This is a genomic window from Streptococcus halitosis, from assembly GCF_003143695.2.
In the GTDB taxonomy this organism is placed as follows: Bacteria; Bacillota; Bacilli; order Lactobacillales; family Streptococcaceae; genus Streptococcus; species Streptococcus halitosis.
Genome location: NZ_QEMY02000001.1, coordinates 1,078,528 through 1,136,198, shown reverse-complemented (window position 1 = coordinate 1,136,198; position 57,671 = coordinate 1,078,528). Strand labels below are relative to the sequence as shown.

The following is a 57,671-nucleotide window of genomic DNA, read 5'->3' as shown; positions in this document are numbered from 1 at the left end:
AGACCTGGGATGTGTGTGAACCAAGACTCTAGAGACTGAGAGTGCTGAGCTGCAGAACCAACTCCGTTACCAGCTGCACATCGGACAGTCATTGGAACCTGACCTTTCCCACCAAACATGTAACGTGTTTTAGCAGCTTGGTTGACGATATTGTCCATGGCAATGACCGAGAAGTCCATGAAGGTCATATCGACGATTGGACGAAGTCCTGTCATGGCTGCTCCTGCTGCTGCACCTGAGATAGCAGCTTCAGAAATCGGACAGTCACGAACACGTTCTGGACCAAATTCTTCGAGCATTCCAACAGAAGTTCCGAAGTCTCCTCCAAAGACACCGACGTCTTCTCCCATCAAGAATACATTTTCATCGCGACGCATTTCCTCAGACATAGCAAGGATAATGGTGTCACGGAACGACATTGTTTTTGTTTCCATTTTTATCTCTTTCTCCTTAGTCTGCGTAAATATCTTCAAATGCTGATTCTAGTGGTGGGAATGGGCTTTCTTCAGCAAATTTAACAGAAGCTTCTACTGCTTCCTTGACTTGTGCTTGAATTTCTTCCAATTCTTCTGCACTTGCAATATTGTTTTCAATGAGGTATTTGCGAAGGTTTTCGATTGGGTCTTTTTGTTTCCACAATTCCACTTCTTCACGAGTACGATATTTACCAGGGTCAGATGATGAGTGGCCAAGCCAGCGATAGGTTACACTTTCGATCAAGACTGGGCCATTGCCACCACGAACATGATCTACAGCTTTCTTAAATCCTTCATAGACATCGATGACGTTGTTCCCATCTTCGATAAACATTCCAGGAATTCCATATGCCGCACTACGTTGATGGATATGCTCTACATTGGTCATTTTCTTGATATCCGCAGAGATCCCATAACCGTTGTTAATGCAGTAGAAAACAACTGGCAAGTTCCAAATAGAAGCCATGTTGACTGCTTCGTGGAAGACACCTTCGTTGGTCGCACCATCTCCAAAGAAGCAAACGACGATTTTTCCAGTGTTTTGCATTTGTTGACTGAGGGCTGCACCGACAGCGATTCCCATACCACCACCAACGATACCATTGGCACCGAGGTTCCCAGCATCCAGGTCAGCGATGTGCATAGAACCACCTTTTCCTTTACAGGTTCCAGTGTATTTCCCGAGGATTTCAGCCATCATTCCGTTGAGGTCAATCCCCTTAGCAATAGCTTGCCCGTGTCCACGGTGATTTGAGGTAATCAGATCATCTGGATTAAGAGCCAGCATCGCTCCGACGTTAGCAGCTTCCTCTCCGACAGAAAAGTGAGTCATACCGGGAACTTTTCCCTTTTTCACTAACTGAGCGATTTTTAAGTCCATGCGACGGATTTCTTCCATCTTACGGAACATCTCTAGCAAAAGATTTTTATCTAAAGTTGACATAATCTTGCCTTTCTAACTTTGTACTTACCTTACTATTTTACCTTTTTTAGTATACGCTGTCAAAGTATATGGCTAATAAAAATTCACAATATAAAAAAATAAACCCCTGTTAAAACAGGGATTCTCTCTAGTTAGAGTATTTTTTCACAAAGTGCTTTTTCAGGATATTTTCCAAAAATTAGCTCAATCTTTTCATTACGGTTTTCAGACGCCATTGATACAAACAACCAGAAACAATCAAGCTGGCAATTAACCCAATCCAGTAGGCAAATGCCCCTAAGTCAGTTACTTGATCTAGTAGATATCCTAGTGGTATCGCTACTCCCCAATATCCGATTAAGCCAAGATAGAAAGGAACGATAGTGTCCTTATACCCTCTTAAAATTCCTTGGAGCGGAGCCGCAAAGGTATCAGCTAGCTGGAAAAAGAGACTGTAGGTTAGAAATACAGCAGTTGTTTCAATGAACTGAGAGTCATTCCCATATAGACTTGCTACACGATCTCTAAAAATGTAGAGAAAAGATAGGGTAAGACCTGCAAAAATAAGGGCGGTTACTCTCCCCAGACGAGCATAGATTTTTGCATCCTCAAAACGTTTGGCCCCCACCTCGTAAGACACAACAATCGCCATAGCAGAGGAAATACTCATAGGAAAAGCATACATGAGACTCGAAAAATTCATAGCTGACTGGTGACTGGCAATGATGAGCGATGAAAACTTAGCCATGATTAGTCCCACCACGGAGAAAATAGCCACTTCCGCAAATACGGTTCCTCCGATTGGTAGACCTAATCGAACACCTTCCTTGATTTTATCTATATTGAGTGGAATAGGTTTTTCAAGATGTAACGCTTTTAATCTTTCCTGTTTGAACAAAACAAGCAGGGAAATTCCCAATAAAACCCAATAGGCTAGAGAAGTTCCTAGACCTGCTCCTGCACCACCAAGCTCTGGAAAACCAAGAGCTCCATATATCAAAAGATAGTTAAAACCACTATTTAGCGGAAGTAACAAAAGCATGAGGTACATAGATAGCTTGGTCAATCCAAGAGAATCCAACAAAGAGCGAATGACACTGAACAGCAACAAGGGAATAATTCCGATAGAAAGATACCAAAGATAGGAAACTGCAACTGCCGCTACTTGAGCTTCTAGTCCGATATGATTTAAGACAGGAGGTGCCAAGAAAAGTACCAGTCCCAGTAAGACCACAGATAGACCCAAGGCCAAATAGATGAACTGGTAAAAATCTGACGCAACTTCTTCCTTTTTACCTCGACCAAGATGGTGACCAATGATGGGCACCAGGGCTGATACAATCCCTGTTAGGAATGTAAAGAAGGGATTCCAGATACTGGTTGCCATAGACACACCAGCCAAGTCCATGGTATTGTACCGCCCAGTCATTGTTGTATCGACAAAAGAGGCAGAATAATTGGCAAATTGATAAATCAGGATAGGGAAAAATATCTTAAGAAATAAAACAAACTTGTCTTTAAATTGATGGGTTGGGTACATATACGCTCTCTATTCTTATAGTTTATAGAGCAGAGTCCCATCTAGTTTTGATAGACGATTTGTCCCTTACAGATAGTATATTTGACCTGCCCTTTTAAAGTTTCCCCGATAAATGGAGAATTGGCTGATTTTGAAGCGAAGTTTGGACCAATAGTACGATCAGCCTTGTCATCAAAGACAGTGATGTCCGCTGGACCATTTTCAGCCAAGTAGCCTGCTTCAAAGTTGTACAATTTAGCTGGATTGACAGTCATTTTTTCTAGTAATTCCATCAAGCTTAGTTCACCAGCTTCCACCAAATAAGTCAAACCAAGAGAAAGAGAGGTTTCCAAACCAGTCATACCAGATGGCGCTTTGGTGATATCTTCTACATTTTTCTCATCTGCATGGTGAGGCGCGTGGTCTGTCGCGATAACTGTGATAACACCTGACTTGAGACCTTCGATAACGGCACGACGGTCTGATTCCAAACGAAGCGGAGGGTTCATTTTGGCATTGCTACCTTGAGTTAAAAGAAGAGTTTCTGTCTTAGAAAAATGTTGTGGTGCCACTTCTGCTGTGACTTGGGCCCCCAAACCTTGAGCAAACTCTACTACTTTGACACTTTCCTCCTTAGACAAATGCTGGATATGAACGTGGGCCTTAGTTGCATGGGCAATCATGACATCACGCGCAATCATAGCGTATTCTGCTACACCTGTCGCACCACAGATCTTGAAGTGGTCTTTAGCGATGTTTTCGTTGAAACCAAGAATTCCATTCAAACCAGGATCTTCCTCGTGAAGACAAACAAAGGTACCTAGTTTCTTGGCGTTTTCCAAGGCTTCTTTGAGAACCTTGCTACTTTCAAGCGGGATACCGTCATCTGAGAAACCAACTGCTCCAGCTTCCAAAAGTGCCTTAAAGTCAGTTAAGTCTTGGCCATTAAAATTCTTAGTAATGGTCGCAACCGTCTTAACATTGATTTTCTCTTTAGCAGCTGACTGAAGAACTTCTTGCAAAGTCTCCACATCTGAGATGGTTGGATTGGTATTAGCCATCATGACGACCGTTGTAAAACCACCTGCAGCGGCTGCTAGAGCACCAGTATGGATATCCTCCTTGTGGGTCTGACCAGGTTCACGAAAATGAACATGAATATCCACGAGTCCAGGCGCAACTACAAGCCCAGTAGCATCAATCAGTTCTGCTCCTTCTTCCTTAATTTCAGGCGCAATTTTGACAATTTTCCCATCTTGGACCAAAACATCACACACTTGATCCAAACCAGACTTGGGATCCATTACACGACCATTTTTGATTAGTAACATCTGCTTTCTCCTTTATTCATAGAAATCAACTTGAGTATCCAACAATTTATCCCCATCATAAACAAACTTAGCTGAAAAGAAGGGTTTGTCCTCTAAAAGCCACTCAACAAAGGTGTGATCACCCTCCCAAGTCGGCTTGCTCAAAACTTCATCATAGGGAACCCATTCCAGCGTCCCCTCATTGCAGTCAATCAAGTCCCCCTCAAACTCCGTTACCTTAAAAACATAGGTGTACCAGTCTAAATCAGGCGTGAACTCAGGAAAAGTGATAACGCCTTTTAGCACAGGCTTACCTTTCAAACCTGTTTCTTCGAAGATTTCACGCGCTGCGCATTCTTGAGGTGTCTCCCCTCGCTCTAACTTACCACCCACACCAATCCATTTGCCTTCATGGACATCATTCGGCTTCTTATTGCGATGCAGCATGAGCAGTTCTTTTCCGTTATCAATGTAGCAAATCGTCGCTAACTGAGGCATATTCTCTCCTTATCTAAGCCAATCGATTGGCTCTTGTCCTGTCTCTCTTAAGAATGCATTAGTCTTGGAAAAAGGCTTGGAACCCCAAAATCCTCTGTAAACAGATAAAGGACTGGGGTGAGCTGATTCGATAATCAAATGCTTAGGATTTGTCACCAATGATTTCTTCTTGCGTGCATAAGCGCCCCAGAGTACAAAGACTACAGGTCTATCTAGATTATTGACCACCTGAATCACAGCATCTGTAAAAGGCTCCCATATCTGCCCAGCATGACCATTGGCTTGACCAGCAGGAACCGTCAAGCAAGCATTGAGAAGTAAGACTCCTTGCTCAGCCCAAGCGGTCAAATCATGTGATTTCTTAACCCCGATATCATCTGACAATTCTTTCAAGATATTTTGTAAGGACGGTGGCGCTGGAATAGCATCGGGTACAGAAAAACTCAAACCCTGCGCCTGACCTGTCCCGTGATAAGGGTCTTGCCCTAGAATCACCACCTTCACTTCTTCAAGCGGTGTAGTCAAGAGAGCCTGAAAAACTTTTCCCTTAGGCGGGTACACAGTTCCCTGAGCATAGACTTGCTCCATAAACTGATTGATTTTCCCGAAATACCCCTCAGGTAATTGCTCCTTAATCAAAGCATGCCAAGATGAGTGTTGCATCGCCAACTCCTTCGTTTTTACTGCTTCTATTATAGCAAAAAGTGGCTATCTAAACCACTTTTTACAGTTTATCCAAACAATCCAGCAAGTCTTGGTAAGAATGAGCTTCATAAGTCGGCTGGGCTTGTGTATTATTTTCCAGATGATGGGGATTGTACCAGATAGTATCAATACCAGCATTATTGCCACCTTGGATATCGGCGGTTAGAGAATCTCCAATCATCAGCGCCTTTTCTTTGATGAAGCCTTCAATCTGCTGACCGATTTTTTCATAGAATAGTGCATCAGGCTTTTGTGTTTGCAGTTGCTCGGAGATAAAGACTTGGTTGAAATAGGGAGCCAGACCTGATTGAGCCAAACGTCCTGTCTGAATGGCAGTAATCCCATTTGTCGCAGCGTATAGCTCATAATCTCTCTCGATGAGGCTGTCCAAGAGTTCATGAGCACCCGAAAGAGTTTGCCCCTGTTGGGCTAAGTAAAATTGATAACGCTGGGCAAGTAACATACCGTCTTTTTCCTGTCCGAAATAGGCAAATAAACGAGAAAAGCGCGTGTTGACCAGCTCTTGTTTACTAATTTTCTTTTGCTCCAAGTCCTTCCAGAGAGCATTGTTCATGGGAACGTAATAGTCTTTGTAGGCTTGAATATCCGCAACCCCTTCTTCTTTTAGAAGTTGCGTCAGAGCCACATCCTCAGCAGCATCAAAATCAAGCAAGGTGTGGTCAAGGTCAAAGAGTAAAAATTTGTAAGGCATTGAGTTTCCTTTCTGAATCAGTAAATTTATCTTTCAATATATCATACTGCATCAGAACGATATATTATTTTTTGAAAGTTCAGATAATCCATCAAGTTAATAACTTTATTTTTTTCTGGCACTTCTGAGATAGTGTCAGTTTCAAACCCATTTACTTTAGCAAATTGAATTGTATAATCATATACAAGATCAAATAACTCATCAATTTCAGAGTCAAGTTTCAAAGTAAGTAGTTCTTTTTGATTATCCTGTAAAAATTTCAAGAAATTATCGACCTCTTCCTCACTTACTTCCCCCTTTTGAGCTAATTGAATGAAATGAAGTAGCTTTTCTATAAGTTGCTTTACAATCTTTTTATATCTATTAGAAATAAATGCATAATAAGCAACACCACCAACAGCTAGAATAGTTGCACCAATAGTAGTTACTAACACATACTTATTTTTTGCAAGGCCTTTAACGACCTGTTGAGCTGGTTCTCTTACCTTTACTTCTTTTAGATGCTTTACTATATGGCCAGACGAATTTCTGATTATCGAACCATAACGTTTATAAATTCCAGAGTCTAATCCTTTCTGAATATTTAATGGAATTTCTATTGTAACTTGATTTAATGACATAATTATAACTTACCTCTTAATTCTATCGTTCTAGTTTACTCAAAAATAAAATCAGTGATTCGTTTAGCAGCTTTTTCTGTTGCCAGTTCAATGTCAGTTTTAGTCCAGGTGTCATTTACATAATTAACAAGAGATTTAGCTATTGGGAACTTACTACCTATATAGCCATGACCACTTGTGATTGTATTCTCTCTTTTTGTTCTAAACCAAGCATCTCCAATTCCACGATTAATTTCGGATTCAAGGAGTATCTTATTACCAATTTTTTCAGCATAATCCCTGAATTCTTCCTGGCTTTCTAATCCAGCATCTGACGTAATATTTTCTCGATTTAAACCACTTTGTGGCATAATATGTTCAATATCAATATTCCCATTTAGATTAAAGTCAATACTTTTTTCCAATGCAAATAGGAATTCATTTACATATAGAATAGAATTTGAAACACCACTTTCAGTCAAAGTTTGTTTAACGTCTTCATAAACAAAATTAGTATGAATATGGTTCTTTATTTTTGAAATAAGTTCGTCGATTGAAATTGAATCGACTTGACTGTACAACAAATTTATTTCTTCTAAAAAGCCTTTAAAAAGTTTATGGCTATACGAGAGTTCAGATAATTCAATCAAAACTCCAAGTCTAAGTAAGTATTCCAGATATGTGTTATCGTTTCTAAAAAATAGATAACTACTAACAAAAGGTCGTAAATTACCGTTTAATTTGTTTATCAATTGACCATTAATAGTATCAGATACTCGTTCAAAATTGTTTATGATTGTATTTAGTTCAGAAGTAAATAGAATATCTTCATTCAATAGATGCTTATTTTTTGAGAAAAAGGCTCTTATACCAGGATTTCTTCGATCAGCACCGTTTTGTTCTGAGAGTTTTACGAAAATATAATGAGTAATTAACGCATTCAAGTCTAATCTAGATGAATCGGTACGTTGTACAATCTCTTGCCAATTTTTTTCGAAGTTTTTCCTATCTGATGCATTTGCAGTGGTCTTAGATACGATTACTTCAATTGGGGTCAATGGGACACCAGTTCCATTTAAAGAATTGAAAATATTTATTGCTTGATCGGTATTATAACTTGTAATGGTGATCACTTGGCAGTTATCAATGAAATGATTAGCAAAATTGATGAGTTTAAAAACATTCAAATCATCACACATATTATAAAAATATCTAAAGTTTTTATAATAATTTGTATAACGATTATCTTTTTGACGACGATAAATTTGATAAACTTTCTCTTTAATCGAAGTGAAATCTCTACCTAACAAGATAGTAGTCATCTCACTAGCATATTTTTCCGAGATTGAATGATTTAGATACTTTATCCTATCATCACTAGGATAATACAATCCATCAACAAAATCATCTTTTTCGTCATCTGAAACATTGAAAAGCATTGTAACAATCTGCTCTTTAAGACCATTAAGACGTTTCACTAATCTGCGTGCATCAGTATCTAGAGTCGGTTGAAGTTCAAGCTCCTTATCAATCTTCAATAAGATTGCTTTAAGAAGTAGCATAAATGTCGTTGTTCTTTGCTGGCCATCAATCAAGGTTACTTCATGCTCTTCTCCAGATTCTTGAGCAATGAGAACAGCTCCAAAGAAATAATTGTCTTGAGAACTATCATCGAAATTTTCCATATGAAGATTAATATCTTCAATGAGTTGTTCACATTGTGGTACTTGCCAAGCATAGGGTCTCTGATAGGTAGGAATATAAAATTCTGATTTTTCAAAATAAGATTTTATTGTTTGTAAAGCCGGTTGAATATCGTTTCTCATTCAGATTCTCCAATAATTTATTCTGATAATATTATATCACGAAAACACTGACAATAAAAATCAATACAAGTTTGAACGAAGGTAAAATTTTGTATAGCGATAACATCAAACTTACTTTTTCCGCACAATTAGTAACTTCATTTTCAATACTCTATAAAATCCTTTGGAAGCAATAAGTTTCAAAGAATCAAAATTTGCAGGGCATTTAGTTCTCTTCCTGAATATTCATTAAGAACATTATAGTATAAATGAAAATTTCAAGGTAACATTGTTTGAATAACTTAAACTCTCCAATACTACACTCTCTTACCCCAACTCCTTAGCTATTCTGCTTTTTTCAAGTTTTCCCTTTGCAATTCGTTTCCATAAAAAAAGTGGATTCAAACTATAAGATAGGCGTACGAGGAAATAATTAACCCATTCAATAAGGGCAAAAAGCTGTATCAACGTAGCTAAGATAGTCACTTGAACACTCTGTGTGTTCCAGAAAATAAAAGGAAAGCCCGTAATAAGTAAAATAAGGTCCACTATTCTGAGCCCACCATATATTCTAGGGACATTTCCACTTCCGAACTGAGGATTCGACAGTCTTCTAATCAAAATCGCCCAATAGATTGAACCTTGAAGCAAAATAAATGTCAGTAAAGATAAAGGATAGAGAATGGTGACTAGACTCCTCCAATCACCAAGCCGATTTTTCAAAAGTAAAAAACAAAACCAAAAGGATAGGACGGCTGTGAACTCTCCCAAACAAAGGGACACCAACTCTTTTCTAACTTTCTCTTTTTGTATGTTCATCATCTCACCCATCTATCTATCATCCTATATCAGAAAAAAGCCATTCGATTCATTTTCTAGTCAATATTTCTCAGATTCAAGGCATTCTAAGCGTCGAACAGTCCAATTACTTTTATATCAATGCAATTCTAAGTTTAGAATTACACTGATATAAATGTTTTAGACCTATTCTAAGTCTATGATAGCCTTAAATTTTAATTTTTGAAGGATTCTAAAGCTAGAATAGCTCTAAAATTACGAGCACTAAGCTATTCGAAACTTAGAAGAATCTTTTCCAACCTTCACAAGCACTTCAATTAACGTTTCTTACAATTCTTCTGATGAGCTTTGAGTTTTTTCAGAGCCCAGTCATAGTGACTGGAGGTGCTACTGACAAAATAGGAACCTAAACTTGTCCCTCCAGTCCACTTATAGACACCTTTTGTGAACAATTCGTCATTGCTGAAGCCTTCCATCAACTCTAAAACCTCTTCATGCGATTGCTCTAGTAGTCTAGTCGCTTCTTCTAAAGACGTTTTCTGGTGCTTCTTCCAAAAAGCGACATTCATTTCCCCATAAGTTTTCCAATTATAAGGTTCGGGGAGAAAAGGTCTTTCATGACCTGTTTGATTAGAACAAACCCAAGTCAAAAGTAACTGCTGCCATTCATAGAGATGGATTAGGACATCCCGCAGATTTTTATCTCTTTTCCAGTGAGCTTCTTTTTTCTTTTGGTCTTTTGAAAAATCAAAAGGAGTCTGTAGCTCCTCTTCACTTAATTTAGATATAAAGTGATTGAGCTTTTTATAGTTTTCCTTAGAGGCTAGCACTAGCTCATCTTTTGTTCTTGGTCTTGGCATAGGCGTTCTCCCTTCATTTTCAAGTAGAATAAGCTATTTTCTTACTTCATTATACCATAATCAAAAAGCAGTTCTTCATTTTACGAACAACTGCTTTTACTGGCCATTCTATAAAAGTTAGGAGCGCCCCTAGACTTGTTTATTTACATATAGATCTTTAAAGAGACCATCCACTTCTGCTATCTGATAGAGTAAGTGGGACAGTTCTTGGTAATCTCCTTTTAAACATGAAAGGTGGGCTTGGCCAAATAGAGTAGCCAATTCTTCTTTTAATCTTGCTCCTTCTGGATTATGATCTTTTAAGAACTTACTGAGATAGAGATTTCGAACAGCTGCAAGTTTAAAGCTGAAATACTGATGCAATTGTTTTTGCTCGGTATTTCAGCCGTTTTCAGCAACTGCTTTTGCATAGAATTCCAAAACACCGCTTTGACCATTCAGATATCGGGTCTTTATTATCTTTGCTGTTTCCTGATAGATTTCAGTCTGACTAGGACTCTTGACCTTCTTAAAATTTCCCCACATGGAGTATGCTCCGCGCTTATAGTCAATAGCCTCTGCCCTCCATGCTTCTAGTATGTCATTAAAAGCAACCTTCATACAGGCAAAACCAGCTGGATCGTGCAAATAGAGATACTGATCATCAAGAGCATACACGGTTACAAAGTGATCCACACCATAAAAAATTGTGTGATTGGGATTGTAGGTCAGATGGCCCATATCAAGAGGTCCCAGTACGACAGGTCCATTGGACAGAAAGGTTTCCAACTTTCCTTTAATCTCTTCCAAATCTACTTCAGTTCCATCTTTTAGATAGAAATCCTTATAGTCAAACCCTAGTATTTTTAAGGAATGGGAGATGGAAAGATCTGGCATTCCATTATCAAAAAACACTAGAGGGTGCTGGTCATCTTCCTTTACGATACTAGCGCCATTTCCCATCACCATGATTGCCTCTAGAAAGTCTGCTTTAAAGTCATAGCCATAGCCATCCAGTGCCATTGCCAATGAATAACTGTAGCAAAGTGACACATCTCCAAAATACATCTGCATATTCTTGCCTCCTTATCTTCTATGGGACTATTATACCGAGAAAACTATTCTCATGCCCCATAAAATCCAAACAAAAAATATGGGTATTTGTAATCTATAGTCATGAACTTCAACAAGAAAACTGGCTGTTTCTCTCAACATCCAGTTTTCAATTTTTAAGCTAATTCTTGACTATTCTTCTTATGAAAGAAAAGCGAGGCGATAGCCAAAATAGCAAATGCTAGGCCAACATACCAGTAAGGTTGGTCTAAGGTCGTTGAACGACCTGATAGATTGACAATACCTCGAAAGAGCATTCCAGCTGTTAGGACTGCAACTGCCGAGTTCCACAAGTTTAGGTTGATTCGTCCTACGTTTGGCATGATTTTCAACAACAATGCCAGAACGATGCCTCCTAGTAGAGGAACTGCAAAGAGATAGTGCATATGAAGCGATGTCTCCCCAAAACTAAAGGACTCGTAGATACGGCTAAATGCAAAGAAGAAAATAGTGAGAAGACTATAACTTACGAGTGTCTTTTTGAGACGTTTGTTTTTGTTTTTAGTAACCGATGTAGACAATATCACTCACCGCCCTTTCTGATATCTTGCTTCCACCTGTAGTCGGTTTATTGATTACCTGACCGTTAAAGTAGAGAGTTGAGGATCCACCACCATCAAGGTTATAGGCTGTCTTCACTCCGTATGATTTCATCACTTCTGCCATCTGGTAAAGTGATAAGCCTTTGCTTTCAGAGGTACGACCATCCGAAACGACGATGATGTAGTGATTTTCATCGATAATCCCGATAGCTGTACGAGGATTCGAGGACATGGCCTGACCGACTTCTGTATTGGTATCAACAGATATTTCTCCATTCTCAACTAGAGACGGACCAAATGCCAGTAGATTGACGACACCGTCCTGAACCAACTGATCGGCTGAAACTTGGTCCTCGTAGATGATTTTAAAGGAGCCGTCCTTGTAAATAGCAAGGTCACCGTTACTAGTATCTTCACGGACACTGTCCCGATATACAACTCCATTACGGATAACATAACCAGAGCTATTGGCTCCATAGTAGTCACCGTTGACAGCTAAAATAGCATTGTTTTCAGCAGCTGTCACAGAGGTTTTAGCCGTGACATTGGTGCCATAGGAGTTTTGAGCTAGGGCTGTTTTTAGATAATCCGATGAACTGAGGGTTATATCTGCCACATAGACCTGCGTTTCATTCACAGTCTTTTCAGTGAGGGTGACACTGATATTTCCATCTGAATAGCTAGTATCCGTCACTTGAGCATTTTTTGCTGCCTGACTTGCTGCTGCGGTGTTAGAGATTGAGCCGGTATTAGATACAGTGGAAATCGTTTCAGCGAGTACAAAGGTCTTCAACATCGAATAGGTAAAGGAGCTTGTCAGGAGCAAGCCCAAGACCGAGGCGTATAGATAGGGTTTCTTAAAAACTTTCATAATGGGCTACAAGTCCTTTCTTTGAAAATATAGAGAGTTTGAACTGTCCAAGAGAGAATAAAGAGCATGATTCCGACAAGTATCTTCGCAATCAGCAAATTGACTCCAAGACCTGAATTAAAGAGGCGAATCAGGACGGTGTCTAAGATAAAGAGGCCAACTGCTAGTCCGAAATAGCCTGATCCTGTTTTAAAACTGCTCGCCTTGTTCTTGAAGATCAATTTTTTGTTGGTAGAAAAGTTAAATACAGAACTAGTCACACGTGCCAAACCATTTGAGAGAAGGACACGCAAACCTGTCGGAATAAAGCTCAAGCATAGAATAGAGAGAGCGTAGACCACATAATCTACGATAAAACTACTAAAAGACGAGAGCGCAAACTTTAAAATATTTTTATAAATCATCAAACCATCTCGAATAGGTCTGAAGTGAGAAGCTTGGTTGTCGTTGATATAGACCGTTTCAATTGGAACTTCTAAGATTGGGTAGGCTTGGCTTGCTTCTAGGAGCATATTCATCTCGTATTCATACCGTTGTCCTTCTATCTTGAGCATAAAAGGAATCAGATCCGTTGAAAAGGCACGTAATCCTGTCTGTGTGTCGGATACAGCAACACCTGTTTGCAGTTTAAACAAGATACGAGTCAAGCTATTTCCAAAGCGACTACGCAAGGGAACCTTACCAGTAAAGGCACGAACACCAAGAACAAGTGTATTAGGATTTTCATTTGATTTGGTCAAGCTACGAAAAATGTCCCAGATCCTGTGCCGTCCATCTGCGTCTGCTGTAACCACGGTTCCTGGTTTATTGAGAGACTGAATGTACTCAAAAGCTGTTTTCAGAGCTTGACCTTTTCCTTGATTGCCCTGGTGGTGAAGCACCGTCGCAAAGTCCTCCGCTCGAGCAAAAATGTCTTGGCATTCTGCCGAACTTCCATCATCAATGACAATGATGTAAAAATTGCTCCTATGGTGAATCTTTTCAATCAATTTAATAAGATTGTAGTCAGGTTCGTAAGCTGGGATAACTAGATAATTCATATTTACACCTCTTTCTTTGATGATTGGAAAAGTATACAAGTAAATGCTTAAAAATTCCTTATACTTAAATTTAAGTAAAATCAGATTTATTGTTATTCTTAGAAAATTCCAAATTCAAACAAAGAAAAGCTCTGTAAAAGCTATCTTCTACAGAGTTCGATTTGCATCTTTATAAAAAATCAGAAAATGATCTAGTTCTTAATCACCGGAATCCAGAGTTCCATTTGATAGTCAGGTGACGACATGTCACCTTCAGTATAGACTTCGAAATCTGGCGCTCCTGAGTGGCGATATCCTGTTTCAGGGAAAAAGACCTCCAAGACATATTTCCAAGCATTGTGAATGCTAGCTGGTACTGAACCTTTGACTGGGACGATAGCATATTCAGCCACTGGGATATCTTTGATTGATAGACCTAGCTCTTCTGCTTTGACTTTATCCGTCACATCATAAGCAGCCATATAGTTGATGATTTCGCCTTCTTTGACATCAGAGCAGAGACCAAAGGATTGGCCACTACCCAGACTTTCTAGATTTTCAAAGCTGTGTTTCTCATAGAGTTGTTCCCAAGCAGATGGGCATTGGCTATTGTCAATAGCTTCCAATAGGACACCTGCCACGGTAAATGAAGGCTTCTTTTGAATCTTGATATCCATAGTCTTTCCTCCTGTGATTTTTAAGGATAATTGAAGTCTAGGAAAGACCCGATAAGGTTTTCCATTTCGAACTTCTGAGGGAGTTGCCCCATGGAATTTCTTGAAGGCTGAGCTAAAAGCATCCGCAGAGTCATAGCCATATTTCAGTGCTATGTCAATGACTTTCTCAGAGCCTTCTCGCAAGTCTGTCACAGCTTCTGATAACCTGCGATTGCGCAAGTATTCTGCTAATGTCATATCTGCCAGGATAGAAAATAGCCTGCTAAAGAGCGGGTAAGAATAGCCCGATAGCTGCTGAAATCTTTTCATATCCACTTCGCCAGTCAGCTGCTGCTCCAAATAATCCATGGTTTGATTGAATTGATGCATCATATTCTTTTTCACCTCATAAAAGATACTAAGGCCGTTAAAAACAAAGTGAAAATTGGAAAATTGACGGAGGGGCTCCTGCTCCGAGAAAATTTCATCTTTTTCACACAGCTTTAGGCCATGTTCAATTCTATCTATATTCTAACAAATACAAGATACTTCCACCCTAGAATCTTTGTACAAGATTTAAAGGTGTAAAATCTATAACTTATCTTTTAATTTCTCAACAAAGAGATAGGCTGCTGGGCAGGTCAAGGTATTCTTAATCGTCAAATGGTTGATTTGATGGATCTTTTTCCGGTCTGTATGGGGAAATTCACGGCAAGCCTTGGGACGAACGTCATAGATGGAACAGAGATTATCTCCTCCTAGAAAGGGGCAAGGCATGGATTTGAAAACCTTGTCCCCGTCTTCATCTACCTGTAAAAACTCTGCTTCAAAGGCTGGTAATTTCATCTTAAAGTACTTAGCGATACGGGTGATATCTGCTTCTTTAAAGTCGGGCCCCAAAGTCTTGCAACAGTTAGCACAGGCGGTGCAATCAATCTCAGCAAAGACTTCTTGGTGAATCTGCTGCGCAATCTTGTCTAGATTTTTTGGTGGCTTTTTCTTTAGGTTAGCTAACACTTTGCGGTGCTCTTTCTGCTTTTGCAAGGCTAGTTGATGGTAATACTCAATATCAATCTCTTTAGACATAATTTCTTTCTAATTCAAGTGTTTTTGTCTATTATACCATAAACACTGCCCCCTTTTTGCCCCCTGAATAGAAAAAAAGCCCTTCGGAAAAAATCCGAGGGGCTAGAAATGTTGTTAAATCAACGATTATTTATTAAGGTTATCTTCCTATTATTTAGAGTATCAAACTACACTTGTTTTTAATCTTCCTTTTAACTAATAAACCAAGTAGAAAAGGATGCGATACTTTTAAAGGGTAAAAAATAAGGTAATAAAATTGACAAATTCAGCAAGCAAGGATAGTACCCATCACAAGGTGCTATTTTTTGGCAATGACGTACTAACTTTTGATTGATGAGTTTTATTAGTAGGTATTTCTTTCATTTCTCGATATAAATCAATAAAACTTTTTCCAACATTATTTTTAGAACTTACTGTATTTATTTTTGTATTGATCATTTTTTTATTATCAAATGAATGTTTGAAGAAATCCATGATTAATTCTCCTTTCTCATCCTATAATCAATATTCTTTTCAATATCAAAATAGTATTTTCTATCAATCCAAACAGGACCCTCTCCTTTAGAAATAGCAAGTACATCTACTGGGCCTCCAACTGTTTCAAGAGTATTGACAATTTTTCTTTTAAACGAAGTTAATTCAATAAATGTTTTAGCTGTACTAGCCATTTCATTAAGTGGCTGCATTCCAATCAAATCTATTATAGGATTAATATAATAGCTTTGTTGTATAAATGATATATTTTCAAATATTTTCTCAATTTCATCACCTAATCCCCTCTTTTCCATAACAGATGATATTTGTTCTGCTATAAATACATTTAGGTTAGGATCTATACCATTCATAATTGTTTCAACCATCTCTGACTGTGCAAAGGGGATTATATGACAATTTTTATGATGATTTATTTCGCTTTCATTAATAACTCTCCAAATTAATCGCTGCGAAAAAATTCCATTCAGCTCAATTTGCCTAATGGAAGGAAAAATCTCTTTACTCCCATAACCTGCAATAACTAGTCCAGTGACGTTTGATGAGTCATATCCAATGAATATTGCTTTATATAAAGATTTAGAAATAATCTCAACCTCACTGGGTGTATGTGGAAAAGTTTGAAAAAAATCTTCTACAATTTCCTTGATTATATCTAATTCAGCATCAAAAAATTCTAAACCATCTTCTATTTTTATTTCAGAAATTTCTAATTTAAAATTAGTAATACTATCTAGTAAGATATTATTAAAATCATCTTGGGATATTGTTTCACCATTAGAAACTCTAGAATCTGCTGTTTCTTGTGCTTCAAACGCAATTTTGTCCAAAATACTTTTTGTACTTCTGACAAGATAATTTATTAATAACTCCTCAACTTGAAGGTGTTTAAAAGAAATTAAGAATCTTATTAATTCATCAACATATTGAGCAGTATTTTCTAAGGTATTTTTTCCAATAGTATTCTTAAACTCATTTAGGATTACTTCCCAAGGAATTTCCATAAATGAGGCATTTCCGTATATCATGATTCCAATAGAATGTTCTTTCGACAAGGTGAACAACTTTCGAGCACTATTAAAAACCTTTGAATTTTTTCCATCCGATAAGGTTACAGCACTATCAGAAGCTAATACAACACCATTTTTATTTAATATTCCAATTTCTGCAGTCAAAAATAGCACCTCACCTTTCTAAACTTGCTCGTGTTCTAAACAGCACAACAGCCAATATTTTACCAAGACTTGCAAACACTTTTAAAACAGTATCAAGTTGTGAGCTAGTCTTACCAGTTTCCATTCTTGCAATATCTATTTGGCTTACTCCGCTAAGCTCCTCTAGTTTCCTCTGACTAATACTATTTTCATTTCTATCCTCGATAAGTTTGCTCATGATATCCATACGCATATCACTTTCTAAATCCTCTTCTTTGCTAAGAAGCTTAGCTCTAACATCTTTCTAGTTACTACTGTTTGTACCACTTTTCATTATCTAACCAATTCTTTTAAATCTTTTAATTCATGCTTCTTAGCTTGTTCAATTTCTTTCCTTGGGATCTTTTGTGTCTTTTTCATAAAATGGTGCAATAAAACTACCACTAATCCAAGCTATAAGTAAAAAACTATCCCTTAGTTATTTTGAATCGCAAATTCACTCATATAAATATTCAATATATAGGTCACCTGCACGTGTTCAATGTTAACTAACAATTCGATATCATCATGTATTTTATTGAGTTTCATTCTACTATCTTTCCCATTTTTACTAGCAAGTTCTCTCATATGCTCTAAAACCGGTTCAATGCTATTTTTATCCTAGTAAAAATAGATAATATGTACCTTTTCACCTATTTCTAAAAACAATTATATGCTAAAAATTTTTATTTGTAAATACTTTCAAGTTATCAAAATATAAAAAGCACTAAGGGAAAGCGCCCCAAAGTGCTTAATATCAAGGCTTTACGCCATCTAATCTAGAAATTAGATTATTTCTTAAGGTTGTAGAATGATTTCAATCCACGGTATTCAGCTACTTCACCAAGTTGGTCTTCAATGCGAAGCAATTGGTTGTATTTAGCGATACGGTCTGTACGTGAAAGTGAACCAGTCTTGATTTGTCCTGCGTTTGTTGCAACTGCGATGTCAGCGATTGTTGAATCTTCAGTTTCACCTGAACGGTGTGATACAACAGCAGTGTAACCAGCTTCTTTCGCCATTTCGATAGCGTCGAAAGTTTCAGTAAGAGTACCGATTTGGTTAACTTTGATAAGGATTGAGTTAGCAGCACCTTCTGCAATACCTTTTTCAAGGTAAGAAGTGTTTGTTACGAAGAAGTCGTCACCAACCAATTGAACTTTACCACCAAGACGTTCAGTAAGAGCTTTCCAGCCGTCCCAGTCGTTTTCATCCATACCATCTTCGATAGTGATGATTGGGTATTTGTTTACCAATTCTTCAAGGTAGTCGATTTGTTCTGCAGCAGTACGTACAGCAGCGCCTTCACCTTCAAATTTAGTGTAGTCGTAAACTTTACGTTCTTCATCATAGAATTCTGATGATGCACAGTCAAATCCGATAAAGACATCTTTACCTGGAACATAACCAGCAGCTTCGATAGCAGCAAGGATAGTTTCAACACCGTCTTCAGTTCCTTCGAAACGAGGAGCGAATCCACCTTCGTCACCTACGGCTGTTTCAAGACCACGAGATTTAAGGATTTTCTTAAGAGCGTGGAAGATTTCAGCACCCCAACGAAGAGCTTCTTTGAATGTAGGTGCACCAGCAGGTACAATCATGAATTCTTGGAAAGCGATTGGAGCGTCAGAGTGAGAACCACCGTTGATGATGTTCATCATTGGAGTTGGAAGAACTTTAGTGTTGAATCCACCAAGGTAGCTGTAAAGTGGGATTTCAAGGTAGTCAGCAGCAGCACGAGCTACAGCGATAGACACACCAAGGATTGCGTTTGCACCCAATTTACCTTTGTTAGGAGTACCGTCAAGTGCGATCATAGCACGGTCGATAGCTTGTTGGTCACGTACATCGTAGCCGATGATAGCTTCAGCGATGATGTTGTTTACGTTGTCAACAGCTTTTTGTGTACCAAGACCACCGTAACGAGATTTGTCACCGTCGCGAAGTTCAACTGCTTCGTGTTCACCAGTAGAAGCTCCTGATGGAACCATACCACGTCCGAAAGCACCTGATTCAGTATAAACTTCTACTTCAAGTGTTGGGTTACCGCGTGAGTCTAGGACTTCGCGAGCGTAAACATCAGTAATAATTGACATTTTTTACTCTCCTTTGAGTTAAATTTTTTACACCTCTATGATACCTCAAAAATAAGCGTTTTTCAAGAAAAAACGTTATCTTTGTGCAAATTTTCCTTAACTTTATAAAGTAATCGCTTTCTTTTTGTCTGTTTTCTAGCGATTTTTGTGATATACTATTTTTATGACAGATTTATCAAAACAACTACTAGAAAAAGCTCATGGTGGGTCGAAATTAAATCCTGACGAACAACGCCGCTATCTCGGCACTTTCGAGGAAAGGGTTCTTGGCTATGCGGATATTAATACTGCCAATAGTCCTGAATTAGAACATGGATTTTTCTCTATTTTAGAAAGTTTCCAAGAAAAGGTAGAGATACTTTTTGTGAAGATCTCACCAAATATCGAGTTTGACAAACAAGTCTTTTACTTAAGACAAGCAAAGGAAAGTAATTGCCAGGCGACTATTGTTTCAGACGATCATATCACTTCTCCTTTTGGCCTTGTCATTCATACGAACGAACCTGTTCAAGTAGATGAAAAGGACCTTAGACTTGCATTCTCAAATCTCTGGGAGGAGAAAAAGACAGAAACTCCTAAAAAATCCATCTGGAAAAAATGGTTAGGTTAATCCTTCCTCATATTTAATAAATGACCGATATTAGTAGCTGTGTGTTCCAAATAGAAACTTGCATTTTTCAAACTATCTTCCAAAGGTTCACTTTTCTCTAAAATTGAAAAGGCTGCTTGTATATTTTCGAATGGTAGGGGAGGTAAATCCTCGGAAAGACTACCGCAAATAGCAATAACAGGAACTCTGTTAGGGGTTCTTTTTGCTACGCCTATAGGCGCTTTTCCAGCAAGGCTTTGACTGTCCAGTCTACCTTCACCAACGATAACCAAGTCAGCATCTGCAACTTTCTTGTCAAAGTCAATCAAATCCAAGCAAGTATCAATTCCAGATACGATACAGGCCTCAGCAAAGGCGCAGAGCCCAGCAGCAATACCACCTCCAGCTCCTGCTCCTTTAAGAGATAGGGTGGAAGGTGAGGATTTTTCATAGAACTCCTGTATAGCCAGATCTACCGTCTCAAACAAAGCAGGATCCAAGCCCTTTTGTTTTCCAAATGTATAGGTTGACCCTCGATGACCACATAGAGGGCTCTCAACATCTGCTAAAATGCGAATTTTTACATCTTCAGGAATCCTATATAGGTCATCTTTGGAAACTGATTCAAACTCAAGCAAAGTCTGACCGCAAGCTGGCAATTCTTTTCCATTCTTATCATAAAAACGATAACCTAAACCAGCAGCAATGCCTATCCCACCGTCATTACTAGCCGTACCACCAACCCCGATATAGATTTCTTTCATCCCTTGATCAACGAGATGGCGAATCAACTCTCCGATACCTCGGGTTTGGATGTGAAGAGGATTTCGTTTCTCCCGCGAAATCTTCCCAAAACCAACCAAGTCAGCAACTTCAAAGAGCGCTACTTGACCTTTTTGAAAGTAGCGCATTGCTTCATTTAGGCCAAAAGGTCCAGTCACCTCTTGCCATTTTTCTTCGAGTTCAAGAGAATGTTGAATAGTATCTACAGTTCCTTCCCCACCATCACCAACAGGGCAGAGCAGACATTCTACATCCGCTATTGACTGTTCGAAGCCTCTTTTTATAGCTTGAGCGACCTCTTCTGCCGTCAAACTTTCTTTAAAAGAATCGGGTGCAATTACAATTTTCATAGTTCCCTCTCATTCTAAGAAATCAATCAAAGGTAGAGCTTCCAAAAAATCCCTTTTATCTACATGACAAGCTATCTCAGATTTTACGAATTCTTTGGCACAAAATGCAATACCACGTCCTGCTGACTTTAGCATCAAGAGGTCGTTAGCACCATCACCGATGGCAATCGTTCTTTCTTTGGAAAGTCCTAATTCCTTTCTCCATTTCTCAAGAGTAGCATTTTTTACTTGACCTGTCACGATTTCACCAACTAATTTTCCTGTTAAAAAACCGTCTTTGACTTCCAACTGGTTGGCGGAGAAATAGGAAATACCAAGGGATTTTGCTAATCTCTCAACTATTGGTGCAAATCCACCAGACACTAGACCGACTAGAATACCCTTCTTTTGAAGGATGTAGATAAATTCTTGAGCATTCTTGGACAGATGAATGGATTTGAAGACAGTATCAAAGACCGAAACCGGAAGGCCTTTTAACAAAGCTACCCTCGCTCGTAAACTTGTTTCAAAGTCCAGTTCACCTCGCATTGCCTGTCTTGTAATCTGCGAAATTTCTTCTTCGCAACCTGCTTCTCTTCCTAAAAGATCAATCACTTCCTCTGCTATCAGGGTTCCGTCAACGTCCATGACACAGAGCCCCATTACTTGAGACATAAACTTTCCTTTCTAAACAGCCCAAAAATCGTATGAAAGAATCATACGATTTTATCTATTAGTTGACTAGACTATGGTACAAGTCAAGATAAGATTTGCAGGCTGTATCCCATGAGAAATCGCATTCCATAGCTTGTTTTTGTAGATTTTTCCAAACGTCCGGCTGGTACTTATAAACATCCAAGGCTGTTTGGAAACTCCAGTTAAGCCAGTATGGTGTTAAATTGTCGAAGCTAAATCCAGTACCAGTTCCTTCGATCGGATTGAAGGATTGAACTGTATCTCTTAGTCCACCCACTTCATGAACCAATGGTAGTGTTCCATAACGCATAGCCATCATTTGTGACAAGCCACATGGTTCAAAACGACTTGGCATGAGGAAGAGGTCACAAGCTGCATAAATTTCTTGAGCGAGCTTGACGTCAAAAGTGATATTTGCTGATAGCTTGTCAGGATAGACTTGAGCAAACCAGGAGAAGGAATGTTCAAAAGCTGGGTCACCTGTTCCTAAAAGAACGATTTGAACGTCCTCTTGTAAGAAACGATGCAAGCTTTCTACAACAACATCAAAGCCTTTTTGACGGGTCAAACGAGAGACAATCCCAACTAGAGGAACATCTGCTCGCACAGGCAACCCAACTCTCTCTTGCAATTTTGCTTTGTTTTGCGCTTTTCCAGACAAATCTTCTTTATTAAAATGATAGTCTAAAAGTGGGTCTGTCTCAGGATTATAAAGATCTGCGTCAATACCATTAACTATACCTGAAACCTTACCTGACTCCATGCGAAGAATCTGGTCCAAACCGCAACCAAACTGACTGGTCATAATCTCATGTGCATAGCTAGGAGAAACTGTTGAGACACGATCCGCGTATAGGATACCAGCCTTCATCCAGTTAAGGCAATCATTCCAGCGAAGGGTTCCATCAGCATAGCGTTCAAATCCAACACCAAACAAATCCCACAACATTCCTTCAGAAAATTGACCTTGAAATTCCAAATTATGAATAGTTAAAACTGTTCTGATTCCTTGATATGCTTGAATCCAATGATACTTTTCTTTCAACAAGAAGGGAATCATGGCTGTGTGGTAATCATGAACATGGAGAAGGTCAGGAATAAAGCCGATGCGTTCCATGGCTTCAAGAGCAGCCAGTTGGAAAAAGGCAAAGCGTTCACCATCGTCAAAATCACCGTACACATGGCCACGGAAGAAATAATATTGATTATCAATGAAGTAGAAGGTAACCCCATTCAAGACCGTTTTCTTAATACCACAGTACTGTCTACGCCATCCTACACTAACTTCAAAGTGGAGAACATCCTCTATTTGGTCACCAAACTTAGCTTCTACCATATCATAGTAAGGCAAGAAAACTGCAACTTCGTGCCCTGCTTTTACAAGTGATTTGGGAAGGGCACCAATGACATCGCCCAAACCACCTGTTTTTGAAAAGGGTGCTCCTTCTGCCGCTACAAATAAAATTTTCATGAGTAAATGTCCTCTGTTACTGTTTCACCCTTCTTAACTACAACTGGATGTTCTGCTGTTCCTCGAATGACAACACCGTCCGCAACTTCAACTCCTTTGTCTAGGATGGCATATTCAACTTGGGCACCCTGACCAATCACAACACGAGGGAATAAAATGCTGTCTTTCACCACACTATCTTTGTGAACATAAATGTTACGAGATAGGACTGACTGAACTACTTCACCCTCAATGATACTACCAGAAGCAAACTGAGAAGTACTTACTTTTGAAGTGTTCGCATAGTAGGTTGGTTCTTCATTCTTAACTTTGGTATAAATCTTTTGGTTAGGTGAGAAGAGAGAGTAGAATTTTTGAGACTCCAACATATCAATATTGGCTTGATAATAGGATTGAACGGAGTGAATATTGGCTAGATAGCCCGTGTATTCGTAAGCAAAAGCACCTTCTTTTACAGCTAAATCGCGGAGAACATAGCGTAATTTTTCTGGATATTCTTTTTGAACTTCTTCTTCAAGTCGTTCAATCAACCACGGAGTATCAACGACGAATATATCTGTAGACATGTTGAAAAGTTCATCTGTTGATTTGGCATCAAAAAGTTTATGAGAAAGAACATGGTCTGTTTCATCCACTTCCAAGATGGCATTAACATCTGAAATATCCTTTTTAGGTAATTTCTTATAAACAACTGTAATCGGACGACCGGCAGTAGTATGTAAATGGAATACTTGATTGAGGTCAATATTCACCACGATATCACAGTTAAGTGCAACCGTCTGATTTGATCCTGAACGTTTCAAATAAGTGAGAAGCTGTTGGTAATATTCTTTCCCAACTGTGCTACTTTCAACACTCGTATTATAAATACCTAGATAGTAGTGGCTGAGAAGGGTAGATAAGCCCCACTCACGTCCTGAACGAATGTGGTCAAAGACTGAACTGATATTGTCTTGTTGGAAAATTCCAAAGACACTACGAACACCAGCATTTGCAAGGCTAGAAAGAGGGAAATCAATTAAACGATATTTTGCTCCAAATGGCAAGCTAGCCACCGGACGGTGTTCTGTTAACGTTGACATATCATGAAAACCAACTGTGTTTCCTAAAATGGCTGAATATTTATCAATCTTCATCTGATGCTACCCCCACTACTTCATTGTATCCTACTACTTGTACTTCGTCTGTTCCATCAATTTCGACACCTTCAGAAATAACAGCACCCTCACCAATAATGGCACGTTTAATTTTTGCACCTTTTCCGATAATGGCACCACTCATGATTACAGAGTCTACTACTTCAGCACCCTCACGTACTTGCGCTTCTGTTGAGAGAATAGAATGCTTAACAGTTCCATCCACGAGACAGCCATCCACAACTAAAGAATCTTCTACATGAGCGTGTTTTCCAATAAAGTTTGGTGGTGAAATCAAGTTCCGTGAGTAGATTTTCCACTGACGATCACGACTATCCAAAGCGTTGTTTGGATCAATGTATTCCATATTTGCTTCCCATAGAGACTCGATAGTACCAACGTCTTTCCAGTAGCCTTTGAATTCATAAGCATAGACGCTTTCTCCAGACTCAAGGTAATTTGGAATAACGTTTTTACCAAAGTCTGACATATCTACCTTGTTCTTTTCAGCAGCAACAAGCATATTGCGGAGACGTTTCCAATCAAAAATATAAATCCCCATTGAAGCCTTTGTAGACTTAGGTTGAGCAGGTTTTTCTTCAAATTCAACGATACGGTTATTGGCATCTGTATTCATGATACCAAAACGGCTAGCTTCCTTTAGAGGTACGTCTAGAACAGCTACAGTCAGACTGGCATTGTTATCCTTGTGGGACTGAAGCATATCATCGTAGTCCATCTTGTAGATATGGTCACCAGAAAGGATCAAAACATACTCAGGATTAATACTATCAATGTAGTCGATATTTTGGTAGATAGCGTGACTGGTCCCTTCAAACCAACGGTTTCCCTCACTCGCAGAGTAGGGTTGAAGGATAGAAACACCTGTGTTAATACCATCTAGTCCCCAGCTAGAACCATTCCCAATATGGTTGTTCAAAGCAAGAGGTTGGTACTGCGTAATAACACCAACATTATGAATCCCAGAGTTTGCACAGTTGGAAAGAGCAAAGTCAATGATACGGTAGCGCCCACCGAATTGCACCGCCGGTTTGGCAATGCTTTGAGTGAGTTTTCCGAGACGTGTTCCTTGCCCACCCGCAAGGATCAAAGCTAGCATTTCATTCTTCATTTTCTACTCCTTTATAAAGACATGTGAACGTTAAAATCGAAAGAAGGTCGGAAGTCAAACTTTTTATAAAAATAATAAGAAATCCATTTCTCTTGTGTTTCAAGTCCAATACAAGTACATCCGTTTTTAAAATATTAAAAATTGTAATCAACAGCCTGCTATTCTTTTTTCTTAGCTGGTTTCAAACGACGCTTGATCTTCCAAATGCTTGCTCCCATAGCAGGCAAGGTGAAGGTCAAAGTCTGCTCGTAATCTTTCCATAAGCCTTCTTGAGTCTGAACTGTTTGATTGTGTTCTTTCCACACACCTCCCCATTCTTCTAATTCTGTATTCCAAACTTCTTCGTAAATACCTGCAACAGGTAACCCAATCGTAAAGTCTTTACGTTCAACTGGTGCCATATTAAAGACACAGACTAACATTTCGTCCTTCTTTCCCTTACGAATAAAGGAGAGAACACTCTGGTCTCTATTATCCGCATCAATGATTTCAATGCCGTCATAACTAGTATCAATTTCCCAAAGACAGCGATGTTCTTTATAGAATTGATTCAGTTGAGAAGTGAAATGCTTCATCTTGGCATTCATCGGATCTTCTAGATTAGACCATTCCAACTGCTCCTCAGACTTCCACTCTAAGAATTGCCCGTACTCACTGCCCATAAAGAGCAATTTCTTACCTGGATGACAAATTTGATAAGTGTAGAGATTTCGCAAACCTGCAAATTGATTGTATCGATCTCCCCACATCTTGTGCATCATGCTTTTCTTACCATGTACGACTTCATCATGCGAGAATGGTAGGAGATAGTTTTCATTGAAAACATACATAAAGCTGAAGGTCACAAGATTAAAATCATACTTGCGATAAATTGGATCTTCCTCGTAGAAACGGAGAATATCGTTCATCCAGCCCATATTCCATTTATAGTCAAAGCCAAGACCACCCATTTCTTTCATGCCAGTAATCTTTGTTGCTGATGAACTTTCTTCTGCAATCATCATGATATCTGGATGAGCTAACTTGATCACAGTGTTTAAACGTTGAAGGAAATAATAACCTTCATAGTTAAGGTTTCCACCGTCTTTGTTTGGAGTCCAAGGAGCATTATCATAATCTAGGTAAAGCATATTGCTCACTGCATCGACCCGAATACCATCTAAGTGGTAAAAATCAATCCAAAATTTAATACTTGAAATCAAGAAAGACTGGACCTCATTTTTCCCGAGGTCAAAATTCAGCGCACCCCATCCATAGTTGTGAGCCTTGTTGTGATCTTGGTATTCAAAAGTTGGTGTGCCGTCATAATACGCCAAGGCATCATCATTAATAGTGAAATGACCTGGAACCCAGTCTACAATCACTCCAATATTATTTATATGACATTCCTCAACGAAATCTTGGAATTCCTCAGGTCTGCCATAGGAATGTTCAAAAGCAAAGTAACCCATAAGCTGATAGCCCCAGCTCAAGCCAAGTGGGTGAGCCATTAAAGGCATGAACTCAATATGTGTATAGTTCATCTCAACTAAGTATGGAATCAACTCGTCTTTCAGCTGCGAAAAAGTATAGGGACTACCGTCTGGATTTCTCTTCCAAGATCCTGCATGGGCCTCGTATATATTAACTGGTCTCTCGAAAAATCCCAAACGTTTGCGACGTGCTAGCCAAAGACCATCTTTCCATTTCTTTTCACGGATATTGGTCAGAACTGCTCCTGTACCCGGTCTAGCTTCAAAATAAACTGCCAACGGATCAATCTTCATAATCTGGTGACCATTTGCACGCGTGATATGATATTTATAAATCTGACCTTCCTGAGCCTGACTAGTAAAGACTTCCCAAACACCTGCTTCATTACGAACCATAGGAATTTGATTCTCGACCCAATTAGTAAAATCCCCAACTAGATGAACTGCTTGTGCATTTGGTGCCCAAACCCTAAAAGTATAGCCAATTTCTCCGTTTTTCTCCTCTCTATGTGCTCCTAAATAATGCTGGAGGTGAAAGTTTTCACCTGTAGTAAAGGTTCTTAATGCTTCTTGATTATTCATTCGATCCCCTCTCTTTTGTAAGCGTTTTCTATGATTCTATTATACACTCTTTTAAGATAACTTTCAAGTAATTTACGAAGAAAATCATATTTTTTTATGAAAGTCTTCAAAAAATTACCGAGCATTTTAAAAAAGATATCCCGAAAATAGAATACGAAACAATTTCCATATATTTTTTTATTATAATACCAGAATATTCGTTTTTTAACAATTTTAAACTGTATTTTTTTGAAAAAAATAAAATCAGGAAATCGATTTCCTGATTTTATATATTATTTCACATCAAATACAATGGATTTAACATTTGTCATCGCTTCGATACTATATTTAATTCCTTGTACTCCTGCACCAGAACCTTTTACACCAAGGAATGGGAAATTATCTGGTCCACGTTGTGTTTTATTATTAATATGAACGGTTCCCACTTCAAGTTTCTCAGCGATTTCAAATGCCTTCTTAAAGTCATTTGTAAAGACAGAGGATTGAAGACCAAACTCAGATTCATTGGCAATTGCTACTGCTTCATTCGCATCTGCGACACGGATAATTGGTAGAACAGGGCCAAACGGCTCTTCCCATGCTACTTTCATATCTTTTGTAACTTGGTCAAAAAGCACTGGCCAGAGAAGATTGTCTTCACGCTTGATTGGTGTAAGAGCCTGAGCACCTTTTTCTTGTGCATCTTCAATCAAGTCCCAGATGAAATCAGCTGAAGCGTTATCAATAACAGGTGTGATATCAGCATTGTCAAATGGATCACCGACTGTTAGCTTAGCGACTTTAGCCTGGAGCAATTCGGCTAACTTGTCTGCTATGCTTTCTACAACTAAGACACGTTTGATAGCGGTACAGCGCTGACCAGAGTAGCTAAATGCACCACCTACGATTTGATTGGCTGCATTTTCCAAATCTGCATCTTCTAAAACGATTGCTGCATCTTTCCCGCCAAGCTCCAGCATAACTGGGCGCATACCAGCTAAACGACCGATACGCTCACCAATCGGTGTTGAACCTGTAAAGTTAATGAAGTTCACTTCCTTGTGTTCGATGATGTAGTCTCCGATCTCAGAACCACGTCCAGTGATGGTGTTAAAGACACCTGCTGGAATTCCGGCTTCGTCAAATGCTTTAGCTAGCAAGAGACCAGAAATAGATCCTTGCGTTGGTGGTTTAAACATAACAACATTCCCTGCAATCAAAGCCGGAGCAATCTTGGATCCAGAAAGGTTGACTGGGTAGTTAAATGGCGCAATAGCTAAGACAACTCCAACTGGCTCACGACGGACAACGGCTAGTTTGTTTTTACTTGCAGCTTCAAAACCGCCACCTTCCATCGCTTGTCCAGTAATACGGAGACCTTCCTCAGCAGCAAAACGGATCAAATCTGCTGTACGTACTACTTCTCCAATGGCTGCTTTAATCCCTTTTGCAACCTCTTTGGCAAGAATTGTACCAATTTTTTCTTTATCACGTTCCAAAATATCTGCTGTCTTATGTAAATAGGCTGCACGCTCAACTGGTGCTAAATCACGCCATGCTGGGAGAGCTGCACGCGCAGCTTTCATAGCCTCATCTACTTCAGCTTGGCTCATAGCGGGTACTGTACCTAGTTTTTCTTGATTGATAGGAGAATAGATCGCAATCTCGTTCTCTGATGATTTCCATTTTCCATTCACTAAATTCTGATAATTTGTCAAATTCTCTTCCTCCTGAAAATGATTAAAACTTATTTTATCAAATTTTCAGAAAATTACAACCCTTTTTGTGAAAATATTGATATTTTTTTCACAAACTTGATTCTTCAAATTATTTGAATTTTATTCCTATTAGATATTGGTTTTTCAATAAAAATCAAAAAAGGTCTAGTTAATCTAAACCTTTTCAGAACATTAATTTACGAGAGTACTTTTAGAACCACGACACTGATATCATCAATCACATTAGACTCTTTAGAACGACTATTAGACACCAGCATTTCAAGATTTCCTGCATTTTCAAAATAGAAGGAAGTTCCTTTAGCATTGAATACCACCAATAAGTGCTCTGGTCCACCGTGAATTTCGTAAACAATCCACCCACTATTTTCAGCAGCTGTATGGACAAAAACATGACGGTAAACTTCTTCGTATGTAGGATATGAGAAGGCACTAGTCTGTGTTTTCAGTCGAATAATCTGACGGACAAACTCAATGCTTTCTTGTCTTTCATTGATCAAATCCCAGTTTATTTGGTTGACACTGTCAGGAGCGTTGTAACTATTCATAGCACGTTCTCGGTCTGCGGGAGTGAGTTGTCCATCTTCACCTGTCGGAATTAACTTGGTTCGACCAAATTCTTGGCCAATTTCCATAAAGGACATTCCTTGCATGAGAAGGTTCATTGCTGTCGCTGTCTCAACCTTGCGCATAATCTGGTCTGAACTTTGATCAGGATGAAGCGTCGCCAGCAGGTCATGAAGATTGTAATTGTCATGGGCTTCAACATAGTTGAGAACCTGGTTTGGACTCAGATAAGAGCCCAATTCTCGGCTACCAAGAATAGCCTTGGCTACGATTGGTTCGGTGGCTGCACCACTGACAAATCCTGACTTGATTGCACCATAAACTTCTCCTCCTTTGATCGCATCACGCTGATCATCGTTGAAGAATCCGATATTTGGCATCTGGTAGGCATTGTCCTTCTTGGCCTTGTCATAAGGTGCAAGACCTGTTCCCATATCCCAGCCTTCTCCATAGGTGATAATACGGGGATCAACCTCATCTAGCGCCCAACGAATTGCTTGCATGGTTTTGACATCATGAATACCCATCAAGTCAAAACGGAAACCATCAATATTGTATTCTTTCACCCAGTATAGGAGAGAATCAATCATGTACTTACGGAACATTTCATGTTCACTGGCTGTTTCATTTCCTACTCCTGTACCATTTTGGAAGGTTCCATCTCGGTTCATGCGGTAGTAATAATCTGGAACTGTTGTCTGGAAAGGCGCATCAACCGTTGAGAAGGTGTGATTATAAACCACGTCCATGATGACACCAATTCCTGCATCATGATAGGCCTGAACCATGGTTTTTAGATCACGAACGACTTGTCCAGGATCATCTGGATTGCTAGAGAAACTTGGTTCTGGTGCATTGTAGTTTTGAGGATCATAGCCCCAGTTATAGGTTACGTTTCCATCCCCATCGTATTCCTTATGGCGATCAAAGATTGGTTGAAGTTGAACATAGTTGCAGCCAAGTTCTTTGATATAGTCAAAGGCGGTTGCTTGTCCGAATTGGTTAGTCGTTCCTGTCTGTGCAGCCCCAAGGAAGGTTCCACGGAGATGCTCTGCCACTCCAGATGTTGGAGATTTTGTCAAATCTCGGATATGCATTTCACAGATAACAGCTTTACATGGATTTTCCAAACGCCAAGGAGCTTCTGTCCCATGTTTGACTTCAAATCCATCTACTTGTGTCTCTTTGTGTGAGAGAATAACAGAACGTTTTCCGTCAGGACTGGTTGCAATTGTATAAGGATCTCTTGCCAAACTCTTGTGATGAGGGAATTCAATCTGATACTGATAAGCCTTGCCAGCAAGATTTTCATCTAAATCTAGACCCCAAACACCAATAGTATTGTACTTATGACTATATGAATAGCTATTCCCACGCTCTAGATTAAAGATTTTCCAAATCGGAGCATCGTTGCTGGTATTTTCATAGACAACCACCTGTACAGCTGTAGCTGTAGGAGCCCAAAGTTTAAAGCTTGTCTGATAATCTGAAAGGCTGTAACCTAGTTCTCCTTGGTAGCCCCAGTGGTGATCGTAGCTAGCGCTATGGATTGCTTTATCAAAAGCAAATGGATTTTGATCTTTGTAGTAAGGACTTGCAATGGCTGGATTTTCAGAATAATAAACTGTCTCATCACCATCCAAAATCCAAACCTCAGTCAACAGTGGATAATGGTTAAACCGCAGGAGATAGTCCTTTGTCTTTCCATCGATTTCGACAGAAAAGGTCAGAGTATCGAGCCTTTCTGCACTTGTAACTGTAAAGGAGAATTTTGCTCCAAAATAGTCATTTTCATAATACAAATTTTCTTTAATATCCGCCTGTTTTCTACTGAATGAACAAGCGGCATAATCCTCATTTTTTCGGTGAAAATGGATGACTACAGGGTATCTATACATTTCTTTTCCTAATTTCTAATTTCAATTTAAATTTTTTATGTGGTGCTGAAGAATTTAGCGGGAATTTCAGCACAATAGAGAATAGCATTAATAGATATAAAAACACATCAGGAGAGATAGTTCCAGACTACCTAACATCTAGTTTTCAACTATTCCTTACAAACTTTCTAGCCAGGCTTCATCTCGAACCTCGATACCAAGTTCTTGCGCTTTTTGGAGCTTGCTTCCTGCATCTGCTCCTGCTATGACAAGGTTCGTTTTCTTAGAAACACTACCTGTGACTTTGGCACCAAGACTTTCGAGTTTACTTTTGGCTTCAGAGCGCGTGAGGCGTTCCAATTTCCCCGTTAGCACAACGGTCAAACCTGACAAGGCCGCATCTACCACGACTGTCTGCCCTTTGTAGTCCAAATTGACTCCAGCTTCTTTCAACTCGTCTAAGAGAATCTTCGACCCTTCTGTAGCAAAATAAGTCTGAAGGCTTTGTGCAATTACATTACCCAAGCTCTCGATACTTGCTACTTCCTCTGGATCAGCTTGGGCTAGATTTTCAATAGAGTGGAAATGTTGGAGCAAGAGCTGACTAGCCTTACTTCCGACATGGCGAATTCCCAAGCCAAATAAAAGCTTCTCAGCTGAGTTTTCCTTAGATGCTTGAATAGCCTGATACAGTTTTGACGCAGACTTTTCCTTGACACCTTCTAAAAGGAGGAAATCACCTTCTTTCAAACGGTAAATATCTGCCACATCCTTGACTAGATTAGCAGCAAAGAGCTTTTCAACGATGGAAGGACCAAGCCCAGTAATATTCATGGCATCTCGAGAGGCAAAGTGAATCAAACCTTCCATGATTTGGGCAGGACAGCGAGGATTGATACAACGTAGAGCAACCTCATCTTCAAAATGAAGTAACTGACTGTCACAGCTTGGACAGTTAGTCGGAATATCTAGTTTTTCTTCAGAAACACGCTTGGACTCTACCACACGCAAAACAGCAGGGATGATGTCCCCAGCCTTATAGACGATAACTGTATCGTCTTTGCGAATATCTTTTTCAGCAATATAGTCTACGTTGTGTAGGGTCGCACGGCTAACAGTCGTACCAGCAAGCTGAACAGGTGTCAGATTGGCAGTTGGCGTGACAACCCCAGTACGGCCTACTGTCCAGTCAACTGAGAGTAGTTTGGCTTCTTTTTCCTCAGCAGGGAACTTGTAGGCCACTGCCCACTTAGGCGCTTTGACAGTAAAACCGAGCTCTTCTTGCCCTGCTAGGTCATTGACCTTAATCACCACCCCATCGATATCATAAGGCAGATTCTCTCGTTCCTGTCCAACTTCTTGGATGAAATCCCATATCTCATCTATGCTTTCAGCCAGAATTCGTTTAGGATTAACTACAAATCCAAGCTGTTCAAGATGCTTCAAGACTTTTTCTTGGCTATCACGAGTAGAAGGGCTGGCTTCTTGATAGAGGAAAGTGGCAAGATTGCGCTTGGCTACTACTGCTGTATCCAGCTGACGCAAGGTCCCAGCTGCTGCATTACGAGGATTGGCAAATTCAGGCTCCCCATTTTCTTGGCGAGTTTGGTTGACCTGATCAAACGAAGCGCGTGGCATATAACACTCTCCACGAACGGTGATATCTAGTTCTTCTGGCAAGGTCAAAGGAATGTCCTTGACACGCTTGAGGTTCTCTGTGATATTCTCTCCAATAGAACCATCCCCACGTGTCGCACCGACAACCAAAATCCCCTTTTTATACGTAAGCGAGATAGATAAACCATCGATTTTCAGCTCACAGATATAGATTGGATGGGGTAATTCCTTTCGAACACGCGCATCAAAAGCTTCTAACTCTTCACGTGAAAAAGCATCCTGCAAACTATAAAGAGGATACTGATGACTGTATTTTTCAAAACCATCTAAAACCTTACCACCAACACGATGGGTCGGACTGTCCGCTAAAACTTGATCTGGATAGGCAGCCTCCAACTCGACCAACTCTCGGTAGAGGCGATCATACTCGCTATCTGAAACCGAAGGATTGTCACTCGTATAGTACTCCGTCGCATAGCGGTTGAGTAAGGCAACTAACTCATTCATTCTTTCATTCATAAAACCATTTTACCACAAACCAAGCCCTCCTCACAATGGAGAAGGGCTGAAAAATAGTTAATAGTGAAATTTTTTTAAAGAAAGGGGATTTATACCTTTTTTTCAAAACGACTTCGCACATAAACGAGGGAGAAACAAGACAGGACAATAACCCCGCTTCCAATTATCAGAAAAGAAGAGAGATGTACACTTGGTAGCACCGTCATAAGGCCTTTTGCAATCGGCATAAATAGGATGGCTAAGGTAAAAATTGTGCTTAGGACTCTCCCCAAGTATTCTCCCTCAACCTTGGTTTGCACCTGAGTAAAAAAGTGAATATTAAAAATCGTCATAAACAGTTCACAAACTAAATTTCCAGAAAAGGAAAGAAAAGTTGGCAGTGGTAATCCCATCATAAAAACTCCAACTCCAGTCAAAGCTAGTAAAACCAAAAGGCTATGAACACTTGCTTTTATCTTACTAGCAAGAAGAGCTCCAATAATGGAACCAATTGCCCCCATAGTCAAAATACTTGCATAAGCTCCTTCTACCCCGTATAGTCGATTTGAAAAAGGGAGGAGAAATTCAAAAGCCGCAAAAAAGAAATTAACACTGGAAGCCACTAACAAAAGGAAAAAGATCTCTTGCTGGTGCCAGATATAGCCAAGTCCTTCTTTCATATCAGCAAAAATATTTTTCCAGCTGAAAGTCTTTTTCTCTTATTCCTGAGTCTCTTTTTTGGGAAGGAAAGCTACTAAAGTAAATGCGATGAAAAAGCTAATGGCATCTAAAACAAGTGTCATATGGAGACTGGCAAATTGTAAAACGATGAAAGAAAGTATAGGAGAGCTAACACCTACAACCTGCAAAACGAGCTCTAAGCGAGCATTATAGGTCACAATCTCGTCTTTCTCTACTACCTCAGTTATAATGGCTTTATTGGCTGTACGAGAAAATGCAAAGGCAATCGCCTGAACAATATTTGCGAAGATCAGAGCAGCAATCATCAAGTTATCATCTCTGATGAAAGAAATAGCTAAGCAAAGAACGCCACAAATTAAGTCCGTCGTCATCAAAATTTTGCGACGCGAAAAGCGGTCTGAAATCACTCCGCCAAAGGGATTGACTAGAATCGATGTAACCAACTCAGAAATTTGATAAATCCCAAGAACAGTCTGTCCTATCGTCCCTATTGATGCTAACCAAACACTGTTTCCATAATCATAGAGCATATTTCCTATCTTATTAATCGCACCACGACTAATCAACTGGATTGCATGTCGATTCATATAAAAAGCTCCTCTCAAATTTTGAAACTATTGTATCAAAACTGAAAGGAGTTCCTTCATATTTCCCTTATTTGGGAAATTTAAGCATTTACAAATTTTTCATAATGTTCCTGATAGTAAGCCACTTGCTCTGGAAGTCCAAGCACATCAAAAATATGCATGGCTTCCTGCATCTGACTACAACCTTCTTCTTTCAAGTCTCTCTGGTAGAGGGCAAAACCTTTGAGATAATGGAAGATATTGCGCTCATAAAGCTTGATACCATTTCCAATCAACTTCTCCACATAGCCCTCAAAATAGTCCGCATTTGCAAAAGAACGGTTCTCCAAACAATGCTGGTAACAGTTAAGAGCTAAAATCAAAACGAGTTTTCGATGGCGACCAATTTCTTTATAGTACTCCTCTCGCTCCATGACTTCTCTGCCAATCCGAGCCACATAGTCCACATTGTAGAAAGTATAGAGATTGCCAAAAAGGATAAACTCATACATGGTCCATTCTTCTGTTTGAAAAAGATAATCTGCTACCTTTTCCAAATCACTCTGACTCATCGTGTAACGAGCATCTCTTTGACAAATCAGCCCCTGTAACAAAATCCAATTCAGCTCAAAATAGAGGGGATTGGTCGAACTCTTAGCCTTTTCAAGTTGTTCTCTTTGAAGCTTTTGAAAACCCGCAATATCATTTGAGTAGTAAAGCGGAATAATCTGTGCCATCAAGGCAACATGTTCATGATTTTGAAAATCTCTAGCCTTGTCCATGAAATTTTCAATAGTCACATGAATATTATCCAAAATCTCAAAGAAACGGGAAACTGCTAGATCAGACTCCCCAAGCTCGAAGCGAGATAACTGAGAGGTTGAACATGATTCACCTGCCGCCTCTTTTAAGGAGTACTTCCCACTTGTTCGAAATTCACGAAATACCTTTCCAAGATGTTCCATTTCTTACACCTGCTCTGATAATTCTTCCCACTCAAGCATAGCTTCTTCCTGACGATGGCTGATTTTATCCAGTTCAGCCTGCAATTCCATGAGTTTTTCGGCATCGTTGGTTTCCAGCATTCGTTCAGAAATGGCTTGGCTTTGACTTTCTAGCTCTTCAATTTCAGCCTCTAAACTCTCTATTTGGCGCATGAGCTTACGGGCTTCTTTCTGACTTTCTTTCTGAGCTTGGTAGTCATTAACTGGACTTGCTTCTTTTGATTGATTGCTAGTTGAAGCTTCCTCTATTTGGCTGACTTCCATTTCAGCCTTTTTATCAACATAGTAGTCATAATCTCCTAGATAGAGAGTTGAACCATTCTCAGACAATTCTAAAATATGAGTGGCTACACGATTGATAAAGTAACGGTCATGACTGACAAACAGAAGGGTTCCATCAAAGTCAATCAGGGCATTTTCCAACACTTCCTTGCTATCAATATCCAAGTGGTTAGTTGGCTCGTCAAGAATCAAGAAATTGTTGTTTTCCATTGAAAGTTTGGCAAGCAACAGACGAGCTCGTTCACCACCTGACAGCATACCTACAGACTTTTTAACATCATCTCCTGAGAAAAGGAAGGCACCAAGACGGTTGCGGATTTCAACTTCTGGTGTCAGTTTAAAATCATTCCAAAGTTCATCCAGAACAGTATTACTTGCTGTTAGCTTACTTTGAGTCTGATCATAGTAGCCAACCTCAACATTGGCACCAAAACGCTTCTCTCCCTTGATAAAAGGGATCTGGTCTACTATTGACTTGATAAAGGTTGACTTCCCAATGCCGTTTGGTCCGACAATCGCAACAGCATTCATCTTACGAAGGTCTAGATTGATAGGTTCTGACAATATTTCCCCATCATAGCCAATAGCCGCATTTTCAACAGTCAAAACGACATTTCCCGACGTTTTTTCAGACTGGAAGGTCATATTGGCTGATTTCTTGCCAGCTTCAGGCTTGTCCAAACGCTCCATTTTTTCCAGTTGTTTACGGCGAGATTGAGCACGTTTGGTCGTTGAAGCTCGGACTAGATTGCGATTGACAAAGTCTTCTAGAGCCGCGATTTCCTTCTGTTGCTTTTCATAGTTTTTTGCCTCAGTAGCTATCTTTTGCTCCTTTAACTCAACAAAACGAGAGTAATTGCCTACATAACGATCCAAGGAATGCTTAGTCAAATCGAGTGTAACCGTCGCAACCTTGTCCAAAAAGTAACGGTCGTGACTGACAATAATGAGGGCACCGCTATAGTTCACCAAATAATTCTCTAGCCAGGCTATGGTTTCGATATCCAAGTGGTTGGTAGGCTCGTCCAAGACCAAGAGATTTGGCTTTTCAAGGAGCATTTTAGCCAGTGCAAGACGAGTATTTTGACCACCTGAAAGCTCAGCAATTTTCATCTGCCACATAGACTCGTCAAACTTGAAACCATTCAAGATAGCGCGGATATCAGCTTCGTAGGTAAAGCCACCTGCTTGGCGAAAATTCTCAGATAAGCGGTCGTAATCTGACATCAGCTTCTCCAAATCCTCACCAGACTTTTCACCCATCAATAACTCCATATGACGAAGTTGTTTCTCCGTCCGACGTAAGTCATCAAAGACATGAAGCATCTCATCGTAGATGGTATTTTCAGACTCAAAACGGCTATCTTGGGCTAGGTAAGATAGAGAAATATCTTTTTTCTTATTAATTTCTCCACTGGTTGGCTCCTCTTCCCCAACCAAAATCTTCAAAAGAGTAGACTTACCTGCTCCATTTTTTCCAACGAGGGCTATTCTGTCTCGTTCATCTACTTGCAGATTGATATGATCAAAAAGAACCTCTCCAGCAAAAGAGCGTTCAATTTTATTAGCTTGTAAAATAATCATACATCCATTTTACTATCTTTTTCTCTTTTGCACAATTGCAATGAAAAAAGTTTGAGTCATAAACCCGAACTATTCATCTTCTTTTTCATTAGAAAGCGTATTGGGCTATTCTTCTACAATGAAATAAAAGTAAATTTCCAACATTTTAAGTTATGCTAACGTTTTACTAAAATATCAAATCGTGATATAATGAAAGCGATTAAAGCAATAGATAAAGGAGATACTCTATGACTTACCAAGAAAATTATCAAAAATGGGTCGATTTTACCGGCCTTCCCGACTATCTTCGTCAAGATTTAGAAAATATGGACGAAAAAACTAAGGAAGATGCCTTTTATACCAATCTTGAATTTGGTACTGCAGGTATGCGCGGCTTGATCGGTGCAGGTACAAACCGCATCAACATCTATGTTGTTCGTCAAGCAACTGAAGGTTTGGCTCGTTTGATTGAGTCAAAAGGTGGAAATGAAAAAGAGCGTGGTGTTGCGATTGCCTATGATAGCCGCCACTTCTCACCTGAGTTTGCCTTTGAATCTGCTGCAGTTCTTGCTAAACACGGTATCAAATCTTACGTATTTGAAAGCCTTCGTCCAACTCCAGAACTGTCATTTGCAGTTCGTCACCTCAACTGTTTCGCAGGTATCATGATTACTGCTAGCCACAACCCAGCTCCATTTAATGGTTACAAGGTTTACGGTGAAGACGGTGGGCAAATGCCTCCACATGACGCGGACGCTTTGACCACTTACATCCGTGCTATCGAAAATCCATTCGCTGTCGAAGTTGCTGATGTGGAAGCTAAAAAAGCTTCTGGCTTGATTGAAGTTATTGGCGAAGCTGTCGATGTGGAATACCTCAAAGAAGTTAAAGACGTAAATATCAACCCAACCTTGATTGAAGAGTTTGGTAAAGACATGAAGATTGTCTACACACCACTTCATGGTACTGGTGAAATGTTGGCTCGTCGTGCTCTTGCTCAAGCAGGATTTGATTCTGTTCAAGTTGTTGAAGCGCAAGCAACTGCTGACCCAGACTTCTCAACTGTAAAATCTCCAAACCCAGAAAACCAAGCAGCCTTTGCACTTGCTGAAGAACTCGGCCGTCAAGTTGGTGCTGATGTTCTTGTGGCGACTGACCCAGACGCTGACCGTGTTGGTGTTGAAGTGCTTCAAAAAGATGGGAGCTACCTCAACCTTTCAGGTAACCAAATCGGTGCTATCATGGCTAAATACATCTTGGAAGCTCATAAGAGTGCTGGAACCCTTCCTGAAAATGCTGCTCTCTGCAAATCCATCGTATCAACTGACTTGGTAACGAAGATTGCTGAAAGCTACGGCGCAACTATGTTCAACGTCTTGACTGGTTTCAAATTTATCGCTGAAAAAATCCAAGAATTTGAAGAAAAACACAACCACACTTACATGATGGGATTTGAAGAAAGCTTCGGTTACTTGATCAAACCATTTGTACGTGATAAAGATGCTATCCAAGCCGTTCTTGTCGTTGCTGAACTTGCTGCCTATTATCGTTCACGTGGTTTGACACTTGCTGACGGTATCGAAGAAATCTACAAAGAATACGGCTACTACGCTGAAAAGACCATCTCTGTTACCCTTTCTGGTGTCGATGGTGCAGAACAAATCAAAGCGATTATGGCTAAGTTCCGTAACAATGCTCCAAAAGAATGGAACACAACAGCTATCACTGTCGTAGAAGACTTCAAGGCTCAAACTGCTACTGCTGCTGATGGTACTGTGACAACTTTGACTACTCCTCCAAGTGATGTGTTGAAATATACACTTGCTGACGGTTCATGGATTGCAGTTCGCCCTTCAGGTACAGAACCAAAAATCAAGTTCTACATTGCCGTTGTGGGTGAAAGCAACGAAGATTCACAAGCTAAGATTGCTAACATCGAAGCGGAAATCAATGCGTTTGTGAAATAACACTCTATAAAGATGAGATAAACTAGTCTCATCTTTTTTTCGTATCAAATCTAAGCAATTTTAGGAACTTTGTGGCATACTAGACATATCAATGAAAGCGAGGTAAACTCATGGAACAATTTTTAGAAAATATTAAAGATCTTGAAGTCACAACTGTTGCCCGTGCTCAAGAAGCACTTGATAATAAAGAAACAGCAACCTTCTTCATCGGTCGCAAAACTTGTCCCTACTGCCGTAAATTTGCTGGTACATTAGCAGGTGTCGTGGCTGAAACCAAAGCTCACATCTACTTTATCAATAGTGAAGAACCAAGCCAACTCAATGCTTTGCAAGATTTCCGTTCACGCTATGGTATCCCAACTGTTCCAGGATTCGTTCATATTGCTGATGGCCAAATCGATGTCCGTTGTGACTCTTCAATGTCAGCACAAGAAATCAAAGAATTTGCAGGATTGTAAAAAATATAAAAAAGAAGGCACTCGCCTTCTTTTTTATATCTCTGTCAATGGTGTTGCAGTATCTGGAGAGGTATCATAAACTTTAAAGTCTACTCCCACTCCTAGATCAGCTTGCGCTAGCTGGTTGACCATGGTCATATGAGCCAGCTCCTTGATATTGTTCTCTTTGGACAAATGCCCGAGGTAGATTTTCTTGGTTCGATTTCCCATTGCACGAATCATAGCCTCAGCTCCGTCTTCGTTAGAGAGGTGACCGAGATCGGATAGGATTCGCTGTTTGAGCCGCCAAGCATAAGATCCTGCTCGTAAGATTTCCACATCATGATTGGACTCAATGAGATAACCGTCTGCATTCTCAACAATTCCTGCCATACGGTCACTGACGTAACCTGTATCGGTCAGCATGACAAAGCTCTTGTCGTCTTTCATAAAGCGGTAAAACTGGGGTGCTGCCGCATCATGGCTAACCCCAAAACTCTCAATATCAATATCGCCAAAGGTTTTGGTTTTACCCATTTCAAAAATATGCTTCTGCGATGAATCCACCTTACCGAGGTACTTGCTATTTTCCATAGCCTGCCAGGTTTTTTCATTGGCGTAAAGGTCCATACCATATTTGCGAGCCAATACACCAACTCCATGAATATGATCTGAATGTTCATGCGTAATCAAAATAGCATCCAAATCTTCTGGCTTACGATTGATTTCGCTCAAAAGACTGGTGATTTTCTTACCAGACAAGCCTGCATCCACTAAGATTTTCTTTTTTGGAGTTTCCAGATAAAAGGAATTTCCACTGGAACCTGATGCTAAAATACTGTATTTAAAGCCTTTTTCACTCATTCTAGTCTTCTATTTCGTCCTCCCATATTTCTTCTTTTACGGCATCCTTATCATAAGGGAGCACTATGGTAAAGGTTGAGCCCTTACCGTATTCGCTTTTTGCCCAAATAAAACCATTGTGTTGTTTGATGATTTCTTTCGCGATAGCCAGACCCAGACCAGTTCCACCTTGAGCACGACTTCTTGCGCGATCCACACGATAAAAACGGTCAAAAATCCTAGGCAAATCTTGTTTCGGAATCCCAAGACCTTGGTCAGAAATTGACAAGATCATCTGGTCATCCGTGGTTTTCATGCTGACCGTAATCTTCCCACCATCTGGGGAATACTTGATGGCATTGTTAAGAATATTATCAATCACCTGGGTCATCTTATCCGTATCAATCTCAATCCAAACTGAAGTTATTGGATAATCTCTCACTAGCTCATATTTTTTCTCTTCATCCTGATTTCTCATCTTATCAAAACGGTTGAGGATAAAGGTGATAAAGGCTGTAAAGTTAATCAACTCTACATCCAGTTTACTAGTCGCATTGTCAATACGAGAGAGATGTAAGAGATCTGTCACCATCCGCATCATACGGTTGGTTTCATCGAGTGAAACCTTGATAAAATCAGGAGCAACAGGATCATACAGGGCTCCCTCGTCTAAGGCTTCGAGATAAGATTTAACACTGGTCAAAGGAGTACGCAACTCATGACTGACGTTCGAAACAAAGAGTCTCCGCTCACGCTCTTCCTTCTCCTGCTCGGTCGTATCATGCAAAACGGCAACCAAACCAGAGATGAACCCAGACTCGCGGCGGACAAGGGCAAAACGTACACGAAGGCTCAAATATTCACCATTAGCATCCTGAGAATCAATCGTTAACTCAGGAATCTGTGTAATCAAATCACGCAGCTCATACTCATCTTCTATCTTAAGCAATTCGAGGATGCTTTTATTCAGAACATCTTCTTTCTGCACACCGAGCTGTTTCTTTGCCATATCGTTGATCATAGTAATCTGGCCACGGCGATTGGTCGCAAGAACGCCATCTGTCATGTAAGAAAGAATACTATGCAACCTTTTACTCTCTTGTTCCAGATTTTCTTGGGTCAAACGAATAACTTCTGACAAATCATTCAGGTTATTGGTGATGTTGGTGATCTCTGTACTACCTTGCAAGTCCAAAACTTGAGAATAATCACCTGCAATTAAATCCTTGACCTTCTGATTTATCTCTTTTAACCGGATGTTATCCCGACGATTTTCCAGCAAGAGCAAGGTCACCACTAGGATAAAGCCAAGTAAAATCAGGATAAAGATAAAATCACTGGTCAGAATAGTTTGTCTAATATCTTCAATCATTATTTTTCATATAGTAGCCAACACCACGACGTGTGAGGATATACTCTGGACGGCTTGGTGTGTCTTCAATTTTCTCACGCAAACGTCGGATAGTCACATCCACCGTACGAACATCACCAAAATAGTCATACCCCCAGACAGTCTCAAGCAAGTGTTCACGCGTAATCACTTGTCCAATATGAGAGGCCAAGTGATACAAGAGTTCAAACTCACGGTGGGTCAAATCTAATTCCTCACCATATTTCTTAGCCACGTAAGCATCTGGAACGATTTCCAAATCACCAATTTGTAAGGGCTGCGTCTTCTTCTCATCAGACTCTTGGTTATCTACTGAAACTAGATCTGTACGACGAAGCAGAGCCTTGACACGTGCTTGCAACTCACGATTTGAGAAAGGTTTTGTAACATAATCATCTGCACCTAACTCCAAACCGATAACCTTGTCAAACTCGCTATCCTTAGCTGAGAGCATGATAATCGGCACACTGCTAGTCTTACGAATAGCTTTAGCAACTTCTAAACCATCAATTTCAGGGAGCATCAAGTCGAGGATAATAATATCTGGTTGCTCAGCTTCAAATAGCTCGATTGCCTCACGACCATTGAAGGCTGTAACAACTTCATAACCTTCCTTGGCCATATTAAACTTAATAATATCTGAGATTGGTTTCTCATCATCTACAATTAATATTTTTTTCATTTTATCACCTTTTCTCTATCTATTATAACAAAAAAATGTAAAGAAGGCACAAATGGCTACTGTAGGCCTTTATCTTCAAAAGTTGTTTTATAAGCCTGCCAAATTTTTTGTTGAGGTTTAGCAAGTGGATAATCAGAAAACTCCTGAGGAGAAACCCAACGAACTTCTCTGTCAGAAAACTGTTTTGTTTCCGTCACTTGACCTGCTAGGATTTGAATATGCCATTTCCGATGACTAAATACATGCTTGACCTGGTCAAATACTTGCTGGGACCAATTCACTTCTAAATCATAATCCTGCTCAAAGTTTTCTTGGGGACTTGGTCCAAAAGCTCTGCTTTCCTCTTTGACTTGTGAAAAGAGATCTAGTTGATTATCATCGCTAGAGAAATCATCAACTTCAATCAGCGGGAAATGCCAAAAACCAGCTAACAGTTTCTCACTTTCATTTTTCTCTAGTAAATATTGACCACGGTCATTGCACACAACCAAAGCCTTGAGATAGATTGGGAGGGGCTTTTTCTTGGGTTCTTTAATCGGATATACATCCATAGTTCCATTCTGATACGCCGCACTAAAGTCCTTAACAGGGCTTTCTTTTGGTCTAGGATTAACTGGCGCCTCTATGTCAGAGCCTAAATCCATCAGAGCTTGGTTAAAGTCTCCTGGTCGTTCTGGATCAATCAAGATTTCCATCATTGCCTGAAAAATTTTGCGATTACTTGGAATTCCAATATCGTGGTTGACTTCGAACAGACGTGCTAAAACCCGCATGACATTGCCATCAACCGCTGGCTCAGGCAAGTTAAAAGCAATACTGGAAATAGTTCCTGCAGTGTAAGGGCCGATCCCTTTCAAACTAAAAATTCCTTCATAGGTGTTTGGAAATTGACCCCCAAAGTCAGCCATAATCTGCTGGGCTGCAGCCTGCATATTGCGTACTCGAGAATAATAGCCCAATCCTTCCCAAGCCTTCAGTAGACGCTCTTCAGGGGCATTCGCCAGACTTTCAACAGTTGGGAACCAGTCCAAGAATCGTTCGTAGTATGGAATAACTGTATCCACTCTGGTCTGCTGCAGCATGATTTCAGATACCCAGATGTGATAAGGATTTTTACTTCTCCGCCAAGATAAATCTCGCTTGTTTTCATCATACCAGTCGAGGAGTTTTTCACGAAATGAAATGATCTTCTCCTCTGGCCACATGTCAACACCATGTTCTTTCAAATCTAACATATATCTAGTATAACATAGAAGCTTCTAACTGTCCTTTTCTCAGTACTAAAAAGCCTCTTCCCATAGGGAAAGAGGTCTATTTCTTATTGATGAACTGCTTGGGCAGCAGTGATAAGGGTCAACTTGTACACATCATCGGCATTACATCCACGAGAAAGGTCGTTTACTGGCTTGTTCAAACCTTGCAGAACAGGACCTACAGCCGAGAAACCACCAAGACGTTCTGCAATCTTGTAACCGATATTTCCTGCTTCGATACTTGGAAAGATGAATACAGTTGCTTGTCCAGCTACTTTACTTCCTGGAGCTTTCAAAGCTGCTGTTTCAGGGTGGAAGGCAGCGTCAAATTGCAATTCCCCATCGATTTCAAGGTCTGGACGTAGTTCGTGCGCACGTTGTGTAGCTGCTACTACCTTATCAACGTTCTCACCAAAACCAGAACCTTTAGTAGAATAGCTCAACATAGCAATTTTGGGTTCGATACCAAACATTTTCGCAGTGATTGCTGAGTTAATAGCAATTTCAGCTAAGGCATCTGCATCAGGATTAATGTTGATCGCACAGTCTCCGAAAAGATAACGTTCTGAACCACGAGTCATCAAGAAGGCACCTGAAGTACGAGTAACATTAGGACGAGTTTTAATGATTTGAAGGGCTGGACGAACTGTTGCAGCAGTTGAGTGAAGTGCACCTGAAACCATACCGTCAACCAAGCCCATATATACTAGCATTACACCAAAGTAGTTAACGTCTTCACGCAAGAGTCTAACAGCTTCTTCTTCTGATATCTTACCGTTACGACGTTCAACGAGCGCAGCAACCATTTCGTCAAACTTAGCGTAGTGGTCAGGGTCGATAACTTCGTAACCTTCAGTGATTCCTTCGATTTCAAGGTAGATTTTGATTTTTTCAGGGTTACCAAGCAATACTGGGATAACATCTGTTTCTTTAACCAAACGTTTTGTAGCTTGGAGGATACGAGGTTCTTTCCCTTCAGGGAGAACGATGCGTACATTTTTACCAACTAGGTTGGTTTTTAGACTTTCAAAAACTTCCATGAGTTTCTCCTTTAATATTAATTAATTGATAACTTAGTTATTAAATTCTTAAAATCATCTGGCAGTGGAGATGATATTTCCAACTGTTCTTCAAGAAAAGGATGATAAAAAGATAAGAAATGGCAATGTAGCGCTTGACGCTCTATGCCATGCTCTAAACTTCCACCATAGAGGTCATCTCCCAACAAAGGAAAGCCAATATGGGAAAAATGCACTCGGATCTGATGAGTTCGTCCAGTATGCAGTTGAATATCGACCAAGTGAATATTTCCATAAGACGCGACAACTTTGTAAGATGTATGGGCGTATTTCCCACCTTTGGCAACCCGCCTTGTGATAATGGAATCTTCATCACGCGCAATCGGGGCAATAATCTCCCCTTCAGGCTCCAAGACACCAACTCCTTTAACCAAAGCAAAGTAACGTTTTTCGATAGACTTTCGTTGCAACTGCTTGTCTAAACGTGCATGAGCGTAGCCGTGCTTGGCAAAGAGCATCAAACCAGATGTATCTCTATCAAGCCTAGTCACGATGTGAACTTGCTGGTTTTCATAGTTTTGCTTGACATAGTAGCCCTTGATAAAATTGGCAATGGTATTGGAATGATTGACACTGGGGATGGAAGCTACTCCATAAGGCTTATTCAAAACCAGAAAATGGTCATCCTCATACAAGATATCGAGTGGTCGATCAATAGCTTCAAGGCTCTCAAACCCTTCCTCTGCAGGGATATCAATAGTCACCCTGTCTCCAATATCTAAGAGATAAGTCGCATTTTGAGGTTGGTCATTGACCAGAATAGCCCCGCCTCGAAACTTAATCTTGGCCAAAAGTCCCTTGGAAACCTCGTGTTTCTTTAGGAAGGTTTTGACTTTGACGTGCTCATCTGCGATAAATTCGAACCTCATTCATCCACCTCGCCGATGAAGGCATCTTTAACACGATTCCAGAAACTAGTGTGGCTTGGAGTCGCTACGAAGTGAATCTTGTGATGGTCGATTTGATACTCAATCCGTTCGATATTACGGAATGAATAGACACTGTTATCGACTGATATCGTGTGGTAATCATTGCGTGTTGGAAAGAGTTCAATCTTATCTTTTTTGGGAATAATGATTGATGATCCCAAAGTGCGATAGACTCGGTTGTTAAGGCTGGCTATCTCCGTCAACTGCAAGGCTTCAATGGTAGGATGCAAGACAGCTCCACCCAAGGACTTGTTGTAGGCAGTACTTCCCGTCGGTGTCGAAACTGTTAGCCCGTCTCCACGAAAACGTTCAAAGGGAACACCATTGATTACAATATCCGCAACCATGGTGCGATCTGACCGACGGATGCTAGCTTCATTTAAGGCTCGGAAGGTTTTTACATCTCCATTTTCAAGTGTCACTTTGACATTCAAGACTGGGTAAGAAACCTTAGCTCCAGAATCCAGTTGGAGATTGGTAACTAGCTGGTCCAACTCAAAGTCACGATAATCCGTGTAAAATCCCAAATGACCTGTATGAACACCTACAAATCGAACCTTGTCTAACTGATTCTCATACTTGTGAAAAGCAGACAAAAGCATCCCGTCGCCACCAATCGAAATGACAATGTCGGGATTGGTATCGTTCAGTATAAAATGTTGTTTCTTTAGTTTTTCCCTCAGCTCATGCAAAACCTTCTGACTCTGAGGTTTTCTATTTGCTATGAGGTCAACTCGTTTACCTGTATTCTTCATCTGTATCGTCACTATTTCCTACACCATCGTTTAGTTTTCTGCTCAATGGATCAAAGAGAGCCTGCGCTTCCTGGATGTCGTCACGAATCTTGCCCATTTCTTCATCCAGTTGATAGGCTATTTTCGCCGTGATTTCCAGTCTTTTCCTGATTTCTTCTGGAAAATCGCCCTGATATTTATAATTGAGCGAGTGTTCAATCGTAGCCCAGAAATTCATGGCTAAAGTCCGTATTTGAATTTCAGCCAAAATCGTCTTAGCCCCGTTGATCGTATCAACCGTGTACTCGACAACCACGTGATAAGAGCGATAACCTGAAGCCTTACGATGAGTGATATAGTCTCGTTCCTGAATGATTCTCATATCTTGGCGTTTACGTAGAATCTCAACTACTTCTTTAACGTCGTCAACAAACTGAACCATGACACGTAAACCTGCAATATCTTGCAGATCATGTTCCAGACTTGCATAAGTAATTCCTCGACGAGCCATCTTTTCTTTGATACTTTCAATCGGTTTGACACGACCCGTTACAAATTCAATCGGAGAATGCTTGTTTTGCTTACGATACTGTTTGCGAATTCCCCGAAGTTTAATCTTCAACTCACCTACAGCCTGAATGTAAGGATCTAAAAATTCTTCCCATTCTATGGTCATACTTTCTCCCTTGTAATGTTTGATTGCTCTGTCGAAAATCTTTGATTTTTTCAATACATTCGTATACAATAAATACATTGTCCATTATACCATAAATCGCTTTCAAAGATATAGAAAAGGTTGAAAAAATGAAACATTTAGAAATAGAATTGAAAACACTTCTGAAAAAAGAGGAATATGATCATCTAAAAAAACAGTTTTCCCATATCCAACCCGTCCTTCAGAAAAACTACTACATTGACACACCAGATTTCCAATTGCGTGAAAAGAAGGTTGCCATGCGCATTCGCACATTTGCAGATTGGGCGGAATTGACCTTGAAAGTGCCTCAAACTGTAGGAAATATGGAATACAACCAGAAATTGACTCTTTCAGAAGCTGAATCATACCTAGAGAAACAAAAACTACCTCAAGGGCTCGTTCTAGAGAAGCTTGCTAAGATTGGCATCGAAAGCCATGAATGGCTTGTTCTAGGCTGTCTTTCAACTCTACGTTATGAAACGAAAACTGAAATTGGCTTAATGGCCTTAGACGAAAGTCAATACTTTGACCAGACGGACTATGAACTCGAGCTTGAAGTCACAGACCATGAAAAAGGGAAAGCCGATATTAAGAGATTTTTAGATGAGAATCATATAGTTTATAAGAAAGCTCCATCAAAATTAATTCGTTTTATTAAAAGCATGAAAAAAAGCTGAAATAATCTCCTTTTTTTGGTAGAATAGAAAAGATAAAAATAAAAGAATCTTGCTTTGAAAAACAGAACTTTCTCAAAGGAGATTCACAAAGTTTACAGAGGACGGTCTATAATGTCAGATAGAAACAACATGAAACTTTTCACCCTAAACTCTAACCCAGAAATCGCTCAAAAGATTGCTGATACAGTTGGTGTACCTCTCGGAAAATTATCCTCTCGTCAATTTTCTGATGGTGAAATCCAGGTCAATATTGAAGAAAGTGTCCGTGGTTACGATGTTTACATCATCCAGTCAACCAGCTACCCCGTTAGCAACCACTTGATGGAATTATTAATAATGGTTGATGCTTGTGTTCGTGCAAGTGCTCATAGTATCAACGTTGTCCTTCCTTACTTTGGTTATGCTCGTCAGGATCGTATCGCTTCTTCTCGCGAACCCCTCACTGCAAAACTAGTTGCCAATATGCTTGTCAAAGCTGGTGTAAGCCGTGTTCTAACGCTTGACCTCCACGCTGTTCAGGTCCAAGGTTTCTTTGACATTCCTGTTGATAATCTTTATACTGTTCCTCTATTTGCTAAGCACTACTGTGATAAAGGACTCCTTGGCTCCGATGTTGTTGTTGTCAGTCCAAAGAACTCTGGTGTTAAACGTGCACGTAGTTTGGCTGAATACCTTGATGCTCCTATCGCTATCATTGACTACGCCCAAGACGATTCTAATCGTAACGAAGGCTATATCATTGGGGATGTCGAAGGCAAGAAGGCTATCTTAATTGACGATATTCTAAATACTGGTCGTACTTTCTCTGAAGCTGCCAAAATCGTTGAACGTGAAGGTGCAACTGAGATTTATGCAGTATCTAGTCACGGTTTATTTGTTGAAGGTGCAGCCGACCTTCTAGATGCTACAAACATCAAAGAAATCCTTGTGACAGACTCAGTAGCAACCAAAGAAAGAACTCCAGAAAATGTATGTTACATTACTGCTAGCGAGTTAATCGGAGATGCTATCGTCCGCATCCATGAAAGAAAACCCGTCAGCCCACTCTTTGCTTATAACAAAAAGAAATAAGGTGATTCTTTGATTTATTTGGACAATGCTGCAACGACTCCTATGTCAGCAGTAGCTATTTCTGAAATGACCAAGGTCATGCAAGAAACTCATGGTAATCCTTCTAGTATTCATGGCCATGGTCGGCAGGCTGGCAAACTCTTGCGAGAGGCTCGTCAGGACTTAGCCCACTTACTAGGAACCAAACCTCAACATATCTTTTTTACGTCTGGCGGTACAGAAAGTAACAATACAGCCATTATCGGCTATTGTCTCCGTCATCAAAATCAGGGAAAACATATCATCACGACAGCTATTGAACACCATTCTGTACTTGAGACTATCGATTATCTGGTGCAACATTTTGGTTTTGAAGCAACTATCATCCAACCAGTAAATCAAGAAATAACTGCCCAACAGATTCAAGAAGTTTTACGTGGCGATACCGTTCTCGTTTCCACCATGTACGCTAATAATGAAACAGGTAGCCTCTTACCTATCGCTGAGATTGGACGTATTTTAAAAGATCATCCTGCTGCATATCATGTAGATGCTGTTCAAGCTATCGGGAAAATTCCCATCCATCCAGAGGAATTAGGAATTGATTTCCTCAGTGCTTCTGCCCACAAATTCCATGGACCAAAAGGAGTTGGCTTTCTTTATGCTTCTTCCGCGGACTTTGATTCCTACCTTCACGGTGGAGACCAAGAACAAAAGAAACGTGCTGGAACAGAAAACCTCGCTGCCATTGTAGGTATGGTCGCTGCTCTCAAAGAGGATTTAGAGCAACAAGATGAACATTACCAAAAACTAGAGGGATTAAAATCTGCTTTTCTAGATGAGATTGCAGATCTAGAATACTATCTCAACGAAAGCCAACACCAGCTTCCTTATGTTGTCAACATTGGCTTTCCTGGTCAAAAAAATGATTTGCTCTTGCTACGGTTAGACCTTGAAGGAATTTCAATTTCTACTGGTTCAGCTTGTACCGCTGGTGTTGTACAAACCAGTCATGTACTTGAGGCATTTTATGGACCAGATTCGCATCGTTTAACAGAATCTGTCCGTATCAGTCTCTCTCCTCTTAACACCGAAGAAGAACTGAAACAACTCGCACAAACCTTAAAAAATATTATTGGAGATTAATCTAATGGCATTCGAAAAAACCATTAAACTACAAAACTGCCGCTACGACTACACACTTAGCCCAACTGTCAAAAAGTTCACACTGAAAGATAATACTTTCTTTGAAACAAAAGTTGGAAACTACGAACTGACTCGTCTTCTTGAGAAAGTACCGAACAGCGGTGAAGGATTCAAGCTAAAGATCATCATCAACAAAGACCTTACAGGTGCTAAACTCAACATCACTGACAAGTCAGGCCTTCGTTTGGTGAATATCTTTAAATCAGAAGATCACCATATTCACCAAGAAAAATTCTACTTTCTCATGGACAGCCTTGTAGAACGCGGAATCTTCACAAAAGAAGAAAGATAATTGGCTATGTATCAACTTACCTATCAAGATAGTTATCAAGTAGAGCGTACCCTTGAATTTGAAAATTACGAAGAGCTTATGTTATCTCTATCAGGTTGTGTAACTCTTCCAGATACATTCCTAGTCACTTCATTAACCTTTGATGATAAAGTTATCTATCAAGGATTGGTCGGAGATCTCTACCGTTTTCTATCACAAGCTCATTTTTCAGATAAAAACTAAGAAATTTCTTAGTTTTTTCTTGTTTTTGTTGATTTTTTCACAATGTTTCTATAAAATAGAAGAATAGAAAGGTTGTGATTTTGTGAAAGATAAACAGTCTGCTATTCCAAAAGCAACAGCAAAAAGACTCTCTCTTTACTATCGAATTTTCAAGAGATTTCATGCAGAAAAAATCGAACGTGCCAACTCCAAGCAAATTGCAGAGGCTATCGGTATCGATTCTGCGACCGTTCGTCGGGATTTTTCCTATTTTGGCGAGCTAGGTCGTCGTGGTTTTGGTTACGATGTCAAAAAATTGATGAATTTTTTTGCTGATCTCCTAAATGATAACTCCATCACCAATGTTATGTTGGTTGGGATTGGTAATATGGGGCATGCCCTTCTCCACTACCGCTTCCACGAGCGTAACAAGATGAAAATTATCATGGCCTTTGACCTAGATGACCATCCAGAAGTTGGGAGCCAGACACCTGATGGAATTCCAATCTATGGTATCTCACAGATTAAAGAAAAAATCAAAGAAGCAGATGTCAAAACTGCTATCCTAACAGTTCCAAGTGTTAAATCACAAGAAGTTGCCAATCTTTTGGTTGATGCAGGTATAAAAGGTATTCTCAGTTTTTCCCCTGTTCACCTTCACCTCCCAAAAGATGTGGTCGTTCAGTATGTCGATTTGACAAGCGAACTCCAAACCCTCCTCTATTTTATGCGTAAAGAGGATTAGAAAGCGAAAGCATGTATGAAAAAACCAGTTATTGGGATTACAGGAAATGAAAAAGCTCATCCAGATGATGACATCATGATGAGCTACGCAGCAAAGGGCTTTATTGAAGGAGTCAAGGACGCTGGCGGAATTCCAATCATCCTACCGATTGGTGATCAAGAAATGGCTGCCTATTACATCAGTATCATTGATAAGCTCATCCTAACGGGTGGGCAAAATGTTGATCCAAAATACTATGGTGAACCAAAGGCTATTGATAGTGATGACTACCACCTTCAAAGAGATATTTTTGAACTAGCACTTATCAAAGAAGCGATTAAGCAAAAGAAACCAATTTTCTCTGTTTGTCGGGGTACTCAACTTTTCAATGTCGCCATGGGAGGCACGCTACACCAAGATATCGAGGATCATTGGCAGGACTGTTCAGCCGAATACACGACCCAACGCCTCGTAACGGAACCTGATACCATTCTCCGAGAAATCTATGGAGAAATCTCTCACATCAACTCCTTCCACCACCAGAGCATTAAAGATCTAGCCTCAAATCTTAAGGTTGTAGCACATGATCCTAAAGATGGAATCATTGAGGCTGTGACAACTACGGACGGCTTCCCTTATCTTGGTGTTCAATGGCATCCTGAATTTCTCTTTGAAAACCGCCCCAAAGATAAAACGCTGTTTGACTATGTTGTTAACGAACTCTAGGACTTATAAATAGGTTATTAATCATGAATGAAATTAAAATACCTTCTACTCATGAGATTTTGAGAGATATAGAAGCTAATGTTTTCATATCTTATAAGGAAAAGGAAGCTAATCTTTTCTTATCAAACAATGAAAAAGAAATAAGGGTTTGCTTTCATCTTTCTAATCTCTATAGACTTTTAACAGCGGAAAGTTACCAATCTTTTTCTAAGAATAAAGAGAATTTCGATAAACTATCTCAAAAAGAAAAACAGCTGAAAGAAATGTCTAAAAAGGCAAAACTATTTTGTAAAAAGGCAGATGCTAAACTAAAAAGTAAATTTCATTCACGTCTTTACTTTTACAGAGATATTCTCATTCATAAAAAAAGATATTATAAAATCGAAGATTTCAATGAGATTGTCGACTTTATCGTTCAAGAAGATTTACTTGTACCCACGATAAAACCTCTTCCTGTTATCAATATGGCAGAAGTAGATTCCTATGTTTTAAAAGTAATTGAGTAAGATCATGTACAATCTTAAATCAAATCCGTCTTTTCACGGTAACTAAAGTAATCAGAGTGAGAGACAATCAGATGATCCAGAAACACCAGTCCCATCAGTTCACAGGCTTCCTTGACTAACTTGGTTACATGATCATCATTTCGGCTAGGTGCTACTGCGCCTGATGGATGATTGTGGACTAAAATAACAGAAGTCGCCATATGCTTAATAGCATAGTGAAGGATTTCCCTCGGTTCAGCAATACTACGTGTCGCAGATCCGATAAAGATGGTTTGCTGATGAATGATTTGATTTTGAGTATTGAGATAGAGCGCCACTAGGTGCTCTTGTTTTTTATCACCAAGTTCCTGTTGCATTTTTTTAGCTAGCTTTTGACTACTGAGAATACTTTCCATCTCAAGGGTTTCATGTTTATGAATACGATGTCCCAGTTCAATCACCGCCTGTAGTTCAATGGCTTTAATGCGTCCAATACCAGACAGACTCTGCAATTCCTGCAGGGTCATTTTTTTCAAATCAGTTAGACTGGTCAAACTATTCAAGACTTTTTGGGCAATTTCAAAGACATTAGCCTGACGCGTTCCCGTTCTTAGCAAAATAGCTAACAACTCTTGATTGCTCAGAGCCTCTACTCCTTCTTTAACTAGTCTTTCTCTAGGCAAGAGTGAATCTTCTTGGAATGAAATACTGTACATAAAAATCCTCCTCACTTTATTATTCGTGAGGAGGATGAAAAATTAGATTTTTTTCTCAATTGGGGCAACGCTGGCTAGGAGTTTTTTCAGACCGACTTCTGGGAAATTGATTTTCAACTCCTGAGTATCACCGCTACCAGAGACTTCCAGAACAGTTCCCTCTCCCCACTTCTTGTGGAGAGCAATATCCCCAATAGACCAACTTGTACCGCTGGTTTCATTTTTATTTCCAGCTGCAAATTGTCCAAATGGGAGACCACTTGACTGGATAGAGCTTGGGGCAGCACTGCGTTTACGGTCTTGAAGTGCCTGAGCCAAACTCATTCCTTGACCGAAGGCAACGCCACCACTGCTATATGAAGCCTTGAAACTGGTATTAGCTGGTCGAGCCAAACCTTGATACTCAAGCAAGTCCGAACTGATTTCATTGATGAAACGTGTTGGACGGTTATAGCTTGTACGACCGAAAAGCAAGCGTGAGTTGGCATTGGTCAGATAGAGGATTTTCTCAGCGCGCGTGATACCGACATAGGCTAAACGGCGTTCTTCTTCCAGTTCATCAGGTTCCTCAGCCGCTCGACTAAGCGGAAAGACATTTTCCTCCATCCCAATGATAAAGACGACTGGAAACTCAAGCCCCTTAGCAGCATGCAAGGTCATCAAGGTTACTTCAGATGTCTCCTGACTACCAGAGTCTGTGTCTGTAATCAAGGCCAAGTCATTCAAGAAACGACTGAGCTTATCCAAGCCAGTTTCCTCTTCTTGACTATCGGGATTGTCGTCAAAATTCTTAGTAACTGATAGGAACTCTTCGATGTTTTCAACCCGAGCCTTACTTTCCAAGGTTGCTTGGGCATTAAGATTATCGACGTAACCTGTTTTTTCTAGGACGGCCTCAACCAACTCTGTAATGCTTAATTGGTCCAGTTGCTCTCGCAAATCCAAAATCATATTGGCAAAGTCCCAAATTGACTGGGCTGCTTTTCCTTTGATGCCAGACAACATGATGTTTGCAGAAGCATCTAGCATGGACATGTCCTGCATATTCGCAAAATCACGGATTTTCTCAACCGTTCCTGGCCCAATTCCACGTTTTGGTTCGTTGATAATCCGCTCAAAACTGATATTGTCACTCAGATTAGCAATGAGGTTGAGGTAGGCGATAATGTCACGAATTTCCTTACGGCTGTAGAACTTGGTTCCACCAACCATAGTGTAAGGAATATTGGACTTGAGCAAGGCTTCCTCAATAGTACGAGATTGCGCATTAGTCCGATAGAGAACTGCAAAATCCTTGTGAAGGAAATTTTGACTGCGACTAAGTTCATCAATGGTTTTGGCTACAAATACAGCCTCATCTTGTTCGTCATTGGCACGATAGTAAATAATCTGCTCCCCATCAGCATTCTGAGTCCAGAGATTCTTAGGATGACGATTTTTATTGTTTTTAATAACATCATTGGCAGCTTGCAGAATGGTTTTGGTTGAACGATAATTTTCTTCTAACAAGACAACCTTAGCTTGAGGATAATCCTTTTCGAAATCCAAGATATTCTGCATATCCGCACCGCGCCAACCGTAGATAGACTGGTCTGCATCCCCAACTACACAGATATTTTTAAAGCGAGATGCCAATAGTTTGACTAGTTGGTACTGGGCATGGTTGGTATCTTGGTACTCATCAACGTGGATGTATTGGAACTTCTGCTGGTAGTAGGTCAAGACATCAGGATTTTGATCAAAGAGACGCAGGGTCAACATGATTAAATCATCAAAGTCAACGGACTCAGACTGACGAAGCTCTTTCTGATAGACTGTGTAACATTGAGCCACGATTTGCGTGTACATATCTCCAGCTTGATCTGCATAAGCCACATCATCAATCAAGTCATTCTTAGCATTGGAAATGGAACCCAAGATTGTCCGTTCATTCCATTTTTTCGGATCCAAGTTTAACTGCTTGAGAATGCGTTTCATAAGGGTTCGTTGTTCACCAGGATCTACAATGGTGAAATTACGATTGTAGCCGATATGATCCGCATCGCGACGCAGAATACGAACACACATGGAGTGAAAAGTCGCAATCAGACAGTCCTGAGTAGCTGGATTAAGACCATAAGCACGCTCTTTCATCTCACGCGCAGCCTTGTTGGTAAAGGTAATGGCCAAGATATTCCAAGGATTGACTATCTTTTCATCAATCAGATAGGCAATGCGGTGGGTCAAAACACGGGTCTTTCCTGACCCGGCACCCGCCATAATTAACAAGGGGCCTTCTGTCGCTTGCACCGCCTCAGCCTGACGGTCATTCATTCCATTCAATAATGCGTTCATTTTCTCTTCCTTACTCTTGAAGTCAATATTTCTATTATATCAGAATTCAAGGAAAATATCTTTACCTAGACTGGTTGCGTGTGGAATTCTACTCTTTCATATCATCAGGAGGAGTCAATGACTTTTGCATCCAAACAATATCATGCCATTTTCCAAACTTATAGCCTATCTTAGGGAAATGAGCTACTTGTTCATAGCCTCTCTTTTGGTGAAGAGAAATGCTTCTATCATTCGGTAAAGCAATACAAGCTAAGAAGCGTAAGTAACCTCTAGACTCTAGTTCTTCCTCCAGACAGTCATAGAGTAGACTCCCTAACCCTTGACCTTTGGCTTCTTGATTCAAGTAAATTGAGACTTCGACTGACCAATCATAGGCTCTCCTATCATAATAGGTGGAAGCATAGGCATATCCCAAAATTTTGCCTTCTTCCACTAGCACTAGATAAGGATATTTAAGCAAGGTCTTTTGAACTCTTCTTTGAAATTCCTCAACACTTGGCACCTCGTATTCAAATGTAATGGCTGTATTAAGGACATAGGGAGCATAAATAGCAAGTAGGTCTGGAATATCAGACTCCCTTACTGTTCGAATCGTTGACATATATTTCTCTTTCTAAAATCGAAAATGAGCTTGGATAGCTTTTCCAAACTCATTTGAAATCAATTGCAATATACTAGAACAAGCCTAGAACTGTTCCATCGCTTTCAACATCCATGTTGAGAGCGGCTGGACGTTTTGGAAGTCCTGGCATGGTCATAACATCACCAGTTAAGGCTACGATGAAGCCTGCACCTAATTTTGGTACCAATTCACGAATGGTAATTTCAAAGTTTTCTGGTGCTCCAAGTGCATTCGGATTGTCAGAAAAACTGTACTGAGTTTTAGCCATACAGATTGGCAATTTGTCCCATCCATTCTGAACGATTTGGGCAATTTGAGTTTGAGCTTTCTTCTCAAAGTTCACTTTGCTACCACGGTAGATTTCAGTAACAATCTTTTCAATCTTTTCTTGGACAGAAAGGTCATTGTCATAAAGACGAGTGTAGTTGGCTGGATTATCAGAGATAGTCTTGACAAGTGTTTCGGCAAGTGCTACACCACCTTCTGCGCCATCAGCCCAGACACTAGCCAACTCAACTGGCACATCAATAGAAGCACAAAGTTCCTTCAAAGCTGCGATTTCAGCTTCTGTATCAGAGACAAATTCGTTAATCGCGACAACTGCAGGCACTCCAAATTTACGGATATTTTCAACGTGGCGTTTTAAGTTAGCAAAACCTGCTCGAACTGCTTCTACGTTTTCTTCTGTCAAAGCATCTTTAGCAACGCCACCATTCATCTTGAGGGCACGAAGGGTTGCGACGATGACTACCGCATCTGGAGAAGTTGGCAAGTTTGGGGTCTTGATATCAAGGA

The 57,671-nt window shown here is 40.0% G+C and carries 53 protein-coding genes and 4 pseudogenes (2 of these 57 only partly in view); 11 read left to right on the top strand and 46 right to left on the bottom strand.

Annotated elements, in window-relative coordinates:
• From DB729_RS05620 to eno, 22 genes and pseudogenes are all read right to left on the bottom strand, one after another.
• Positions 1–434 carry the beginning of an alpha-ketoacid dehydrogenase subunit beta gene (locus DB729_RS05620; protein ID WP_008808674.1) on the bottom strand. Its footprint begins 559 nt before the window's first position, so 434 of the gene's 993 nt are visible here — the first part of the coding sequence; the start codon lies at positions 432–434; its stop codon lies beyond the left edge, outside the window.
• A 16-nt stretch (positions 435–450) separates the two neighbouring features.
• On the bottom strand, positions 451–1,419 hold the full coding sequence (locus tag DB729_RS05615; protein WP_000105373.1) for a thiamine pyrophosphate-dependent dehydrogenase E1 component subunit alpha: 969 nt from the start codon (positions 1,417–1,419) through the stop codon (positions 451–453).
• A gap of 178 nt (positions 1,420–1,597) precedes the next feature.
• Entirely contained in the window at positions 1,598–2,938 is a 1,341-nt protein-coding gene (locus DB729_RS05610; protein WP_109290032.1) for an MATE family efflux transporter, read from the bottom strand.
• Between the two features lie 41 nt (positions 2,939–2,979).
• Positions 2,980–4,248, bottom strand: coding sequence for a dihydroorotase (locus tag DB729_RS05605; protein WP_109290033.1), 1,269 nt, complete (start codon positions 4,246–4,248; stop codon positions 2,980–2,982).
• Between the two features lie 12 nt (positions 4,249–4,260).
• Positions 4,261–4,725: an NUDIX hydrolase gene (locus DB729_RS05600; RefSeq protein WP_001135762.1), complete on the bottom strand. Its 465-nt coding sequence runs from the start codon at positions 4,723–4,725 to the stop codon at positions 4,261–4,263.
• Positions 4,726–4,734: 9 nt separating this feature from the next.
• Positions 4,735–5,388, bottom strand: coding sequence for a uracil-DNA glycosylase (locus tag DB729_RS05595; protein WP_109290034.1), 654 nt, complete (start codon positions 5,386–5,388; stop codon positions 4,735–4,737).
• 61 nt (positions 5,389–5,449) lie between these two features.
• The gene (gene pynA, locus DB729_RS05590) at positions 5,450–6,142 is read right to left on the bottom strand and encodes a pyrimidine 5'-nucleotidase PynA (protein WP_109290035.1); all 693 of its coding nucleotides are present in this window, start codon (positions 6,140–6,142) and stop codon (positions 5,450–5,452) included.
• Positions 6,143–6,183: 41 nt separating this feature from the next.
• The gene (locus DB729_RS05585; RefSeq protein WP_109290036.1) at positions 6,184–6,762 is read right to left on the bottom strand and encodes a hypothetical protein; all 579 of its coding nucleotides are present in this window, start codon (positions 6,760–6,762) and stop codon (positions 6,184–6,186) included.
• A 35-nt stretch (positions 6,763–6,797) separates the two neighbouring features.
• Positions 6,798–8,567: a DUF262 domain-containing protein gene (locus DB729_RS05580; RefSeq protein ID WP_109290037.1), complete on the bottom strand. Its 1,770-nt coding sequence runs from the start codon at positions 8,565–8,567 to the stop codon at positions 6,798–6,800.
• Positions 8,568–8,873: 306 nt separating this feature from the next.
• A complete protein-coding gene (locus DB729_RS05575) occupies positions 8,874–9,377 on the bottom strand; it encodes a hypothetical protein (RefSeq protein WP_109290038.1) in 504 nt (167 codons plus the stop codon).
• A gap of 284 nt (positions 9,378–9,661) precedes the next feature.
• Positions 9,662–10,204, bottom strand: coding sequence for a ClbS/DfsB family four-helix bundle protein (locus DB729_RS05570; protein WP_109290039.1), 543 nt, complete (start codon positions 10,202–10,204; stop codon positions 9,662–9,664).
• A gap of 129 nt (positions 10,205–10,333) precedes the next feature.
• A pseudogene (locus DB729_RS05565) lies at positions 10,334–11,257 on the bottom strand (peptidase).
• A gap of 155 nt (positions 11,258–11,412) precedes the next feature.
• Positions 11,413–11,823, bottom strand: a complete 411-nt coding sequence (locus DB729_RS05560) for a hypothetical protein (RefSeq protein WP_109290040.1) — start codon at positions 11,821–11,823, stop codon at positions 11,413–11,415.
• Positions 11,798–12,709, bottom strand: coding sequence for a phosphodiester glycosidase family protein (locus tag DB729_RS05555; protein WP_109290041.1), 912 nt, complete (start codon positions 12,707–12,709; stop codon positions 11,798–11,800). Before DB729_RS05555 ends, DB729_RS05560 begins: the two co-directional genes overlap by 26 nt.
• Positions 12,706–13,749, bottom strand: a complete 1,044-nt coding sequence (locus DB729_RS05550; RefSeq protein WP_109290042.1) for a bifunctional glycosyltransferase family 2/GtrA family protein — start codon at positions 13,747–13,749, stop codon at positions 12,706–12,708. The genes DB729_RS05555 and DB729_RS05550 overlap by 4 nt, the downstream gene beginning before the upstream one ends.
• A 191-nt stretch (positions 13,750–13,940) precedes the next feature.
• Entirely contained in the window at positions 13,941–14,777 is an 837-nt protein-coding gene (locus DB729_RS05545) for an AraC family transcriptional regulator (protein ID WP_045617166.1), read from the bottom strand.
• Positions 14,778–14,975: 198 nt separating this feature from the next.
• Entirely contained in the window at positions 14,976–15,470 is a 495-nt protein-coding gene (locus DB729_RS05540; protein WP_000031476.1) for a YkgJ family cysteine cluster protein, read from the bottom strand.
• A 288-nt stretch (positions 15,471–15,758) separates the two neighbouring features.
• Positions 15,759–15,944: a hypothetical protein gene (locus DB729_RS05535; RefSeq protein WP_109290043.1), complete on the bottom strand. Its 186-nt coding sequence runs from the start codon at positions 15,942–15,944 to the stop codon at positions 15,759–15,761.
• Between the two features lie 2 nt (positions 15,945–15,946).
• Positions 15,947–17,137 carry an Ntn hydrolase family protein gene (locus DB729_RS05530; RefSeq protein WP_109290213.1) on the bottom strand — a complete coding sequence of 397 codons (1,191 nt, stop codon included), beginning with the start codon at positions 17,135–17,137 and terminating at the stop codon, positions 15,947–15,949.
• An 18-nt stretch (positions 17,138–17,155) separates the two neighbouring features.
• Positions 17,156–17,420, bottom strand: a pseudogene (locus DB729_RS05525) (helix-turn-helix domain-containing protein); the annotation flags it as partial.
• A gap of 7 nt (positions 17,421–17,427) precedes the next feature.
• Positions 17,428–17,743 (bottom strand): annotated as a pseudogene (locus DB729_RS05520) (type II toxin-antitoxin system RelE/ParE family toxin).
• 203 nt (positions 17,744–17,946) lie between these two features.
• Entirely contained in the window at positions 17,947–19,251 is a 1,305-nt protein-coding gene (gene eno / locus DB729_RS05515) for a surface-displayed alpha-enolase (RefSeq protein ID WP_000022823.1), read from the bottom strand.
• Between the two features lie 163 nt (positions 19,252–19,414).
• On the opposite strand from eno, the gene DB729_RS05510 reads away from it, so the two are divergent.
• Positions 19,415–19,861 (top strand): DUF1694 domain-containing protein, encoded by a 447-nt coding sequence (locus DB729_RS05510; protein ID WP_033585277.1) that lies wholly within the window; start codon positions 19,415–19,417, stop codon positions 19,859–19,861.
• Here DB729_RS05510 and DB729_RS05505 read toward each other — a convergent pair.
• The 12 genes and pseudogenes from DB729_RS05505 to DB729_RS05450 all read right to left on the bottom strand — a co-directional run bounded on the left by DB729_RS05505 (position 19,858) and on the right by DB729_RS05450 (position 37,853).
• Complete coding sequence (locus DB729_RS05505) at positions 19,858–20,973, bottom strand: glycerate kinase (protein ID WP_109290045.1); 1,116 nt, start codon at positions 20,971–20,973, stop codon at positions 19,858–19,860. The two genes, DB729_RS05510 and DB729_RS05505, sit on opposite strands and share 4 nt — an antisense overlap.
• A gap of 9 nt (positions 20,974–20,982) precedes the next feature.
• Positions 20,983–21,627, bottom strand: a complete 645-nt coding sequence (gene serB / locus DB729_RS05500) for a phosphoserine phosphatase SerB (RefSeq protein WP_109290046.1) — start codon at positions 21,625–21,627, stop codon at positions 20,983–20,985.
• Positions 21,628–21,685: 58 nt separating this feature from the next.
• Positions 21,686–23,119: a glycogen synthase GlgA gene (gene glgA, locus DB729_RS05495; RefSeq protein ID WP_084938643.1), complete on the bottom strand. Its 1,434-nt coding sequence runs from the start codon at positions 23,117–23,119 to the stop codon at positions 21,686–21,688.
• Positions 23,116–24,255 (bottom strand): glucose-1-phosphate adenylyltransferase subunit GlgD, encoded by a 1,140-nt coding sequence (glgD, locus tag DB729_RS05490; protein ID WP_000687044.1) that lies wholly within the window; start codon positions 24,253–24,255, stop codon positions 23,116–23,118. The genes glgA and glgD overlap by 4 nt, the downstream gene beginning before the upstream one ends.
• Positions 24,245–25,387: a glucose-1-phosphate adenylyltransferase gene (locus DB729_RS05485; RefSeq protein ID WP_000787257.1), complete on the bottom strand. Its 1,143-nt coding sequence runs from the start codon at positions 25,385–25,387 to the stop codon at positions 24,245–24,247. The genes glgD and DB729_RS05485 overlap by 11 nt, the downstream gene beginning before the upstream one ends.
• Before the next feature lie 158 nt (positions 25,388–25,545).
• Entirely contained in the window at positions 25,546–27,441 is a 1,896-nt protein-coding gene (gene glgB, locus DB729_RS05480) for a 1,4-alpha-glucan branching protein GlgB (RefSeq protein ID WP_061598356.1), read from the bottom strand.
• Positions 27,442–27,713: 272 nt separating this feature from the next.
• Positions 27,714–29,138 (bottom strand): NADP-dependent glyceraldehyde-3-phosphate dehydrogenase, encoded by a 1,425-nt coding sequence (locus DB729_RS05475; RefSeq protein ID WP_109290047.1) that lies wholly within the window; start codon positions 29,136–29,138, stop codon positions 27,714–27,716.
• A gap of 197 nt (positions 29,139–29,335) precedes the next feature.
• Positions 29,336–31,621, bottom strand: a complete 2,286-nt coding sequence (gene pulA, locus DB729_RS05470; RefSeq protein WP_109290048.1) for a type I pullulanase — start codon at positions 31,619–31,621, stop codon at positions 29,336–29,338.
• Between the two features lie 156 nt (positions 31,622–31,777).
• Positions 31,778–33,736 (bottom strand): NAD-dependent DNA ligase LigA, encoded by a 1,959-nt coding sequence (gene ligA / locus DB729_RS05465; RefSeq protein ID WP_109290049.1) that lies wholly within the window; start codon positions 33,734–33,736, stop codon positions 31,778–31,780.
• A gap of 89 nt (positions 33,737–33,825) precedes the next feature.
• A pseudogene (locus DB729_RS05460) lies at positions 33,826–35,004 on the bottom strand (MFS transporter).
• A gap of 80 nt (positions 35,005–35,084) precedes the next feature.
• Positions 35,085–35,948, bottom strand: a complete 864-nt coding sequence (locus DB729_RS05455) for an Rgg family transcriptional regulator (protein ID WP_109290050.1) — start codon at positions 35,946–35,948, stop codon at positions 35,085–35,087.
• Positions 35,949–35,951: 3 nt separating this feature from the next.
• Positions 35,952–37,853 (bottom strand): ABC-F family ATP-binding cassette domain-containing protein, encoded by a 1,902-nt coding sequence (locus DB729_RS05450; RefSeq protein WP_109290051.1) that lies wholly within the window; start codon positions 37,851–37,853, stop codon positions 35,952–35,954.
• Between the two features lie 227 nt (positions 37,854–38,080).
• On the opposite strand from DB729_RS05450, the gene DB729_RS05445 reads away from it, so the two are divergent.
• The gene (locus DB729_RS05445; RefSeq protein WP_109290052.1) at positions 38,081–39,799 is read left to right on the top strand and encodes a phospho-sugar mutase; all 1,719 of its coding nucleotides are present in this window, start codon (positions 38,081–38,083) and stop codon (positions 39,797–39,799) included.
• A gap of 110 nt (positions 39,800–39,909) precedes the next feature.
• Positions 39,910–40,257: a DUF6568 family protein gene (locus DB729_RS05440; protein WP_109290053.1), complete on the top strand. Its 348-nt coding sequence runs from the start codon at positions 39,910–39,912 to the stop codon at positions 40,255–40,257.
• 33 nt (positions 40,258–40,290) lie between these two features.
• On the opposite strand, the gene DB729_RS05435 is transcribed toward DB729_RS05440, so the two are convergent.
• From DB729_RS05435 to yjbM, 8 genes are all read right to left on the bottom strand, one after another.
• A complete protein-coding gene (locus tag DB729_RS05435; protein WP_084938650.1) occupies positions 40,291–41,100 on the bottom strand; it encodes an MBL fold metallo-hydrolase in 810 nt (269 codons plus the stop codon).
• Between the two features lies 1 nt (position 41,101).
• Entirely contained in the window at positions 41,102–42,451 is a 1,350-nt protein-coding gene (vicK, locus tag DB729_RS05430; RefSeq protein ID WP_109290054.1) for a cell wall metabolism sensor histidine kinase VicK, read from the bottom strand.
• A complete protein-coding gene (yycF, locus tag DB729_RS05425) occupies positions 42,444–43,151 on the bottom strand; it encodes a response regulator YycF (protein ID WP_109290055.1) in 708 nt (235 codons plus the stop codon). The genes vicK and yycF overlap by 8 nt, the downstream gene beginning before the upstream one ends.
• Before the next feature lie 56 nt (positions 43,152–43,207).
• The gene (mutY, locus tag DB729_RS05420) at positions 43,208–44,386 is read right to left on the bottom strand and encodes an A/G-specific adenine glycosylase (RefSeq protein WP_109290056.1); all 1,179 of its coding nucleotides are present in this window, start codon (positions 44,384–44,386) and stop codon (positions 43,208–43,210) included.
• A gap of 83 nt (positions 44,387–44,469) precedes the next feature.
• Positions 44,470–45,444 (bottom strand): phosphate acetyltransferase, encoded by a 975-nt coding sequence (pta, locus tag DB729_RS05415; protein WP_007522018.1) that lies wholly within the window; start codon positions 45,442–45,444, stop codon positions 44,470–44,472.
• A gap of 17 nt (positions 45,445–45,461) precedes the next feature.
• Positions 45,462–46,352, bottom strand: coding sequence for an RluA family pseudouridine synthase (locus DB729_RS05410; RefSeq protein ID WP_109290057.1), 891 nt, complete (start codon positions 46,350–46,352; stop codon positions 45,462–45,464).
• Positions 46,349–47,167, bottom strand: coding sequence for an NAD kinase (locus DB729_RS05405; RefSeq protein ID WP_109290058.1), 819 nt, complete (start codon positions 47,165–47,167; stop codon positions 46,349–46,351). The genes DB729_RS05410 and DB729_RS05405 overlap by 4 nt, the downstream gene beginning before the upstream one ends.
• Positions 47,151–47,822 carry a GTP diphosphokinase gene (gene yjbM / locus DB729_RS05400; protein ID WP_109290059.1) on the bottom strand — a complete coding sequence of 224 codons (672 nt, stop codon included), beginning with the start codon at positions 47,820–47,822 and terminating at the stop codon, positions 47,151–47,153. Before yjbM ends, DB729_RS05405 begins: the two co-directional genes overlap by 17 nt.
• A gap of 128 nt (positions 47,823–47,950) precedes the next feature.
• On the opposite strand from yjbM, the gene DB729_RS05395 reads away from it, so the two are divergent.
• The 8 genes from DB729_RS05395 to DB729_RS05360 all read left to right on the top strand — a co-directional run bounded on the left by DB729_RS05395 (position 47,951) and on the right by DB729_RS05360 (position 53,225).
• A complete protein-coding gene (locus DB729_RS05395) occupies positions 47,951–48,520 on the top strand; it encodes a CYTH domain-containing protein (RefSeq protein ID WP_109290060.1) in 570 nt (189 codons plus the stop codon).
• 111 nt (positions 48,521–48,631) lie between these two features.
• Positions 48,632–49,591, top strand: a complete 960-nt coding sequence (locus tag DB729_RS05390) for a ribose-phosphate diphosphokinase (protein ID WP_001283847.1) — start codon at positions 48,632–48,634, stop codon at positions 49,589–49,591.
• 9 nt (positions 49,592–49,600) lie between these two features.
• The gene (locus tag DB729_RS05385) at positions 49,601–50,716 is read left to right on the top strand and encodes a cysteine desulfurase family protein (RefSeq protein ID WP_109290061.1); all 1,116 of its coding nucleotides are present in this window, start codon (positions 49,601–49,603) and stop codon (positions 50,714–50,716) included.
• Between the two features lie 4 nt (positions 50,717–50,720).
• Positions 50,721–51,068, top strand: a complete 348-nt coding sequence (locus DB729_RS05380) for a DUF1831 domain-containing protein (RefSeq protein WP_000863526.1) — start codon at positions 50,721–50,723, stop codon at positions 51,066–51,068.
• A gap of 6 nt (positions 51,069–51,074) precedes the next feature.
• Positions 51,075–51,290 (top strand): DUF4649 family protein, encoded by a 216-nt coding sequence (locus tag DB729_RS05375; protein WP_007522028.1) that lies wholly within the window; start codon positions 51,075–51,077, stop codon positions 51,288–51,290.
• An 82-nt stretch (positions 51,291–51,372) separates the two neighbouring features.
• Positions 51,373–52,014, top strand: coding sequence for a redox-sensing transcriptional repressor Rex (locus DB729_RS05370; RefSeq protein ID WP_000653409.1), 642 nt, complete (start codon positions 51,373–51,375; stop codon positions 52,012–52,014).
• 15 nt (positions 52,015–52,029) lie between these two features.
• Positions 52,030–52,719 (top strand): gamma-glutamyl-gamma-aminobutyrate hydrolase family protein, encoded by a 690-nt coding sequence (locus DB729_RS05365; protein WP_061588202.1) that lies wholly within the window; start codon positions 52,030–52,032, stop codon positions 52,717–52,719.
• A 23-nt stretch (positions 52,720–52,742) separates the two neighbouring features.
• A complete protein-coding gene (locus tag DB729_RS05360; protein WP_007522030.1) occupies positions 52,743–53,225 on the top strand; it encodes a hypothetical protein in 483 nt (160 codons plus the stop codon).
• Positions 53,226–53,239: 14 nt separating this feature from the next.
• Here the strand turns inward: DB729_RS05360 and radC are convergent, their stop codons facing one another.
• The 4 genes from radC to DB729_RS05340 form a co-directional block, all read right to left on the bottom strand.
• The gene (radC, locus tag DB729_RS05355; protein WP_007522031.1) at positions 53,240–53,920 is read right to left on the bottom strand and encodes a RadC family protein; all 681 of its coding nucleotides are present in this window, start codon (positions 53,918–53,920) and stop codon (positions 53,240–53,242) included.
• Between the two features lie 42 nt (positions 53,921–53,962).
• Entirely contained in the window at positions 53,963–56,254 is a 2,292-nt protein-coding gene (gene pcrA / locus DB729_RS05350) for a DNA helicase PcrA (RefSeq protein ID WP_109290062.1), read from the bottom strand.
• Positions 56,255–56,342: 88 nt separating this feature from the next.
• Positions 56,343–56,855, bottom strand: a complete 513-nt coding sequence (locus DB729_RS05345; protein WP_007522035.1) for a GNAT family N-acetyltransferase — start codon at positions 56,853–56,855, stop codon at positions 56,343–56,345.
• Between the two features lie 73 nt (positions 56,856–56,928).
• Positions 56,929–57,671, bottom strand: the 3' end of a protein-coding gene (locus DB729_RS05340; protein WP_084873157.1) for a formate--tetrahydrofolate ligase. It continues 928 nt past the right edge of the window; 743 of the gene's 1,671 nt are visible here — the last part of the coding sequence; its start codon lies beyond the right edge, outside the window; it ends in the stop codon at positions 56,929–56,931.

What these genes read in the sequence shown, in the direction of transcription:
- DB729_RS05435 (WP_084938650.1), bottom strand. Translation starts at nt 41,100, where the DNA reads ATGAGTGAAAAAGGCTTTAAATACAGTATTTTAGCATCAGGTTCCAGT.
- DB729_RS05455 (WP_109290050.1), bottom strand. Translation starts at nt 35,948, where the DNA reads ATGGAACATCTTGGAAAGGTATTTCGTGAATTTCGAACAAGTGGGAAG.
- DB729_RS05610 (WP_109290032.1), bottom strand. Translation starts at nt 2,938, where the DNA reads ATGTACCCAACCCATCAATTTAAAGACAAGTTTGTTTTATTTCTTAAG.
- serB (WP_109290046.1), bottom strand. Translation starts at nt 21,627, where the DNA reads ATGTCTCAAGTAATGGGGCTCTGTGTCATGGACGTTGACGGAACCCTG.
- radC (WP_007522031.1), bottom strand. Translation starts at nt 53,920, where the DNA reads ATGTACAGTATTTCATTCCAAGAAGATTCACTCTTGCCTAGAGAAAGA.
- DB729_RS05445 (WP_109290052.1), top strand. Translation starts at nt 38,081, where the DNA reads ATGACTTACCAAGAAAATTATCAAAAATGGGTCGATTTTACCGGCCTT.
- DB729_RS05540 (WP_000031476.1), bottom strand. Translation starts at nt 15,470, where the DNA reads ATGTCTAAAGAGATTGATATTGAGTATTACCATCAACTAGCCTTGCAA.
- mutY (WP_109290056.1), bottom strand. Translation starts at nt 44,386, where the DNA reads ATGTTAGATTTGAAAGAACATGGTGTTGACATGTGGCCAGAGGAGAAG.
- pulA (WP_109290048.1), bottom strand. Translation starts at nt 31,621, where the DNA reads ATGTATAGATACCCTGTAGTCATCCATTTTCACCGAAAAAATGAGGAT.
- glgB (WP_061598356.1), bottom strand. Translation starts at nt 27,441, where the DNA reads ATGAATAATCAAGAAGCATTAAGAACCTTTACTACAGGTGAAAACTTT.
- DB729_RS05380 (WP_000863526.1), top strand. Translation starts at nt 50,721, where the DNA reads ATGGCATTCGAAAAAACCATTAAACTACAAAACTGCCGCTACGACTAC.
- DB729_RS05580 (WP_109290037.1), bottom strand. Translation starts at nt 8,567, where the DNA reads ATGAGAAACGATATTCAACCGGCTTTACAAACAATAAAATCTTATTTT.
- DB729_RS05345 (WP_007522035.1), bottom strand. Translation starts at nt 56,855, where the DNA reads ATGTCAACGATTCGAACAGTAAGGGAGTCTGATATTCCAGACCTACTT.
- DB729_RS05605 (WP_109290033.1), bottom strand. Translation starts at nt 4,248, where the DNA reads ATGTTACTAATCAAAAATGGTCGTGTAATGGATCCCAAGTCTGGTTTG.
- DB729_RS05550 (WP_109290042.1), bottom strand. Translation starts at nt 13,749, where the DNA reads ATGAATTATCTAGTTATCCCAGCTTACGAACCTGACTACAATCTTATT.
- DB729_RS05545 (WP_045617166.1), bottom strand. Translation starts at nt 14,777, where the DNA reads ATGATGCATCAATTCAATCAAACCATGGATTATTTGGAGCAGCAGCTG.
- DB729_RS05575 (WP_109290038.1), bottom strand. Translation starts at nt 9,377, where the DNA reads ATGGGTGAGATGATGAACATACAAAAAGAGAAAGTTAGAAAAGAGTTG.
- glgA (WP_084938643.1), bottom strand. Translation starts at nt 23,119, where the DNA reads ATGAAAATTTTATTTGTAGCGGCAGAAGGAGCACCCTTTTCAAAAACA.
- DB729_RS05485 (WP_000787257.1), bottom strand. Translation starts at nt 25,387, where the DNA reads ATGAAGAATGAAATGCTAGCTTTGATCCTTGCGGGTGGGCAAGGAACA.
- DB729_RS05410 (WP_109290057.1), bottom strand. Translation starts at nt 46,352, where the DNA reads ATGAGGTTCGAATTTATCGCAGATGAGCACGTCAAAGTCAAAACCTTC.
- DB729_RS05505 (WP_109290045.1), bottom strand. Translation starts at nt 20,973, where the DNA reads ATGAAAATTGTAATTGCACCCGATTCTTTTAAAGAAAGTTTGACGGCA.
- vicK (WP_109290054.1), bottom strand. Translation starts at nt 42,451, where the DNA reads ATGATTGAAGATATTAGACAAACTATTCTGACCAGTGATTTTATCTTT.
- DB729_RS05405 (WP_109290058.1), bottom strand. Translation starts at nt 47,167, where the DNA reads ATGAAGAATACAGGTAAACGAGTTGACCTCATAGCAAATAGAAAACCT.
- yjbM (WP_109290059.1), bottom strand. Translation starts at nt 47,822, where the DNA reads ATGACCATAGAATGGGAAGAATTTTTAGATCCTTACATTCAGGCTGTA.
- DB729_RS05615 (WP_000105373.1), bottom strand. Translation starts at nt 1,419, where the DNA reads ATGTCAACTTTAGATAAAAATCTTTTGCTAGAGATGTTCCGTAAGATG.
- DB729_RS05535 (WP_109290043.1), bottom strand. Translation starts at nt 15,944, where the DNA reads ATGGATTTCTTCAAACATTCATTTGATAATAAAAAAATGATCAATACA.
- DB729_RS05360 (WP_007522030.1), top strand. Translation starts at nt 52,743, where the DNA reads ATGAATGAAATTAAAATACCTTCTACTCATGAGATTTTGAGAGATATA.
- DB729_RS05510 (WP_033585277.1), top strand. Translation starts at nt 19,415, where the DNA reads ATGACAGATTTATCAAAACAACTACTAGAAAAAGCTCATGGTGGGTCG.
- DB729_RS05595 (WP_109290034.1), bottom strand. Translation starts at nt 5,388, where the DNA reads ATGCAACACTCATCTTGGCATGCTTTGATTAAGGAGCAATTACCTGAG.
- pta (WP_007522018.1), bottom strand. Translation starts at nt 45,444, where the DNA reads ATGGAAGTTTTTGAAAGTCTAAAAACCAACCTAGTTGGTAAAAATGTA.
- DB729_RS05375 (WP_007522028.1), top strand. Translation starts at nt 51,075, where the DNA reads ATGTATCAACTTACCTATCAAGATAGTTATCAAGTAGAGCGTACCCTT.
- yycF (WP_109290055.1), bottom strand. Translation starts at nt 43,151, where the DNA reads ATGAAAAAAATATTAATTGTAGATGATGAGAAACCAATCTCAGATATT.
- DB729_RS05600 (WP_001135762.1), bottom strand. Translation starts at nt 4,725, where the DNA reads ATGCCTCAGTTAGCGACGATTTGCTACATTGATAACGGAAAAGAACTG.
- DB729_RS05450 (WP_109290051.1), bottom strand. Translation starts at nt 37,853, where the DNA reads ATGATTATTTTACAAGCTAATAAAATTGAACGCTCTTTTGCTGGAGAG.
- DB729_RS05390 (WP_001283847.1), top strand. Translation starts at nt 48,632, where the DNA reads ATGTCAGATAGAAACAACATGAAACTTTTCACCCTAAACTCTAACCCA.
- ligA (WP_109290049.1), bottom strand. Translation starts at nt 33,736, where the DNA reads ATGAATGAAAGAATGAATGAGTTAGTTGCCTTACTCAACCGCTATGCG.
- DB729_RS05570 (WP_109290039.1), bottom strand. Translation starts at nt 10,204, where the DNA reads ATGCCAAGACCAAGAACAAAAGATGAGCTAGTGCTAGCCTCTAAGGAA.
- DB729_RS05555 (WP_109290041.1), bottom strand. Translation starts at nt 12,709, where the DNA reads ATGAAAGTTTTTAAGAAACCCTATCTATACGCCTCGGTCTTGGGCTTG.
- pynA (WP_109290035.1), bottom strand. Translation starts at nt 6,142, where the DNA reads ATGCCTTACAAATTTTTACTCTTTGACCTTGACCACACCTTGCTTGAT.
- DB729_RS05440 (WP_109290053.1), top strand. Translation starts at nt 39,910, where the DNA reads ATGGAACAATTTTTAGAAAATATTAAAGATCTTGAAGTCACAACTGTT.
- DB729_RS05585 (WP_109290036.1), bottom strand. Translation starts at nt 6,762, where the DNA reads ATGTCATTAAATCAAGTTACAATAGAAATTCCATTAAATATTCAGAAA.
- eno (WP_000022823.1), bottom strand. Translation starts at nt 19,251, where the DNA reads ATGTCAATTATTACTGATGTTTACGCTCGCGAAGTCCTAGACTCACGC.
- DB729_RS05365 (WP_061588202.1), top strand. Translation starts at nt 52,030, where the DNA reads ATGAAAAAACCAGTTATTGGGATTACAGGAAATGAAAAAGCTCATCCA.
- pcrA (WP_109290062.1), bottom strand. Translation starts at nt 56,254, where the DNA reads ATGAACGCATTATTGAATGGAATGAATGACCGTCAGGCTGAGGCGGTG.
- DB729_RS05395 (WP_109290060.1), top strand. Translation starts at nt 47,951, where the DNA reads ATGAAACATTTAGAAATAGAATTGAAAACACTTCTGAAAAAAGAGGAA.
- glgD (WP_000687044.1), bottom strand. Translation starts at nt 24,255, where the DNA reads ATGAAGATTGATAAATATTCAGCCATTTTAGGAAACACAGTTGGTTTT.